This is a genomic window from Burkholderia sp. MSMB1498, from assembly GCF_001526245.1.
GTDB classification, from domain to species: Bacteria; Pseudomonadota; Gammaproteobacteria; order Burkholderiales; family Burkholderiaceae; genus Burkholderia; species Burkholderia savannae.
In genome coordinates, this window is sequence record NZ_LOYJ01000103.1 from 57,672 (window position 1) to 115,342 (window position 57,671).

Below are 57,671 nucleotides of genomic sequence, written 5' to 3' on the forward strand. Positions count from 1 at the left end.
CCCTTCCGGGAACCCCGGAAAGCCGGGCATCCATTGCGACGCATACACCTTGATCTTGTCGTTCGGAAAAAACAGCACCCACAGGAATCCGTCGGAGAAGTAATCGTATTTCTCAACCGGTATCACCCGGCTCGCCATCGCATTTGTGGCTTTTTTGTACAGATTGTCATCTTGCCATTGCACCGTTACCGTCAGCCTAGGACGCCATTTAGTTGGTAAAGATACACAGCATATAACTCGTCCCCCACCGCTCCCTATGCGCGATGCGACTGTGCTGCCCCACGTACCATCTACGTAAAACGTACCTATTGGGATATCGGTATAGTTAAGCGCATTCAATTTCAAACTCATCGCATCGCCCCCTGACTGTGAGAGCGCCTCCTCCCCCTCGTCGACTGACGTTCGATCTGTCGCCCGCGAGCAACCCGCGCCGGCCAGAAACACAATCAGGAATATGGTCAATCTAATAAAAACCTTCATCGGGCCAAAGTGCAAATTCATGACTTGATTCTCTTATCCGGATGAGGGCAGCGCGGATCATCGTTCCTCAGCGTGAAGTGGCCCGGACACGCCTCGTTCGGCGCTTGCAGCCCTTCCGGGAACCCCGGAAAGCCGGGCATCCATTGCGACGCGTACACCTTGATCCGGTCCTCCGGTAAAAACAGCACCCACAAGAATCCGTCGGAAAAGTACTCGTACTTCTCGACCGGCACCACGCGACCCGCTATCGATTTCGGATCTTTCGCGAACATCTCGTCGTTGCGCCATTCGACAGTCACGGTCAGCCCGGGACGCCATTTGTTGGGCAACGATACGCAACAGATAATTCGCCCTCCACCGCTTCCAATACGCGACGGAACATTACCTCCCCAGGTGCCATCGACATAAAACCGACCAATGGGGATTTCCGTGTAGTTCAACGCGTTCAGCTTCAGGCTCATCATGTCGTCATCCGCCTGCGACACGGCCTCGCCTTTCCCTCCCGCCTCCAGCGACGCATCGCTCCCCGCACGCGAGCAAGCCGCGACACTCCCCAACAGCGCCAGCAAGAGCAACAACAGGGCAACCGCATCCATCGACCGACGCCCAAGCGCCACCGATGTCACACGTCGAATCTGGGCTCGCATGAACGACCGCACCGCTCCTCGCCCTCCCGACCTCTCGCTCCGCCTCACGATTCACCCACCCCGACTACGCCGACGCTTCGACCGGCGGCACGAGCCATCCCGCCGCCTCGAGCGCATCGAGCGCCGCCCGCGCGCCGGCCGACGGCGGCACGCCTTCCTTCGCCCACGCTTCGCTCACGCACGCATGAGCCTGCGAAGGCGTCGCCGTGAGCCGTCCGAAGCTTTCCGGCCGCTGCCGCACGTGAAAAATCAGCGTGTCGATCTTCGACGCCTGCCTGAGCGCCGCGATCTGATCGGCGTCGAGGCGATACGGCTCGACGTCGCCGCCGTCGGACGCGATCTCGCCGCCAACCGGCGCGACATCGAGCTCGACGAGCGACGCCGCGCGATCGAACAGCCACCACGCATCGATGCCCGCAAAAAAGCGATTGCGCTGCGCCTGCGTCAGCACGCCCGCCCACGCGGGCACGCAGCGCGTATCCGCGAGCCGCACGAGAAACGCTTCGTCGTCTTCGGCGCGCGCCTCCATCTGCCCGCGCAAATGCGCGGCGAGCGCATCGATGCCGTGCGCGGCGCGCAGCAAGCTCAACATCGGCCGGCCGTCGGTCTCGCGCAGCAAGCCTGCGCACACTTCTTCGCGCGGCTGCGCGTCGTCCGGCAGCGGCATCAGGCAAGGCGAGATTTCCACCAGACCTTCGCCGTCGTAGACGCCTTCGTAAAGCGCGACGACCGTGCCGTTCGGATTCAGCGCCGCGAGCGCATCGCGCAGCGACGGCGAGAAACCCATGTCGACGAGCGCATACCAGCGCCCCTCGGCCGACGGCGCGTCGAGCACTTGCCGCAGGCGCGGCAACGCGCCCGCCGGGTACGGATCGATCCAGTCGAATATCTCGGCCGTCATGCTCAAACCGCCTTGCCGGCCAGTGCGCTGCCCGACTGCATCGCGTGCTTCAGGCACTCGACGCACACCTTCTCGGGAAACTGCGGCAGCGCGGCATCCAGTTGATCCGGGCCGACGAACGTATGCTGCGCCGCGTGCACGACGAGCGAGCCCGGGCAGCCGAACGTGACGTTGCCGCCTTCGATCGTCAGATGCGCGCCGCCGCTGACCGCGAGGTGCACGGTCTGCCTCGCCGCGATCTCGACGTCCGCGCCGACGGAAGCCACTTTCAGGTCGTCGCGCGCGCGCAGCGCGATCGCGTCATGCTGCGCCTGCAGCGTCAGATCGTCCTTGCCGGAGATCACGCTCATGCCGACGCCGCTCGCCGCGCTCGCGCCGGCAAGCCAGCCGATCCCCTGCCCGCTGTGGAGGCGCAGCGTCCGACCGACCGCGAGGTTCGTGTCGTTGCCGCTGCCGACCGTCAGCGTCTCGCCCGCCGCCCATTGCAGCGACTGGCCGGCGAGCAATCCGTGGCCGCCCTTCGCTTCGATCCCGAGCACCGCGTCGCCCGTATGGGGCAGCGCGTCGCCCGCCGAGCGGCTCGACGCGTCGGCCGCCGCTTGCGCGTAGCCGTCCGCGCCGACCGTCGTCGCGAGGCTCTTCTTGAGCGCGTCGAGCGGCGCGGCGGCGTCGTTCATCGACGATTGCCCGGCCTGCTGCGCGCCGCGCTGCGCGGCGAACGGCAGGGTCTTGTGCGTATCGGCCGCCTGGTCGAGAAGCTTCGCGAGCGTCGCCTGCTGGCCGAGCAGCGACCGCAGCGCCGACACGTCGCCCGCCGGTTGCGACGGCCCCGTCGGCGCATAGCTGGAGATCAGCATGCCGCGCGCGCCGCGCAGCGCGCCGTATGCGTCCGAACGCAGCTCGACGCCCTGCCCGCGAAAGCTGCCGAGATAGTTGTCGGCCTGATGGCGCAGGTGGCCGATGTTGAGCTGCGTCGCCGCGTGCGTCGTCGCCATCTGCATGCGGCCCATGCGGTCGGTATCGTCCGCGACGAGCTGGTTGTGGCCCTGGCCGTCGAAGCCCTGGCTCTTGAAGCCGGACAGCGCGCCGGCGTGACGGTGGCGCTTCGCGCCGCCGCCCGCGCCGTGCCACGCGGGGCTGTGGCCGCCCGCGAGATTGCCTTGCGCGCTCGTCGCGTGATCGCCCGCCTGCGCATACACCGATTCGTCGAGCGGCTGCCCCGCTTCGCCGCCCGGCGTCGGCGCCTCGCCGCCTTCGCCGCGCCCGTTGAACAGCCCGCCGAGCACGATCGGCCGATGCACAAGCCCGTTGACGAACTGCACGAGCACCTCGTGGCCGATCCGCTGCGTCTGCTGCAACCCGTGCCCCTGGCTCGCGAGGCGCTGCATCGCGCGCGTCGGGTACGTGCCCGAATCGCCGTCCGCCTGCCAGTGATAGCGCAGCCGCAGCCGGCCCTGCGCATCGGTGTGGACCGGCCCCGTCGCCCCCGGCCGCGGCTCGCCCTGCGGCCCGACGACGATCGCCGTCTGCGCGCCGAGCGCCGTCGGCGCCGGATTCAGCCGCTGGCCGGTGCCGTCGTCGAGTGTCGGGCGCCACGCCTGCTCGCGCGGCACGGCGTCGAACCGGTTCGCGTAGCCGCCCGCCTTCGCCTGGCCGAGCACGCGCGCGTCGAGATCCGCGAGCGGCAGCGGGCCGAGGCCGCGCTCGACGCGCTCCATCACGGTCGCGGGCAGATTGTTGACGCCGACCTCGTCGATGCGGGTGAGCACGAACGCATCCGGCGCTTGCGCGCCGCCGCGCGGCATGCGCCACGTCGCGCCCGCGATGCGCAGCGCGCGGCCGACGCGCGCGGTGCGCAACGTGCTGTAGCCCGTCCAGAAGCGCGCCGCGGAAACGATCGCCTCCGCGTGCCGGCGCGCGGTGTCTTCGGCTTCGCGCAGGCTGTCGAACGCTTCGGGCCCAACGTCGTCGTACAGCTCGCGCGATCCGGCCGGATTGCCGAGGCTCGCCGTCGCGCTCGTCGACTGGTTGCTGCGGTAGTCGCTGCTGATCAGCGTGACGCGATCCGCGCTCAGCGACAGCGACTGCCCGATGCCGACGATCACGTCGTCCGGTTCCGTCGCCGTCCCGCTCAGGCGCTGCGGCACGCCGCCCGCGCGCGCGGACGTCTCGTCCTCGGGCAGTTGCGTGCTGTCGTCGAAAATCAGCATCGCGTGGCCGGCCGGCGCATCCGCGTCTTCGACGAAGCAAAAGCCGAGCCCCGCTTCGGCCAGCACGTGCCGAACGAAATCGAAATGCGTATGGGTGCGGTATTGCACGCGGTAGTCGCGCGCGCCGAGTTCGGCGACGCGCTGGTTCGCGTCCGCCGTGAAGCGCCAGCGGGCGATCGCGCCGTACGGCGCGAACACCGCGCCGAGCACGTCCGCGACGCCCTGCCGGACGAACGTACGCTCGTCGCGCCCGTGCGCGAGCGCGGCGAGCCACGGCACGAGCTGCAGGTAATAGCGCGCGAGGCCGGCGTCATAGCCGATGCATTCGGCTTGCGCGACGAGCCCGCTGCGCACGGCACTCGCGCCGTGCGGCAGCGCGGTGCGGATCGTCACGCGCTGCCCGAGCATCGCCTCGAGGTCGAGGCCGGGATCGGTCGCGAGCGCGTAGACGTCCCATTGGAAATTCTCGGAGAGCGTCTCGCGGCCCGCCCAGCGCTCGATCTGCAGCGACGCGAGCTCGCCCGGGCCTTCGAGGGAATAGAGACAATTGGCAGCGCTGAAAAGCGACGTGAATTGCGTGATCACGCTCATGAGAATCCCGCTCTCTCGGAGTTCGACTATTTTTTGAATACGGCTCGTTGCAACGAAAACGGGACAACGGATAAAACCACTGCGCAGCGCGATCACCACCCTCGAACGATCGCGATAATGCAGCGTAGCCAAACCCCGATTGCGCGCGATGCGATCCGGCTTGCCGAATCACCGGGACGCGCCCCGCCGCCAAGGCCGCCGGACGGTAGGTCCCCCATTTATCGCGCACTATTTTAAATTACGCGGCGGCGCTAGGCTATAGGACACCGATACGAAACCCGAGCAAAAACGCGCAACCGGGCGCTATCTCAAAATGAAAATGTTTCGTACTGCCGCGAACGGGACGATTTCCAATGTCGCTCAGTAAATATTGCCGTCGAGGTAATTAATTCCGCCAGCCAAATTCCGATATCGTCGCCAATGGCGATTAGCCGGTAAAATCGGCCCCGCCCGCGCCGAGCGCGGGCGGAAACCGACCCGCTCGACGCACGCCCGCCGAGCGTCCCGAAGGAGACCACACCATGGCACGCCCGTTCATCGTGCTCGGCGACAAGCACAGCCACGGCGGCACCGTCACGACGGCGGCCGCGACGTCCGCGATCCACGGCAAGGGCATCGCGCGACGCAACGACAAGGTCTCGTGTCCGATCCACGGATCGAACCACATCGTCGAAGGCGACGACACGATGATCATCGACAACGAAGGCGTCGCGCGCGACGGCTACCGGACAGCCTGCGGCGCGGCGCTCATCGCGAGCCAGTCGAACACGGGCGGCGACGCGGCGTGACGAATGCATCGACGGGGAATCGCATGAAGCAGCGCGCGTGGTTGAGCAAGACGGCCCTCGTGGCCGCGGTATTCGTTCTGGTTTGGATCGCGACGATCGTTTACTGGAAAGCGACGTATCACCCGCCGAGCGGGACGGAGCTGCTGGTGTACGGCATCGCGCTGCCGTCGCTGCTCGCCGCGTGCGTCGCGTGGGCGCGCAAGGCCGTCGGCCGGCTGCGTGAAGCACCCGCCGCCGCATCGCAGGCCGTCGCCATGGCGGCGTCCGCCCATGGCGCGCACGCCGCCCATGCCGCCCATGCCGCACCGGCCGCGGACGAAGCGGCGCAGCGCAGGTGGACGCTCGCGCTGCTCGATAGCAGCGTGAGATTTCCGACGGGCGCGACGACGGCTGAAGCCGACGACGCCGCCCGCAACGAAACCGCCGTCGGCCTGCACCCCGAGCTGCGCCGCCCGGACGGCGCGGGCGTGTTCGCGAGCGGCGTGGCGTCGGTCTCGCTCGACCACTTCGACGAAAGCCTGCTGCCGCCCGGCACGGGCGCCGCGCTGAACGACGAGCACTGGCGCGCGCTGATGCTCGCCGCCGACGCGCTCGACGAGTTGCTCGAGCGCCACGCGGTGCTGTCGACGGGCGGCGCATCCCGCGTTGCCGAGCCGCTCAAGCTGCATCTGCTGCTGCCCGAGCGCTGGCAGCCGGTGGCGGCCACGCTCGCCGCGTGGCTCGACGCGCACGTCGCGCGCGAACGCTGGATGCCGGGCGTCGAGCGCGTGCAGACCCGCATGATCGCGGACCCGGTGCAGGCATGGACGATCGTCGACGAACTGATCGTGTCGCTCCATCACCAGCCGTCGGATGCGCGCCATGTCGTGCTCGCGTGCGATTCGTCACTGAGCGACGCGACCGTGCGCGCGCTCGACGACAACGGCAGCCTGTACGGACACAACCGGCCGAACGGCCGCGTTCCGGGCGAAGGCGCCTGCGCGCTGCTGCTCGCGCATCCCGCGTCGGCGGATGCGACGGACGCGCCGCGCATTCACCGGCTCGTCGCGGCTCGCTCCCGCGCCGCAGGCGACGCGGCGGCCGAGCCGCAATCCGATACGCTCGCGCAATTGCTCGACGCGGCGCGCACGCAGACCGCATCGGCCGAGCTCGATCTGTCCGGCTGCGGGCTCGTGAGCGACGCCAACCAGCGCGGCGGCAGCCGCACCGAAATCGCGGGCGTCGTCGAGCGAACCTGGCCCGACGACGGCCGCGAACGTTGCCGGCATCTCGGCGTCGCGAACGGAGAAAGCGGCGCGGCACTCGCGCTCGGCGCGCTCGCTGTGGCCGGCTGGCGCGCGAACGAAGAACGGCAGCCGACGTTCGCGGCGTCGATCGGCGATCCGGCTGCGCGCGGCGTCATGCTCGTCACGCCCGAGCCGATCGGGCCGGATCTCGCAGCCGCCGCCTGAGCACGCCGAAGCCGGCCGCGCGTGCGCCGCGGCTGCGTCGCGCGTCTAGATCAGAAATCCGCCGCCCGAGCGGCGCGCACGCCGGCACAGCGCGTCGCCCGTCCGGCTCGACACGAGCACGAGCTGCGTGAAGCCGTTCGGCGCGACGTACTGGCTCAGCAGGCAATCCATCAGTTGCGCGAACGTGTGGACGCCCGTACCGGCGAAGCAGTCTTCGTCGACCGTGATGCGAATCTCGAGCCCTCGCACGACGCTCGCGAACGGCTTCTCGGATACCCACGCCGTCACGGGTTTTTGCGACACGTCGACGATGCCCGCGATCTGCCGGACGGTAGCCGGCGACTCCTGCAGGTCGTGAAGCTTCAGCATGTCGCGCACGGCGCCGGCGCCGCCCGCGAGCAGCAGCGAATTCAGCGACAGTTGCGAGATCAGGCGCCACAGCGCGCCGCGGTCGTCGCGCAAACGAAGCGGCCGCGTGGGCCGCTGCAGCAGGCTGATCCGGCTCGCGAGCGTGCCGCCCTCCATCATCAGATCGCCGCCCGGCGCGCCGTGCGGCAGTTGCTCCGGCAAGTCGCGATTGCTGCACGTGAGCTTGAAGTCGACGCCGGGCGGCGGCGCGACCGGGTCGAGCGCGCCGTCGACGAAGCCGAGCGACAGTTCGTGCCCCGGCTCGCTTCTCGCGATCAGCGCGTCGCGCCGCATGCGCCAGTACGACGACGCCCGCGCCGCGTGCCCGCCGTGGTACAGCGCATGGAGCGACCGGAACGCCGTGATCCGCTCGCCCTGCGGCGTGTCCTCGACCTGCGTCACCGCGTCGACGGAATAGACCTCGTACGCGTAGGCATTCTGCTTGTCGACGACGAGCGGATACATGTGCGTGCCCGACGCCGCGCCCGGCTGCGCGCCGAGCTTGCCGGACGTCTCGAACAGGTTGATCACCGGCGTGCATCCGAGCCGCACGTGCTCGGCGCTCAGCGATTCGAGCACGCTCGCCTTCGCGGAATCGGCCGGGATGTCCTTCAGCAGCAAATGGAGCGTGAATTGCCGTCCGCCGAGCCGCCCGGCCTCACGCAGATCGCAATCGAAGAAGCCGAACTTCTCGGGAAAAGCGAAATACTCCGTGAGCAGCGGATACGCGGGATGCACGGTGTCCGGACAGGGAATCAGGCTGTCGTCGCGCGACACGCCGGCGGCCGAGAACGGCACGCGGCCGAGCGCCGCCCAGCGCCCGCTCTGCGCCGATTCGACATACGCGTGCACCGCGTGCAACGACAGCGCGTCGCGCAGCGCGGCGCTCAGCAGCGGCTCGCCGCGCACGTACAGGCGAACCGTGTCGAGCTTCAGGTCGGCGACGCACGCGTGCGGCGAACGGATCGCGAACGTGAGCGAGATTTGCGCGCCCGCGTTCGGCGGCAGCCGGAACGACATCGGCGCCTGCGGCATCGCGTGAAAGCGCGCCGCGCTCACTTGCAGCGGCGACAGCGTCACGTCGTAGGCAGTGCGGAAGAACATCTTCGCGCCCTTGACGGGCCGGCTGTACAGCTGCGTGCCGCGCGGCACGACGACTGCCGCCGACATCTGCGCCGCGCGGCTCGCATCGACGTCGAAGGCGGCGATCGAGCACGACGGAAACGCGCGCAGATAATGCGGGTACAGCACCTCGACGAACGCCTTCGTGAATTCGGAGTAATCGTCCTCGATGTGCTGCGACGCGCGCGCGCCTGTCAGCGCGAACGACTCGAACAACCGCTCGACCTGGGGGTCCTCGCTGCTGCCGTCGGCGCCGCTCGCGAGCTGCATGCGGCTCGCGATCTTCGGATAGCGCTCGGCGAAATCGCGCACATGGCGGCGCAGGAACGCCAGTTCCCGTTCGTAGTAAGAGAGGAGTTCATCCATCAGCGGTTCTCGAAAGTGCCGTCGCACGCCGGTCGGCCGATGCCGACGGCACGGCTCACCATGCGTTCGGCGAAAGCGCGAACGGCCGGACCGCCGTGCGGGCCCGAATGGACGAACGTTGCGCGGGCAATCAGCCTGGGCCGACGCGACGGCCAACTTTACCGGAACATTCGGGTGCAGTCCACGCCGCGGCCCGCGCGTCGGCCGATCGGGCTATCCGCGGCGAACGCGCGCCAGGGCGGCGACGCGCGACGACGGACGCGACGGACGCGACGGGTGACGACGCGATTGGCGCGGTCGGTGCGGTCGGTGAGGTCGGTGAGGTCGGTGAGGTCGGTGAGGTCGGTGCGGTCGGTGCGGTCGGTGCGGTCGGTGCGGTCGGTGCGGTCGGTGCGGTCGATGCGGCCGGTGAGGTCGGTGCGGCCGGTGAGGTTGGTGCGAGCGGACGCGCGCGCTCGGTGCTGTCACCGTCGGCCAGACGCTCGCCCGCTCACCGCGCGCTTCGACTCGATCAGCGCCCGGACGCGCATCGCGGCTTCAGGCGTCGCGCGATTGCAGACGTCTCGGCGTTCGCGGCGAACGCCGAGCAGGACCAGCGTGCGATCAAGGCGTTCGGCGCCGAGCAAGCGACGCGGACGACGCGCGATTGCGCGCAATCGCAGCAGACCGACGCGGCGCCCCCGATAGGAAGACAATGAGTGCGCAACGGGAAAGATGACGAACGAACCGCGCAGCCTCCTTCATTCCGCACTTCGCCTCTCCGCGACGCCCATCGGGCAGCGCGGCGAACGGCATTCGCGCGATCGCGCCGACAACCCGCGTCGCGCCGATACCGACGTCGCCTCAACGTTGCCTTGACGTCGGCTCGATACCGCCTCGATACCGCCTCGACGTCGCCTCGATGCCGCTCCGGCAATCCTCCGAGCCATCGCCGTCGAGCGGCCCGAACCGCACGTCGTCCGCCACGCTCGCCGAGCGGCGCCTCCCCGGCTCTGGGTTAGAATTTTTGCGGCGTGCCGCGCGCGGCACGCAATGCATCGACGCGCAGGAGTGCCGACGAAGATCAGCAAGTGCCGCAACCGCCGCCGAGCCCTCGGCGCAGCGACGCGCCCCGCCGGGCGCGCAGGAAGAGCCGCACGGTCAGGTGCCGCAGGATGCCGGCGGGCCGCGCGTATCGCCGTCACGTCAAACGCTCGGGCATGAACTCGATGAAACAACGAAAATCGCTTCCGCTACCGGGCGTCGCCGCGACGCTCGCGCTATGCGCGCCGCTCGAGGGCTGCGGCTCGCGCGGCGCGCCTTCGTACGTGCTGTTCGGCGCGTATTTCCCGCGCTGGCTGCTGAGCGCCGTGATCGGCGCGGCGGCCGCGCTCGTCGCGCACCGGCTGTTCGTCGCGGCCGGCTGGGCAAGCGTCGTGCCGCATCAGCTTTCCGTCTGCACCGCGATCGGGCTCGTCGTCGCGGTGCTCGTCTGGCTGCTCGGCACGGGACAATTCTGATGAAGATCGCCGGCGTGAATCCGAAACCCGCGTGGAAAGGCCGCCTGATCGCGCTCGCGATCGGCGCGCTCGGCGCGGCCGCGCTGGGTACGCGTATCACCGCTCGTCGCGCTACCCGTCGACCGACGACGCGGCGATCGACGCCGACGTCGCGAAGCGCGGCTTCTTCGAGCCGGACGCGCGCACGAATCCCGATCACATCCGCTACGCGTTAAAGACGACCGCCGCCGCGATGTTCTGCTATCTGCTGTATCAGCAGCTCGACTGGCAAGGCATCCACACCTGCTTCATCACGTGCTACATGGTGTCGCTCGGCACGACCGCCGAGACGGACGAGAAGCTGACGCTGCGCATCGCGGGCTGCATCGTCGGCGCGCTGCTCGGCACCGCCGCGATCGTGTTCGTCATGCCCGCGCTCACGTCGGCCGGCGAGCTGACGGCGCTCGTGTTCGCGGGCGCGTGGGCGGCCGCGTGGGTCGCGATGGGCTCGCCGCGCATCTCGTATGCGGGCATGCAGGTCGCGTTCGCGTTCTTCCTGTGCGCGATCCAGGGCGCCGCGCCCGGCTTCGATCTGACGCTCGCGCGCGACCGCGCGATCGGAATCCTGCTCGGCAATGTCGTCGTGTATCTGGTGTTCACGCGCGTGTGGCCCGTCAGCATCGCGAGCCGGATCGACGCCGCGCTCGATGCGCTCGTCGCGCAATGGGCGCGCATCGCGCGCGCGAAGGACGCCGACTCGCGCCGCACGCAAACCGCCGCGGCGCTCGCGCAGCACGCGAGCCTGCGGCAGGACCTCGGGTTGATCCACTATGCGCCGTCGTGGGTGCGGCCGCCGCCGGACCGGGTCGCGAGCCGGCGGCGGACGCTCGCGGAACTGGACGCGCTCGAAGGCCCGCTGTTCCTGCTCGCCGAACGCGCAGCGGGCGAGGATGGCCTCGCGGACGTCGATGCGCGCTTGCGCCGCGTCGCGCGCAATGCAAGCGATGCGGGCGACGGCACGAGTGCGAATGCAAGCGATGCGGGCAATGACACGAGCGCGAATGCGGGCGATGCAGGCGATGACGCGAGCGCGAATGCGGGCGATGCGGGCAATGACGCGAGTGCGAATGCAAGCGATGCAGGCGATGACACGCATGCAAAAGCGCGCGATGCCGCAACCGATGCGCCGCACGCCGCCGACACGCACGCTGCCCCGCCGGCCACCGCATCCACCGCACCCGCCGTGACGCCGCACGCGCTCGGCGCAAGCGACGCCGCAACCCGCCATGCCGATGCCGAAGCCGAATCCGAATCCGAATCCGAAGCCGAAGCCCGAGCCAATGCCGAAACCGAAACCGCAGACGCAGACGCGCCGCGACGCACGCTGCTGAACCTGATCGACGCGCGCCTCGCCCGCCTCGCCGAGACCGCGCGACAACGAGACGTATCGAAGGAGCCGACGAATCATGCGCGCGCTTAATCCGATGTCACTGTCGATCGCGCTTGCCGTGGCCGGCCTCGCGGGCTGCGCGACGTCATCGCTCGACATGGCGCCCGACGCACCCGATCGCCCGTGGCGGCCGCAGACGGACGTCGCCGGCGCGATCGTGCCCGGATCATCGACGCCCGCGGCGAGCGTCGCGCGCGGCGATTACACGCTGCCCGCGAACGGCGCGCTCGCCGAGGTGCCGCCCGCCGCGGCGCTCGATCCGGCACATGCGTACACGCTGCCCGAGCTGATCGACCTCGCCGAATCGACGAATCCGCTGACGCGCATCGCCTGGAACGACGCGCGCAACGCGGCGCTCGCAGCCGGCATCGCGAAGGCCGCGTATCTGCCGCAACTGTCGGCGGCCGCGATGGGCGGCTATCTCGCCGGGCAGAACGCGCTGCGCACGAGCCTCGCATCGCACGAGGCGGCGGCGGCGGCGCTCGTCGACGCCGCACAGACGACCTACGACGCCGCGCTCGACGCGTATCGGCACGGCGTCGGATCGATCACCGACGCAATGCTCGCGCAGAACGGCCTGCTTGCGGCGCGGACCGCTTACGCGGACAGCTACAGCGCCGCGCTGTCGGCCGCGGCGTCGCTCGCGCTCGCGACGGGGACGGTCGCGCAAGCGCAGGAAACGGTGCAACGATAAGGATCGCGAACCGGAACCGCGTTCCGTCGCGGCGCAACTCGGGAAGGCTCCATGCCCGAGCCGGCCGCGATGCGCGATGCTGCGCCGCGCATGCCCGCCGTGCGCGTCGGCCGCCTAATTGCGCCGCCTAATTGCGCCGCCTATTTCCGCCGCCTACGTCCGCCACCTATGTCCGCCACCTATGTCCGCCGCGTAAATCCGCCGCGCCTACCGGCGCTCTTCGTCTGCCCGCTCGTCGCCGCCGTGCCCGGAACCGGCAATGGCCGCGTCGAGCAGACGCATCAGCGTGCCGTTCGGCTGCACCAGATCGTCCAGCACGGAAAAATGCGTGCAGCCCGGCACGTGGGCGCCCCATACCGGCTCGCCCGCCGCCGCGCACGCAGCCGTATAGTCGTCCGCCTGACGCACGAGTTCAGGCAGTTCGTCGGCGCCGACCGCGACGACCGTCGGCGCGCCCTTTCCGACGTGCCACAACGGGCTGTAGGCCGCGATTTCGCGCTCGCTCAACTGCAGTTTCTCGTTGAGCCACGACAGGCTGATCGGTTCGAGATCGACGAGCGGGCTGATCGCGAGCGCGCTCGTCACGAACGCATGGCCGCGATGCAACGCGCTCAGATGTCCGCCCGCCGAATGCCCGCTCAGGCAAAGCGGCCGTCCCGCAGTGCCGAGGCCGTCCCGATCGGCGCGCAGATGATCGATCAAGCGGCCGATTTCGTCGACGATCTGCGTCATCGACGCGTCGGGCGCAAGCGTGTACTCGGCCAGCACGACGTTGAATCCGCGTGCGAGCGGCCCGTGCGCCACGAACGCGAAATCCTCTTTCGCGCAGTTCTGCCAATATCCGCCGTGAATGAACACGAAGGTCGGCGCGTTCGCGCGGCCGCCGGGAAGCCAGTCGAAACGCTCGCGCGGCCGATCGCCGTAGCGCAAGTCGCGCCGGCCGCGAACGCGCTCGTACAGCGCGGCGCTGCGCGTGCGGAAATCGGCCAATACCGCCGGGAAATTCGCAATCGCCCGAGTGTTGTTGTACGCCCTGTCGAGCGCCGCGCGGCCCATGCCGCGATACAGTCGTTCCATCATCGATCCGCCGATATTCGGAATGTGGGAAAACGCATGGCATCCGATTGTGGCGGCGCCCACCGGGGCCGTCTATCCGGAAAGTGCGCCGATTCGATGCGGCGCTGTCCGCTTTTTACGTCCCGTCATCGCCGGCCATTGCATGTCCGCCGCATGTCCGCCGCATGTCCGTTGCACAGCCACTGCACGGCTACTGCACGCCGCCCGCATCGCCGCGCAGTCCGCCCGCCGCCGCGAGCCGCCCGGAAGCGGTCGCGGCGAAACCCGCTGCGCCGTCAGGCGCATCCGTGCGCGGCCGCATCACTTCGAATGCCTGCGCATCCGGTGCGAACACCTCGCGGCCATAGACGAAGCGCTCATGAAATTCGTGGCTCGCGCCGCCCGTGAGCGACGCTTCAAAACGCATCGTGTCGGCCGTTCAAGTCGACTGCCGCCTGCTCGCGCTGTTTCAACCCGAACGCGATCCGCTCTTCGATATGCCCGCTCGCATTTCACCGCATGCGCGCCCCCGGCTTCGATCGTTGTCGCGACGCCCGGGCATGCCGGTTTCAAACGGGAAGATGCCGGCCCGCTCGCATGCACTCGGGCTCGGCGCAAGCGCGGCGATGCGCTCGCAGTGTGGCAATGGCGCGTCCCGATCGCCAGCGCGGCTTTCGTGCCGGTTCGAAGTCCGAGTTCGAAGCCCGAGTTCGAAGCCCGGCGACATCGACCGGAAATCGCCTCGCGCGGCGTCTCCGAGCCGTGTTCCAAGCGGCGCGCGAATCCTTCAACCGCTCAGATTCAACACGATGGTCTGACTGGGCGAACTACCCGCACCGATGGTATTGCCGCTGTTCTGCTGCGTCGGGTCGGTCATGCGCGTGGCCGGCATGCCGGCGATCAGGGTCTTGCTCGCGCCCCGGGCGTTGCGCGAGACACTCGACACGGTGCCGGACGCGGCCCCGCCCATCGCCCCCGCGCTGTCGCCGCTCGACATCGGAATGATCGTCGCGACGTTGTGGGCGGGACCGCCGCCCACGAAGATGTTCGTGACATTCGGTATCGCGCTCGCGCGCGAAGCCTTGTTCGGATAAGGAGCGGGCGCACCCGCCGGCGGCGTGAGGTTGACGCTCGTCGCCATGTTTTCGCCGCCCGCGCTCGAATTCACCATCACCATCTCAGCACCCTCCTAACCCAGATGTATTTGCCCGGCATCGATCTTCGACAGCCGCTCGGCCGTGAGCAGCGCGTTCTTCGCATGCAGGCGCAGGTTGCCGCTCGCCGCGTGATCGATCTGCGCCGCCCGCAAGTGCTCGACCGTCTCCACCGAGCGGAAACTGCTTCGGCACGATTGCGCAACGTGGTCGATCACCGTCTCCAGCATCCGGCCGATCAGACGAATCGTCCCGAGCCGGCCGTGAACTTCCGCGCTGGCGAGCGTCGTCTTGTCGGCGGACAGCGACGCGTCGAGGGCCGACAAGGCCAGCCGCTCCGCGCTGACCGATACGCGCTCCCGCCCCGTCAGGCACAGGGCGCCGTCGCTCTTCAGATAGACGTTTTGCGTCGCCTCCAGCACGAGGTCGCCCCGAACGCACACGTGCACGGCGTCCGCGTTCGGGCGCTCCAGGATCGCCGTCACGTAGACGCATCGCGCATCGGCCGTGCAAATCGCGACGCGGTCGCCCGCTCGCGGCTCGACGAGACAGCTGAACGCGCGCCGGCAGCGAACGCTCGCGCCTTCGCATTCGACGACGAACGAGCCGTCGGACAGCGCATCCGCGACCGTCGCCGCTTTCTCTTGCATCGCAGGCGCGGCGCGGCTGCGCGCTGCTTCCATCACGGTCGGATTCATGTTTCCTCCTCGGTTCGAAACGGATCGATCGCGCCCGCGCCGTTCTCACTCGCGCTCGCGACGCAGCGCTTCGTCTCGTCGCCGCGACCACGCTTGCGCCTCCGACAACGCCGAATCGCGCGCCAGCGCGCCGGGATGCGCGTGCCATGCGATGTCGGGCGCGACCGCGTCGTGAAACAGGGTTCGCGCGAAACCCGCGCCGTCGAATTCGGCGCCGGTCAGATCCGCGCCGGAAAAATCCGCGCCCGCGAGGCGCGCCCGCGAAAAGCGCGACGCGCCGCATCGCGCGTGCTGGAGCACGGCCCGCTCCAGCGTCGAGCCGGTGAAGTCGGCTTGCCGAATGTCGGCCCGCACCCAGAGGCTGCCCTCCAGCGCGGCATGACGGCACACGGCGCCCTGCGCGTCGGCCTCGACGAACACCGCGTACGGTGCGTCGATTTCGTCCAGCCGCGCGCCGCTCAGCCTGGCGCGCTGGAAATTGCAGTAAGCGAGGTTGGCGGCGGTGAAATCGACGTTCGTCAGATTCGCGCCGGCGAACTGGCAGCGATGCATCCGCTGGCCGCGCAAGCACTGGCCGGCAAGATCGGCTTCGACGAAGACGGCGTCGCTGAAGGTCGCGTCGCGCAAGATCGCCTGCGTCAGATCGAGCTGGAAGAAGACCGCCTTGCGGACGACGGCCGCCGTGAAATCGGCGCGCCCCAGCCGCGTCTCGCTGAACACCGACGATTCGATGCGCCCGCGTTGAAAGCTGCAATCGCCGATATCGCTTTGCAGGCAGTTGAAGCCGTGCGCGTGCGCGAGGCGAAAATCCACGCCGGCGGCAACCGTCGAGCTCATCGTGAACCCGTGGAGGCGGCTTTCCGAGAGGTTCACATCGTCGAGCCGGCACGCGTGGAACGTGCACTTCGACAAATCCGCGCATTGCATGTCGACGCCTCGGAATTCGCATTCGTTGAAGACGGCTTCGCCGAGCCGCGCGCCCCGCATCGCGACGCCGGCGAACCGCACCTGCTCGAACACGCCTGCCGACCAATCCTGCCCGTCGAGGTTCGCCGAATCGATCACGACGCCCTTGATCACATGGCCTTGGGCGACGGCGTCGCGCAATTGCTCGAGGCTCGCTCTCATTGGCGCGCTCGCGCTGCCGGGAACCGCATCGCGTGGTCGAGATACGCGCCCGCCCATTGCGTATCGCCGTCGGACAGGACTTCCGAGAGATTCGCGCGAAACAGATTGGCCCCGCGCAGATCGGCGCCGTCCAGCGTCGCGCCGCGCAGGTACGCGGCGATCAGATCGGTGTCCCGCAGATCGGCCCCGGTGAAGTCGGTTCGCACGAAGTGGCTGCCTTCGCTTTTCGCGCCGCGCAGATTGGCGGCCCGCAGGCGCGCGTCGGTGAAGTCGCAGTTGCCGATGCGCGCCCCGTGAAAATCCGCCGCGTCGAGATCCGCTTCGCGAAAATTGACCTCACTGAGCGTCGCGAACGAGAAATCGGCGCGCGCGACGTCGCAGCGCTGGACGAAGCACGCCTTCACGAGATTCGCCGCGTCGAAGCGAAGCGGCGCTTGCGTGCGCGCGTCGACGATTCCGAATCCGTCGATGTCGGCCGCCGAAAACCGAACGTCGGCGAGCGAGCAGTTCATCAGCAGCATCTTGCGGATCGTCGCGTTCGAGAAGTTCACGTTCTCGAACGATTGATCGACGACGATCAGATTGCGCAGCGTGGCGCGGCTGAAATCGACTTCATGGAAGCGGCAATCGCCGAACCGGGTGTCCGACAAGATGCCGCCTTCGAATCGACACTTTCGCAACCGCACGCGCTCGACGATGCAATCGCTCAGGTTCGCGCCCGAGAAGTCCGTCTCGTCGCACGCGGCGAGCGAGAGATTGGCGCCCGTCAAATCGGCGTTGACGAACCGCGTCCGGTTCAGACCGGCGCGCACCAGCACGGCGTGATCGACGATCGCGCCCGACAGATCGGCGTCGCTCAGATCGGCGCTCTCGAACATCGCGCCGGCAAGCCGCGCGCCGCGCAGATCCATGCCGGAAAGATCCGCGCCCGTCAGGTCGACGCCCTCGAGCGAGCGCCCCGCCGCGACGGCGGCGGCGACGAACGCGCGCCGCGATTCCGACGCCGCCTCGCTCAACCGGTCCGGCGCGTCCTGATGCTGGGCCGATTGCAGGTAGAGCTTGCGAAGGCTCTCGTGCGCATCGCGTTGCATTTTCTGCATGCCCGACCAGTCGGTGGCGGCCGCCTGCCCGGCCTCGTCTCCGTCGCCATGAAAAACGGCCGGCGCCGGCGGGCCGCGCCGCTTCGCGGCCGGCGCTTCGCGCCCGGACGGCAGATCGCGCCGCATCGCCTCGAGCCGCGCGCGCGCTTCGTCGGCCGCCGCTTCCTGACGCTCGACGAACTCGACCAGTTGATCGAGGCGGGGCTCCTCGACCGGACGCGCGTCCGCAAACGCGCTCAGCCGGTCCCGCATGAGCCGCTGCCTCGCACCCTGCGTCGCGGCCGCGGGCTCAGCCGGCGAATCCGCCGGCAGATAGCGCTCGGGCAGCAGATCCCGATCGCGCAGCGCGTACAGCACGGCCTTGTCGTGTCGCGTGCGCCACTCGATCACCTGCCGATACCATTCGGGCGGCCTCGGCTGCCCGCTCGCGTCGGCGCCGAGCAGCAATGCCTGCACGTCGCTCGCGTCGAACTGCGCGACGGCCGTCGCGCCGTGATAGATCATCACGACGCGCTCGCGGTGCGGAATGAACCATAGGGTCGTCAAGCGCATCGGAATTTCCTCCGGCGTCTCGCGGCCGGCGCGCACGACGAACGACCGCGCGTGCAGCGCCGGCACGCGCCCCGTCAGCACCGCGTGATCGGGATGCAGATGCGTCAGTTCGTAGGCGACGCCGTCCGGAAATTCGGCGAGCCCCGTCAATTGCTGATCCGCGGGCGCGATGTTGAAGCAGCGCGGATCGAGCGTGCGCGGAAAGCCGGGAAAATCCGTTTCGAGCCATTGCCGGTCGTATTCGCCGGACAGGCTCGCGCGCTGCGGCCACGTCGCGTCGATCGGACAGAAGCCGGCGGGCGCGGGAAGCTCGTCGGGAAAACGCATCGGGCTGTGCGCGTATTCGATGTTGGGCAGAGGGCGGACGCCGTCTTGCGACGGCTCCGCGCCGCGGCCTCGCGGATTGTCAGCGAAGCCCGCGCCGCCGTACGCGAATTCCCAGTCGAGCGGCAACTGCTCGAACGGCCGCGCGGGCGTGACGCGCCCGCCGGCCCATTGCCGGTCGCCGGATATCCGCAGCCGCTTTTCCACGCCGGCGACGCCGATCCCGACCTCGCATGCGCCGCCGCTGCGCTCGCCCGCATGTTTCCCGTACGCATATCCGCAGACGAGGAATTCCGGGCACGGCTTCGGCAGCGCCATGTCGAGCGTGTAGCCGCGCAGCGCTTCGCCGGCCAGATTCCAGAGTGCCGAGTCCGTCAGCAGTTGCGGATGCTCGCCCAAGGTCGCGGCCATCAGCGCGGCGACGCCGAGATGCTCTTGTCCGTGCATCCGGTAGAGACGGGTCAGCGGGCTGATCCTGAAGGGTTTGATGATTTTCATTTGACGGCCTGAGGCTTGTGGGCGGCTTCGGTCAGAAGGAGATCTTGATTCCTTCGATCAAGGTGTAATCGTTCGCTTTAGTTGCGATCGCCACCCTCGTCGAACCGATGGTCGCGCCATTCGTCGTGACCGTTGTTCCGTTCGTCGAGACGCCGAATCCCAGCGTGGTGACGCTCGCTCCGGTCACGCCCGTGGAATAGCCGGTGACGCTCGTGCTCGTGCCGTTCAGCGAGACGCTGTTCGCGTTCTTCGCGGAAGCCGTTCCATTGACTTCCGCGTGCGTGTCTCCGCTCGTGACCGTCACTTTGTTGCCGACGTTCACGCCCTGCGTGTCGCCGAACACGACCGACGTCGACGCGCCTTGCACGGTGCGCGCCGATGCGGTCATCGACGGGTCCGAGAGCACGGCCACGATGCCCTGCAGCGCGCCCGCGACATTCGCGGCGAGCGCCTGAAACGCGCCCGCGCGTTGGAACTGCCGCTGCCGTTTCAATTGCTGATACGGCTGTGGTTGCCGCTGTTGCTGATGTTGCTGATGTTGCTGCTGTTGGTGTTGCTGCTGCGGCGCAGGCTGCTGCGCCGGCGCGGCGGGACGCGGCGCGCCCCCGAGCCGCAGCACCTCGATCAGCCGATCCAGCGGCGAGCGCGTGGACGACACGGGCGGCAGCTCCAGCCCCACCAGCGTCAAGTGCTTGCGCCCGACGGCGATCGTCGAATCCCGCTCGACGGATACGTCGTAGTTGCGCTCCGCGTGCAGCTTGACCTGCTCCTCGCCCGCCTTGTCCTCGAAGCGCAGCATGTTCGCGTTCTCGCCGCTGCCGGCCGGCGTGCGGCTCAGCATCCCGCTTTGCGTCGCGTGGTCCGGCAGCGGCCACGGCGGCATGTGCAGCGCGTTGTAGACCTGCCCCGTCACGATGGGCCGGTCCGGATCGCCGTTCTCGAAATCGACGATCACTTCCGAGCCGATCCGCGGAATGTGGACGCCCCCGTAGTTGTTCCCCGTCCACGCATACGACACGCGCACCCAGCACGACGAATTCTGGTCGCGCGCAGCCGAGCGATCCCAGTGGAATTTCAATTTGACCCGGCCGTATTGATCGGTCCAGATGTCCTGCCCTGGCGGCCCGGTCACGACCGCGGTCTGCGGCCCGCGCGTGCGCGGCTTGCGCACGGTGCGCGGCGGCCGGAACACGGTGGTCGCCGGCTGCACGACGAACGACGCGCTGATCCGATGGTCGCCCGTTCCCGTCGCCCCGCCCGTTTCCTCGGCCTCGAACGACGCGCCGAGCACCAGATACTCGCGATTCGCGCTCGCGCACGGATAGCCCTCGAGCGAGAACGTGGTGCCGCACACGACGTCGCGCACGTTGCCGCCGCCCGACGCGCGCTCGCCCTGCGCGCGCAGTTCCTCCATGCGCACCCGCGCGACATGCTCGCCGTGCTCGGGGTTCGCATAATCGCCCGGCCATTCGTACCGTTCGAGCCCGTTGTGCGCCGTCTCCTGCGGCAGCGCGTTCTCGACGCGAAGACGCGCGTTCGGCTTCTCGAAATCGAAATCGCTCGTGGTCCAGCGGCCGGGCTGAAGGCACTCCGCCGTATCGAACGCGTCGATGTATTCGCGATCGATCTTGTGCCCGGGCGGGTAATACTTCAGCGTGCGGTACGCGGCGCTCGCCACTGGCTCGTGCGCGCCGAGGTGATCGACGAGCACCATCCGATGCACCTTGTTCGAGTGCTCGAAGAACCAGTAGATGCCGTGCTCCTGCATCAGCCGCTGAATGAACGCGAAATCCGTCTCGCCGTACTGCACCTGAAAGGCGAGCTTCGGATACCGGCCGCTCAACCGCTTGTCGTACGAATATGAGTACGCGTTCAGCACTTCGTCGATGATCTCGTCCACGCTCCGGTTCTGGAAGATCCGGTAGTCCGAGCGCTGGTCGGCCAGATAGATCCACGGCTGCATCGTCAGCCGGTATCGGCACTGCCGGTTCAACGGGCCCGCGAAGCTCGCCCGGGTCACGATGCCGCTGATCTCGCGCTTGCCCTGCCCGATGTGGGCGGTGCCGGACATGCCCGGCATGCCCGCCACGAACGAGCCCATGCCTTCGAGCTGGACCGTCACCGTCAGCGCCTTGCCGATCATCGCCTTCAAGTCGAGGTTCGCGGCCTGCTCGTCGGCGAGCGTCGAATCCGGCGGCGTCAGACACTCCAGCGCGTACGCGTAGATCTCCGACAGCTTTTCGCTGCCGCGGATCGCGCTCAGCCGAAGGGCGGGCTCGCCCGACGGCAACGTCGGCAACGCGGGGCCGCTGATCTCGACGGTGCGAGCGGCGGGTAAATTCGGCATGACTGCCCTCCTTCAGGAACGTCGTCTATCGGCGAGCGACGCCAATCGGCGCGCTTCGCGCCCATGCGCGATCAGGATTCGCCGTCGCCCCACTGCGCGAGCAGCTCGACCGGAATCGCCCGCGCCACTTCCGCATAGCGCTTGCCGACGAAATACTCGGCGCGCCTGAGCAGCACCGGAATCGGACTGCTCGGCTCGTGCTGCTCGAACCACTCGCGCGCCTCCCGGATCAACGCGCGCGCGGCGTAGCGATCGAGCGGCGTCGCGACCGCGCCGCGTTCGTTCGACTCGACCGTCGGCGCCGCCTCGCGTTCGACGGACGTCTGAACCTGAGCGTGAGCCTGCGCCTGAGCCCGCGCGGGGCGGTCCGCTCGCACGCAGTCCGCCTCCTGCGCCGGCGGCGCATCGGCGGGGGCCGGCGCCGGGGCCGCGTGGTCCGTGCGCGCGCCTCGCCCCGCGACATGTCGAAGCAGCCCTTCGAGCGCCGACAGATCGGGCACATACGCGCCGAGATGCGCGCGGCTCCATGCGCGAATCGCGGCCGCGCTCGCGAGTGCTTCGTCGAAGCCCGCGAGCGCGGCCGGCTGCTGCGCGCGCAGATCCGCGAGCTGGCGCGCGACGGATTCGAGCGCGAGCGCGTCGCCCGGGCGCGGTTGCGCAAACGCGCGCTCCACGTCGCGCACCTGCAGGCGCGTCGCGGTCGCGCCGATCAGCACGATCTCGCGCACGTCCGCGAGCAGGCCGTCGGAATCGGTCAGCGCCTGCAGCGCATTCATCCGGATCTCGAGCGCCGCGTCGCGATCCGCGTCGACGTCGGCCCGCGGATGAATTGCATCGGGGAACGCGGCGAGCCACGCGGCGAGCAGGCCGACGCCTTCGGCCAGCCCGGCCGCGCCGGCGAGCCGGGTGCGGCACCGGGCGAACAGAACCGCGACGCGCATGTCCTTGCTGCGCGTCATCAGCCGACGGCAGTCGCGGTCGACGTCGCTCCAGTTCACGGGTTCGGGCATCCCGACGAAGTCGCCGTACTGCGCGTCCGAGCGGGGCGCGACCTTCGCCGACAGCACGACGAATTCGGGATCGTATTCAAGGTCCGCTCCGCAAGGCGCGTCCGCATCGACGCTCGCCATCCAGTCCGGAGCCTTCGGCGTTCGCGCGGGCGCGGATTGACCGGCCGGTTTTCTGCTGCTCATCGCTCACCTCTCAAATCGGGCGATCGGCGGGCGTCGGGCCGCCATCGCGCCGGAACCGGTCCGCATACCGCTCGGGTTCGAAACGCATGCCGGTGACGGGCGCCTCGGTTGGCGAGCGCCCGAGCCACCCCGACCAGCCGAGCTGCTGCGGGCCGTTCATCACCGCGGGGGGCGCGCCGTTCGGCTTGATGCGCAGCTCGAGCTCCCATTCGAACTCGTAGCCGACGAACGCCCGCACCCATTCGACGAGCCGCGGCAAATCCTCGCCCTGCGGCGTGAAGCGCAGGTAGGCGTCGATGTCGAGCGGTCCGACGACGATGCGGAATTTGTGCTGACGGTCCGGCACCAGCTCGCCGAGCATCGCGCCTTCGGCCATGACCGACGCGCTGCCCGGCCGGCCGAGACGGCTGTGCTCGGCCGGGTCCACCCGAATCCAGTGGAACACGTTCTCCTCGATCGTCACCGGCACGCCGAAGTAACGCTGGAGCGTCATGCGCAGGCCATCCGGATTGCGCGCCTCGCGCACCAGGTGCGGCGACGCCGACAGGCGCGCGTGCGCGGGCAGCGGGCGCGCGGCGATGTCGGCCGCGTCCTGCCCGGTGAGGCTCGCGACATAAAAGGAAAAACGCTCGTCGCCCGGCCTGTCGAGCCCCGCCGCCGCCTGCGCCGACGCCCACGCGCGATACAGCAGCGTCAGATAGCGGTGGTGAAAGAGGTCGAGGAAATCGCCGAGCGTCGTGTCGCGCCGGCTCTCTTCGCGATCGCGCGCGATCTCCGTCACGTGGATCGGCAGCGGCCCGTTCGGCCCCAGCATGCCGAGGCCGAACAGCCGCACCCGGAGCCGGCCGTTCGCGCCGCCGACGCTCGCGATCTCGCGCGGCGCGAACGCGAGGCTCGGCTGCTGGCCGAGCCTGAACGGCTCGGCGCGCGGACGCTTCGCGGTGCCGATCGGATCGAGGCGAGGATTCGCGCCGACGCGCCGCAGCAGCGTCAGAAAGCCGTAGCGCCAAGGCTCGGCCTTCAGGCGTTCGTGCATCCGCGGCGGGAGCGCGGCGTCGTGCGATGCGTGTTCCATCAAGCGCCTCCCCGCGCGCCCATGCGCACCGGCCAGCGCGCGATGCGGCCGCGCTGGACCGAATGCAGCTCGGTCTGCGTGAAAACGTTGATCGACACGTGCCGCGCCAGATAGTGTTCGAGCACCAGCCCGAACAGGTACGGGCTCACGCCGGAAAAACCCGGCTCGTCGACGGTGAGCGAGCATTCGATGCCGCGCCCGAAGACGAGCGGGCCCGCGCCCGGCAGCTTTCTCGTCACGGGCCGCGTCTTCACGCCGATCAGGCTCTCGATCTGCCGGCGATTGTCGGCCTCGTCGCCCGTCACGAACAGACGCAGCAGATCGCGCATTCCCTGGCCGCCCGCGCGGTGATCGAGCTCGTCGAGCGGCAGATAGTTGAAATTGAGCTGGCGTATCAGCCGCCACGCGGTCTCGCGCTCCGCATACGGCGCCTTCGGCGCGGTCGGCGCGCGGATCAGGCCGACGCTTTCGAGCGGCGCGGATTCGACGATCGTGAGGTCGCGCACGCCGTCGCGCGGCACGAGGGTCGGCAGGTCGCGGTTCGTCAGCAGCGCGTCGACCGACAGGTAGCGGATTTCCTCGCTATAAGGCGCCTCGTTCTGATCGACGAGGGATACGAACATCTCCGTGCCGACATAAGGCGTGCGCGTGCCGTAGCGGCGCGCCGAGTCCGATGCGAGCCGACGCTCGCGCCGTGTCGAGAAATAGCGTCCATGATTGTGCTCGTCGTCGTTGAGCGTCTGGTAAAGCGGCCGGAACTCGAGCTCGGCGGACGTGGCCGCGACCTGCCCGTGCATCGCCTCGACGGAAAACACCTCGTAGTCGAGCGGCGCGAGGCGCGCCGGCACCAGGTGAAATTCGCTCTGCCCCGTCGACAGCTCGATCCGGTCCGTGTGGCGCGCGAACAGGTTGACGACGGGCGTGCAGAACAGCGCGAAGCGCGATGCGTCGACGACGCTCTCGAGCCGCTCGGGCGACTGGTCGAGCAGCACGACGATCTCGACCTCGCGGCCGCTCACGCGGCGCAATCCGTCGGCGAGGCCCGTCAACGCGAAGAAGTAGAACCGCTGCGGACACGCGAAGTATTCGTGCAGCAGGTTGTGCCCGTGAAACTTCGACCACGTGAGCGGCAGCAGGCCTTCGTCGGCGCCGAGCCCTTCGTGGGCGAGCGCATCGGCCGTCACGGCGTAAAGCGGCCGGCCCGGCGCCGCGAATTCGCCCGGCGCCGCGATGATCGTCGCGACGCCCGCCACGTGCAGCAGTTCGAACAGGTGCGAGGCCACCTGCTCGTCGCCCGCCAGATACACCGGCAGCCGGTCCAGCCCCTTCAGGTCCGCGATGCGGACGTTGCCCGTCGTGCGCAGCCGCAGGCGCAACGCGCCGCGCACCTGCGTGCCGGACGCAACGTAGCGGTCGAGCGCCGGGATGTCGGGCGGGATACCCGTCAGCGTCGCTTCCGCGATCTCCAGCGGATAGAGCGTCACGTCCTGCCCGCTGCGGAACTGGCAGGCGGTCTTCTCGCCGGCCGGCACGCGCGCGGTGAACGCGGTGCCGCGCGCGATGCGAAACCCTTCGGCGAGATTGCCTTCGGTGCGGCTCGGATACAGGCGCGCGACCGCCATCGACGGCGTGGGCGCGACGTAGTTCGGATACAGCACTTCCAGCAGCCGGCCCGTGAAGCGCGGAAACTCCGCGTCGAGCTTGATCTGCATGCGCGCGGCCATGAAGCAGAACGCCTCGATCAGCCGCTCGACGTACGGATCGGCCACCTCGCCCGCCTGCATGCCGAGGCGCCGCGCGATCTTCGGGTGCGCGTGCGCGAACTCGGCCCCGAGCTCGCGCATGTAGATCAGTTCCTGGTTGTAGTAGTCGAGCAGTCGCGGGTCCACCGGATGTCCCCCTTGTCGTCGGCGCGCGCGTCAGACCGCGCGCATGCCGGTAATGCTCACCTGGCTCGTTTCCAGATCGAGCGCGCTCTGGACCATGAATTCGATCGGATAAGGGTCCATGCGGATCATGCCCCGCACCTCGAACGACAGCACGTTCGATCGCTCGCCCGCCTCGACGTCCTTCGACGGCGCGACGACGAGCGTTTCCGCGATCAGCCTCGGCTCGAAATCGGCGATCGCCCGGCGGATGATCCGCTCGATGTCGGCCCATTTGCACGCCGCCATGAACGCGCCCGCGAGCGGCGGCACGCCGAAGTTGACGGTCGACGCGGCCGCGGCGGGATACCGCTCGCGGTCGATGCGATCGTCGATGTTCATCGTGTTGAGCAGGAACGCGAGATCGCGCTGGACGATGCCGCGCATCTGCATGCGCGTCACCGCGTATTCGCCTGGCGCCTCGGTCTGGCGCTGCGGCGCGTCGTCGCGCAGCCGGTCGATCAGCGTGGGCAGCAGATGCGTGTTCGCGCGGCGCGGCGCCGCGACGCCTGCGCCGCCCGGGCGCGCGCCGCCTTTGCCCGGCCCCGGCGCGCGTTTCTCATGCTCGTCCATCGCCGTCCCCTTCGCGCGGCGCGCCGTGCGCCGCATCGTGCGTCGCGCCATCCGCCGCCCCGGCCGCGCGCGCCGCCGCGCCGAACGCGCAGCGCTCGAGCTCGAACAGGCCGTAGTCGCCCGCGCTCGTCGACCAGGTCTTCCGGCCTCGCGCGATCACGCCGGTACGGCCGGCCTCGCGCCATGTCGTCCTGTGGCCGACGCGCAACGCGTCGATCTCGCGCGCCGCGTCGGCCGCGCCTCGATCGGCGTGCGCATTCGTTTCGTGCGCATCGTTCGTCTCGTTCGCTTGGTTCGCTTGGTTCGCTTGGTTCGCGTCATCCGCCGCCGGATAGCGCGCCGGCATGAAGCCCCGCACCGCGCCGCCGTCGACGAGCGTCACCGCGCACGGCGCCCATACGAGATCGATCAGCCGGGCCGGACGCGGAACGTGCCACGCGGCAATGTCCGAAAACGGCAGCCACCGATAATGGCCGGCAGTCACGATCTCGCACACGGGGCCGAACCGCGAATCGCTGTCGGCGATCCAGTCGAACGCCGAATGCGGCGCGCGCCCCGCGACGAGCGGCGCCTGATCGAGCGCCCGCTCGCGCACGCGGTCGGCCTCGTCGCGCCGGCCGATCGACGCGGCGCGCAGCGCCTCCAGCAGATCGTCGGCCCACCGCGGCGCATCGAACACGAATCCGGGCCGCGCGCGGCCGGCGACCACCTCGGCGCGCAAGCGCTCGGCGCGAATCAGATCGCGGTATGCCTGCGCGGCCTGCGCATCCTGCGGCGCGAGCTGCGCATGCACCTGCAACTGCACGAGCGCGCGCGCCCACTGCTCCGTCACGCACAGCAGCTGAAACAGCGGCCAGCGGTGCTCCGCGCTCGCGGGCTGCTCCCGGACGCGCCGTTCCATCTCCGCGAGCCGCGCGGCGATCGGCAGATCGTGCAGATCGGCTTTCGCCGCGGCGCGCGCATCCGATGCGTTCGGCGTCGTCATCGCGCGTCCTGATTCGAGGCCGCGCCCGGCGCGGGCAGCGGGCTGTCGATGGCGAGCGCATGGTGCTCTCGCCGGGCCAGGGCGGGCGGCAGGCCGCCCGGCCGCCGCGCCGCCGCCGCGCGGTATTCGGCCGGAGCGAAAAGCCGCAGGACCTCCGGCGTCGAATCCGCGCCCGCCGGATCGGGCGCGCCGTCCGAGCCGAGCGAGCCGAACGCGTCGTCGAGGACGCGCGCGCCGGACAGAAGCGCGTCGATCGCGCCTGTGCCGTCGGCTTCCTCGATCCGCGCGACGGCCGGCTCCGGCGGCGGCGCGTGCACGACCGCCAGCCGGGCCGCCCAATCGCTCGTCAGCGGCGCCTGCGGGTCCTCGAGCGCCCTGCAGTACTGCTCGTACAGCGAATGCACGAGATCCCCGGCAGGCGCGGGCGCGCCGGCCGCCGTCGCAACATCCGTTGCAGCGCGCTCCGGACGGGAAGCGAACGCCTCCGCCGCGATCGTCGTCCCGATCAGGCCGAACACCGCGCCGCCGTCATGCGTCGAATCATCCTGGCCCGTATCCGACGGCCCGATCAGCAGCGTCTCGACGATCGATTCGCTGCGGCGGCCGGCGGCCCGAGACGCAGCGCCGGCGTCCCGCGATGCCGATTCGGCATATTGCGCGCCCTGCCCGTTGCGGCGAAACAGTTTAAAAGTTCGCATGGCAAATCCGACTGACTTAAAAATTGATGAAAATCGTTCTTAAATCGAACCGCTCTCGTTATCTCAATAAAAAGAATTTCATTCGACACCGATTTTCGCACCCGGAAACAGATTCCACACGAAATCCGGCGGTAATTCAATCGGCCTCGGCGACATCAACTATTCGATGCGACGCTATTTTCCGGCGCGCCGCATTTCACGCGGCATGTGCTTTAAATCAGTGTGCGCCATGGAATTCGCCGTTGTCCATAACGGAATATAACAGCTTTGCAATTTTTGACAATTTGCCGATTCGATTGACAAAAAAGTTCGATCCTCCATTTTTCGACCGACTTACCATTTATGGTAGTTGACCACGCCTTAATTCAAAAAGAATATTCGAGCCAACGAAAGCAGAACGCATTAATGCGAATAAGAAAAATCCTAAAACAAGTCGCGCGCCTTGACGACTGAACGATGTGCGGAGCGATTAGCTCGGCTCCGCAATAAAACAAGACAAGCAAAAGGAAGGACCTGTCCATGACGATTTCGCGTCAGGCGCTGTTCGGCAAGCTCGGGGGCACGCTCTTCAGAGGGATCGAGTCGGCGACGGTCTTCTGCAAGCTGCGCGGCAACCCGTACGTCGAGCTGGTTCATTGGCTGCACCAGTTGTTGCAGCAGACCGACTCGGATCTGCACCGCATCCTCCGGCACGCGGGCATCGAGCGCGACGCGCTGGATCGCGACATGGCGCGCGCGCTCGCCGCGCTGCCCGCGGGCGCCAGCTCGATCAGCGATTTCTCGCATCACGTCGAAACGGCCATCGAGCGCGCATGGGTGCTCGCGACGCTGCGCTTCGACGATCGGCGCATCCGCGGCGCGTGGCTCGTGGCGGCGCTCGTGGGCACGCCGGAGTTGCGGCGCGTGCTGCTCTCCATTTCTCCGGCGTTCGGCAAGCTCGGCGCGGACGGCATCGACGACGCGCTGCCCGCGTGGATCGACGGCTCCCCGGAAGCCGCCGACGCGCCCTACGACAGCCGCGATTTCGCGCCCGTCCCGGCGGGCGCCGCATCCGATGCGATCCCGTCGGCGCCGACCGGCGCGCCGATCGAGCAGTACTGCGCGGATCTCACCGCGCGCGCGAAAGACGGTGGAATCGATCCCGTCGTGGGTCGGGAGCTGGAAATCCGCACGATGATCGACGTGCTGCTGCGCCGCCGGCAAAACAATCCCCTCCTCACGGGCGAGGCGGGCGTGGGCAAGACGGCCGTCGTCGAAGGCCTGGCGCTCGCGATCGCGGCGGGCGACGTGCCGCCGAAGCTCGCCGGCGTACGTCTGATGAGCCTCGACGTCGGCGCGCTGCTCGCCGGCGCGAGCATGAAGGGCGAATTCGAATCGCGCCTGAAAAGCGTGCTCGAGGCCGCCGCGAAATCGCCCGCTCCGGTCATCCTGTTCGTCGACGAAGCGCACACGCTGATCGGCGCGGGCGGCCAGGCAGGCACGGGAGACGCGGCGAACCTGCTCAAGCCGGCGCTCGCGCGCGGCACGATCCGCATGATCGGCGCGACCACGTGGTCCGAATACAAGCGGCACATCGAGAAAGATCCCGCGTTGACCCGCCGGTTCCAGGTGCTGCAAGTGCAGGAGCCGGACGAGCAGGCCGCGGTCGACATGGTGCGCGGCCTCGCGCGGACGTTCTCGCGGCATCACGGTGTCCTCGTGCGCGACGAGGCGATCCGCGCCGCGGTGACGCTGTCGCATCGCTACATCCCGTCGCGCCAGTTGCCGGACAAGGCGATCAGCCTGCTCGACACCGCGTGCGCGCGCGTCGCGCTTTCGCAGCACGCGGCGCCGCGCGAACTGCAGGACGCGCGCCGGCGCCTGCGGGCAGCGCGCACCGAGCTCGATCTGCTCGGGCAAGAGGCGCGCATCGGCCTCGCGGCCGAGCAGTCCGTCGCGGCTTGCGTCGGCCGGATCGCGGCGCTGTCGGCCGAAGAGGCGGCGCTCGACGCCCGCTGGCAGGCGCAGATCGAAGCGGCGCGGGCGCTGCTCGCCGCGCGCGAGGCGGCGCTCGCCGAAGACGCGGCCCCCGAAGGCACGGCACCCGAAGGCGGCGCGATGCCGAGCGCGCCCGCCGCGGCGCTCGGCGCGCTCGAGCGCGGCTTCGCGGCGGCGCAAGGCGACGCGCCGCTCGTGTTCCCCGAAGTCGACGAGGCGATCGTCGCGCAGATCGTCGCCGACTGGACCGGCATTCCGGTCGGCCGGATGGTGACCGACGAAGTCGCCGCCGTGCGCACGCTGCCCGCCACGCTGGAGGCGCGCGTGATCGGCCAGGCCGATGCGCTGCGCCAGATCGGCGAACGCGTGCAGACCGCGCGCGCGGGCCTGAGCGATCCGCACAAGCCGCTCGGCGTGTTCCTGCTCGCGGGCCCGTCCGGCGTCGGCAAGACCGAGACCGCGCTCGCGCTGGCCGAGGCGCTGTACGGCGGCGAGCAGAACCTGATCACGATCAACATGAGCGAGTACCAGGAAGCCCATACCGTGTCGGGCCTGAAGGGCGCCCCGCCCGGCTACGTCGGCTACGGCGAGGGCGGCGTGCTGACGGAGGCCGTGCGCCGCCGCCCCTACTCGGTCGTGTTGCTCGACGAGATCGAGAAAGCGCATCGCGACGTGCACGAAGTGTTCTTCCAGGTGTTCGACAAGGGCTACATGGAAGACGGCGACGGCCGCTACATCGATTTCCGCAACACGACGATCCTGCTCACGAGCAACGTCGGCGCCGAGCTGAGCGCGAGCCTGTGCGCCGACGCGGCGCTCGCGCCCGACGCCGCGCGCCTGCGCGACGCGCTCGCGCCCGAGCTCCTGAAGGCGTTCCCGGCCGCGTTCCTCGGCCGCGTCGCCGTCGTGCCGTACCGGCCGCTCGAGCACGGCGCGCTCGCGCGCATCGTGCGCCTGCACCTGGATCGCGTGGCCGCGCGCATGGCCGGCCACCATCGGATCGCCGTCGCCTATCGCGACGCGCTCGTCGACTACATCGTCGGGCGATGTCTCGTGCAGGAAACCGGCGCCCGGCTGCTGATCGGCTTCATCGAGCAGCACGTGCTGCCGCGCCTCTCCGCTCTGTGGCTCGACGCGTTCGCCTCGAAGGCAGTCCTCGCGCGCATCGACATCGACGTCGCAGATCCGGCCGCGCCGCCCCCGGAAGCGCTCGTGTTTCGTCCGGTCGGCGCGGACCCTGCGACGTCCTCCGCGACGCCGCGTCCCGCCGCGCAGGCTCACTGACCCTGCCCTCTTCTCTCTTTCATGGAGCCAGGCATGTCCGCAATCAGCAGTTCCCAGAAATTCATCGCGCGCAATCGCGCGCCACGCGTGCAGATCGAGTACGACGTCGAGGTCTACGGGTCGGAAAAGAAGGTCGAGCTGCCGTTCGTCATGGGCGTGCTCGCCGACTTGTCCGGCAAGCCCGTCGCGCCGCTGCCGTCCGTCACCGACCGGCGCTTCCTCGACATCGACATCGACAATTTCGACGAGCGCATGAAGGCCGTCAAGCCGCGCGTCGCGTTCGCCGTGCCGAACACGTTGACGGGCGACGGCCAGCTGATGGTCGACATGACGTTCGAGAGCATCGAGGACTTCTCGCCCGCCGCGATCGCGCGGATGGTCGATCCGCTGCGGCAACTGCTCGAGGCGCGCACGCAGCTCGCGAACCTGCAGACCTACATGGACGGCAAGTCGGGCGCGGAATCGCTCGTCAACCAGTTGCTGCAGGACGACGCGCTGCTGCGCTCGCTCGCGGCCGCGCCGAAGCCGCGGCTCGCGGGCGAGGCGAACGGCGCCGACGCCGCGGCGCGCGAGCGCGACGCCGACTGACCGGCCGAACAGGGCAACCCGAGGAAACCATCATGAAAAAACAGCAACCGCAGGCGGCCGGCGCCGAGACGCAACAGCAAACCCAACCGCAGGCCCAATCGCAGGCCCAACCGCACGACGCCCAATCGCACGACGCCCAATCGCAGGCCCAACCGCAATCGGATTTCGCGCAGTTGCTCGCGCACGAGTTCCGGCCGAAGACCGAGCAGGCCCGCGAGGCCGTCGAGTACGCGGTCCGCACGCTCGCCGAGCAGGCGCTCGCGCAAGCCGCGACGATCAGCGACGACGCGTACAAGAGCATCGCCGCGATCATCGCGCAGATCGATCACAAGCTTTCCGAGCAGATCAACCTGATCCTGCATCACGAGGATTTCCAGAAGCTCGAGTCGGCGTGGCGCGGGCTGCATCACATGGTGTCGAACACCGAAACCGACGAGCGCCTGAAGATCCGCTTCATGGACATCTCGAAGGAAGAGCTGCGCCGCACGCTGCGGCGCTACAAGGGCCAGTCATGGGATCAGAGCCCGCTCTTCAAGCAGATCTACGAAGAGGAATACGGCCAGCTCGGCGGCGAGCCGTACGGCTGCCTCGTCGCCGATTACTACTTCGACCACACGCCGCCCGACGTCGACCTGCTCGGCTCGATCTCGAAAGTGGCCGCGGCGGCGCACACGCCGTTCATCTCCGGCGCGTCGCCGTCGGTGCTGCAGATGGAATCGTGGCAGGAGCTGGCCAACCCGCGCGACCTGACGAAGATCTTCACGCAGAACCTCGAATACGCGTCGTGGAACGCGCTGCGCAGCGCGGACGACGCGCGCTACATCGGCCTCGCGATGCCGCGCTTCCTCGCGCGCCTGCCGTACGGCGTGCATACCAACCCGGTCGACGAGTTCGATTTCGAGGAAAACACGAACGGCGCCGATCACCGCCATTACGCGTGGGCGAACGCGGCGTACGCGATGGGCGTGAACATCAACCGCTCGTTCCGGCTCTACGGCTGGTGCTCGCTGATCCGCGGCGTCGAATCGGGCGGCACGGTCGAGAGCCTGCCGTGCCACACGTTCCCGACCGACGACGGCGGCATCGACATGAAGTGCCCGACCGAGATCGCGATCTCCGACAGGCGCGAGGCGGAGCTCTCGAAGAACGGCTTCATCCCGCTCGTTCACCGCAAGAACACCGATCACGCGACCTTCATCGGCGCGCAGTCGCTGCACAAGCCGGCCGAATACGACGACGTCGACGCGACCGCCAACGCAAACCTGTCGGCGCGCCTGCCGTACCTGTTCGCGTGCTCGCGCTTCGCGCACTACCTGAAGTGCATCGTGCGCGACAAGGTGGGCGGGTTCAAGGAGCGCGAGGACATGCAGCGCTGGCTGAACGAATGGATCATGAACTACGTCGACGCGGACCCCGCCAACTCCTCGCAGGACACCAAGGCCCGCCGGCCGCTCGCCGCCGCCGAAGTGCTCGTCGAGGAAGTGGAAGGCAACCCGGGCTATTACCAGGCGAAGTTCTTCCTGCGGCCGCATTTCCAGCTCGAAGGCCTGACCGTGTCGCTGCGGCTCGTCGCGAAGCTGCCGTCGATCAAGGAAGCCGCCTGACCCATTGCGGGCCGGCGTCCTCGGCTGGCCGGCATCGCGCCTTCACCGCGACACCGGCCGTTTTTTGTCATCAACGCAAGAGAGCAAGTTCATGGCTCAAGATATTTTTTTGAAGATCGACGGGATCAACGGCGAGTCGCTCGACGACAGTCACAAGGACGAAATCGAAGTGCTGAACTGGGACTGGGAGATCGAGCAGGCGTCGACGATGCACACCGGCAGCGGCGGCGGCGCGGGCAAGGCGACCGTCCGGGATCTCACGTTCGAGCATGCGATCGACCGCGCGAGCCCGAATCTGATGAAGTACGCGCTGACCGGCAAGCACGTCGATCAGGCCGTGCTCGTGATGCGCAAGGCGGGCGGCAATCCGCTCGAGTACCTGAAGCTCACGATGAGCGACGTGATCGTCACGCGGGTGAAGCCGTCGGGCAGCCGCACCGATACGGAGCGCAGCCGCGAGACCGTGTCGCTGTCGTTCGCGAAGGTCAAGCAGGAGTACGTCGTGCAGAACGCGCAAGGCGGCAGCGGCGGCGCCGTCACGACCAGCTTCGACATCAAGGGCAACAAGGAAGCCTGAGCGGCGTGAGCGTGCGTGCGGCGGGCGCGGCCCGCGTCCGCCGCACGCACCCGCCTTCGATCGCCTCACCCTCAGCACGGTGAATCCGCATGCGCCCGACCACGCTCGCCGCCTTCTTCGCGCTCCCGCTCGCGCTCGCCGCATGCGCGGGCGGCCCGCCGACGCCGAAGGAACCGACGCGTCTCGAGTTGACCGTGCGCGCCGCGCCCACGGTCAATCCAGACGACCTGAAACGCGCGGCGCCGATCGCGGTGAGCGTCTATGAGCTGAAGACCGACGGCGCGTTCAACGCCGCCGATTTCTTCACGCTCGACGACCAGGACAAGACCGTGCTCGCCGACGATCTCGTGTCGCGCGAACGCTTGCTGCTGCGCCCGGGCGAGCGCATGACGCTGCGCCGCAAGATCGATCCGGCCGCGACCGCGCTCGGCGTCGTCGCGGCCTACCGCGATTTGCCGAACTCGGTCTGGCGCGCCGCGTATCCGCTGCCGCCCGCGCGCGAGGCGGCCTGGTATCGCTTCTCGTCGCCGAAGCTGAGACTCACGATCGATCTCGACACGCACGCGGTGAGGATCACCGAAACCGGAAAATGACACGAACGTCGGAATGACACCATGAGCTGGCATAACAAGGTCGTCTGGAGCGAGGGACTGTTCATGCGCCCGCAGCTGTTCCAGCAGCAGGAGCGCTACCTCGAGCACTACGCGCACCGGCGCACGGCGCCGCTCTCCCCGTTCTTCTTCGGTTTCAGCCACTACAGCCTCGACACCGAGGCGCCCGCGCTCGGCAAGATCGTCGTCAAGTCGGCGAGCGGCGTATTCGCCGACGGCACGCCGTTCGACGCGCCCGGCAGCACGCCGCCGCCCGCGCCGCTCACGATCCGGCCCGAGCACCTGGACCAGGTGATCTATCTGGCCGTGCCGATCCGCGTGCCGAACGGCGAGGAAACCGCGTTCGACCATGCGGCCGAATCGCTCGCCCGCTACGTCGTGTTCGAGACCGACCTGCGCGACACCAATTCGATCGGGCAAGGGCCGAAGACAGTCCAGTTGTCGAACCTGCGGCTGCGGCTGATTCCCGAGAAGGAACTGACGGACGCGTGGATCGGCCTTGCGCTCACGCGCGTGAAGACGATTCGCGCCGACGCCAGCATCGAGCTCGACGACACGCTGATTCCCCCCGTCACCGGTTACGGCGCGAGCGACACGCTCGCGAGCTGGCTCGCGAAGATCCACGACCTCACGCGCCTGCGCGCGAACGCGCTCGCCGAGCGCCTGACGGGCGCTGACGGCAAGACCGGCTCGACGGCCGAAGTATCCGATTACCTGCTGCTGCAGACGCTCAACCGCTACGAGCCGCTGCTCCAGCATCTGCAGCGGGTGCCGACCACATCGCCCGCCGAGCTGTACGCGCTTCTCGTCGGCATGGCGGGCGAGTTGTCGACCTACGTGCGCACCGACACGCGCCGCCCGCTCGATTCGCATCCGCCGTATCAGCACGTCGCGCCGCACCTGTGCCTGAAGCCCGTCGTCGACGATGCGCACCGGTTGCTCAACGCGGTGCTCGTGCGCAGCGCGCAGAGCATCGCGCTGTCGGATCAGGGGCACGGCATCCTCAACGCCGTGGTGGACCCGGCCGACGTGCAGGGCTTCACGGCGGTCGTGCTCGCGGTGCACGCGCAGATGCCGCCCGATCTGCTGCAACAGCAATTCGCCGCGCAGGCGAAGGTGGGGCCTTCCGAACGGCTGCCCGATCTGGTGCGCAGCCACCTGTCCGGCATCGCGCTGCAGGCGCTGCCGGTGCCGCCCCGGCAGATTCCGTTCAACGCGGGCTACGTCTACTACGAACTGTCGCGAACGGGGCCGCTGTGGGACGAAGTCTCGCGGCACGGCGGGCTCGCGCTGCACATCGCGGGCGAATTCCCGTCGTTGCGGCTCGAACTGTGGGGAATCCGGGGATAGCGGCGCGTGCAGGAAGCGACCGGGCCGCCGCGCATGCAGGTCGCGTTGATCAATCGAACGAACCGGGAGAACGCCCGTGAGCTCAGAAGCCGTCCAACGTCCGGACCCGCCCGGTCCGCCACCGACCGATCCCGCCGTGACGGCGTTCGCCGAGCACGCGCGCGCGCCGTCCCCCGCGATGCCTCCGGCCGCGGAATCGCCCGCCGCCCGCCTCGCGGCGGTCAAGGCCGCCGCGAATCCGCTGCTCGAAGCGGCGCGCCCGCTGCTGCGGGCGTTGTCGGACATGCCGGACAGGCTCGAGCGCGAAGGCGCCCAGCAGCTGCGCCTGCTGCTCGAGCAGGAAGTGCGCCAGTTCCAGCGGCTTTGCGAGCAGGCGAACATCCGGCGCGACCACATGCTCGGCGCGCGCTATTGCCTGTGCACGGCGCTCGACGAAGCCGCGATGCAGACGACGTGGGCCCGCTCCGGCGACGGCAACTTCGGCACCTGGATCAGCGAAGGGCTCGCCACGTCGTTTCACGAAGACCGGCAAGGCGGCGACAAGGTGTATCTGCTGATCGGCCGGCTGATGAGCTCGCCGCAGGAGCACCTCGATCTGCTCGAAGTCGTGTACCGGGTCCTGAGCCTCGGCTTCGAAGGCCGCTACCGCTACGAAGCCGACGGCCAGCGCAAGCACGAGACCGTGCGCCAGCGGCTCCACAACGAGATCGCCTCGCAACGCGGCCCCGTGTCCGTCGCCCTTTCGCCGCACTGGCAAGCCGATGCGAACGGCAAGCGCCTGTCGTTCTACGATTTCCCGGTGCGGATCACGGCCGCCGTGCTGTCGCTGATCCTGCTCGGCCTGTTCGGCTATTTCAAATACGCGCTGTCGAGCCGCGGCGCCGACGTGCAGATGCAGATCGCCGCCATCGGCCGCATGACGCCGCCGGCCGCGCGCGCCGAGCTGCGCCTCAAGGTGCTGCTCGCGAGCGAGATCGCCGCGGGAACGGTCCGCGTCGACGAAGACGCCCGCCGCAGCTCCGTGACGTTCCGAAGCGACGCGATGTTCGCGCCGGGCGGCGCGGCCGTGAATGCGGCGATGGGCGCGCTGATCGCGAAGATCGCGACCGAGATCGCGAAGGTGCCGGGCAAGGTGACGGTGATCGGCTACGCCGACGACGCGCCGATCAAGAGCCGACAGTTCGCATCGAACGAAGCGCTGTCCGAGGCGCGCGCGACGCAGGTCATGCAGCTGCTCCAGGCGGGCGGCGTGCCGGCGAGCCGCCTGGAATCGGCCGGCCGAGGCGACGCGAACCCGATCGGCGACAACCAGACCGTGCAAGGCCGCGCGCTGAACCGCCGCGTCGAAATCACGGTCGCGCACTAACTCCCCGGCCATTCGGATGCCGACATGAACAAGTTCCTGTCCTTTCTGGTGTCGCGCCAGTTCCTGGCCTTCGTCGCGTTGCTGCTCGTCGCGCTGCTGATCTGGTTCGTCGGCCCGTTCGTCGCGTTCGGCGGCCTCGAGCCGCTCGCGGGCGCGGGCATGCGGATCGCCGCGATCGCGCTGCTGCTTGCGGGCGCGCTGCTATGGCTCGCGGGCCGCTCGACGAGCGCCGCGTTCGTGGCGCTGCTCTGCCTGCTGATCTGGCATGCGTCGCCGCTGCTCGCGTTCGGACACGCGACGCCCTTCGCGCCGCCCTCGGTCCGCGCGATCGCGATCGCGGCCGTGCTCGCGGTGTTTCTGATCCATCTCGCGTTCCGGCTGCTGCAGAGGATGCGAGCGGACCCGGATTTTCTCCAAAGCCTGCTCGATGTCGGCGGCAAGCGGCACGAATCGCCCGCGGCCGGCCAACTGGCCAGGGTCGGCGCGGCCGTCGCCGGCGCGCTCGCGCGCCTGAAGGCGATGCGCACCGGCGCCCGCGGGCTCGGGCGCCTGTTCCAGGGCAAGCGCTACCTGTACGAACTGCCGTGGTACATCACGCTCGGCTCGGGCGCGTCGGGCAAGACGAGCGCGCTCCTGAACGCCGGCCTCACGTTCCCGGTGGCCGCGCAGATGCAGCGGGCCGCGGGCATGGTCTCGGGCCGCGACGGGTCCGTCGACTGGTGGCTGACCAACGACGCGGTGCTGATCGACACGGCCGGCCATTACACGCGCCACGGCACGTCGCTGCATGCGTTGCCCCGGCCGTTCGTCGCCGCGCGGTCCGGGCGCCCGGACGCAGGCGAATCCGCGGCGCGGGCCGACGCGCGCCGCGCGGACGGCCCGGCCGCCGGCCAGGCCCGCGCGGCCGCCGCGGCCCCGGCGAGCGCGACGAGCGCGACGAGCGCGACGAGCGCGACAAGCGCCGCCCCGGACGACGGACCGCAAAGCGCATGGCGGCAGACCGTCGACGCGGCCGAGTGGCTCGGCTTCCTGCGCATGCTGCGCAAGCACCGCCCCCGCGCGCCGATCAACGGCGCGCTGCTCGCCGTCGACGTGGCCGCCCTGACGAGCGCCGACGAGACCGCGCGCCACGCCGAAGCCGCCGCGCTGCGCGCACGGCTCGCCGATCTGCGCACCGAGCTCGGCATCCGCTTTCCCGTCTATCTGCTCGTCACGAAGATGGACCGGCTGCCGGGCTTCAGCGAATACTTCAGCTCGCTGACCACCGAGGGCCGTGCGCAGGCATGGGGCTTCACGCTCGCGTACGACAAGGAGACCGTCGCGCAAGACGGCATCCGCGCGCGCTGCGCCGAGGAGCTCGACGCGCTGGCCGCGCGGCTCGCGGCGGGCACGAACGCGCGCCTGCAGGAGGAGCACGACGCGCTCAGGCGTCGCAAGCTGTCCGCCCTTGCCGAGGAATTCCTCGTGATGACGCGCTCGCTCGGCGAGCTGATCGACCGCGTGTTCGTCGATTCCCGCTACGACGACACGCAATACCATTCGACGCTGCGCGGCGTGTATTTCACGAGCGCCGCCCAGACGGGCAGCGAGGCGCCGGCGCAAGCGCGCACCGTGATGCAGCGTCTCGCGGCCGCGATCGGGCGCGCGCCGGCGCCGATCGCGTGCGCGCCCCGGCACGAGGGCAACCGGAGCTTCTTCCTCCATGATCTGCTGACGAAGGTCGTGTTCCCGGATGCGCATCTGGTGCAGCCGAATCTGCGGTGGGAATACCGCTCGCGAACGCTGTGCATCGTCGGCCACGCGCTCGCGCTGCTGCTGTTCGCGTGGGCGGCAATCGGCCTGCGCGTCAGCGCGGGCAACAACGGCGATTACCTCGACGCGATCGGGCGCAAGACGGCCGCGCTCGCGTCGCGGGTCGGCCAGTCGTACAGGGAGCCCAAGCCCGAGGCCGTGCCCGACACGCTGAGCGAAGCGCGCGATTTGCCCACGTACCCGGGCCTCGACCTGTCGGAGCCGGACAGCGCCTGGCGCTTCGGCCTGTACGCGCCGCCCGGCATCGTCGCCGAAAGCCGTCGCACCTACGACGCGCTCGCGGACAACCTGCTGCTGCCGCAGATCGTGAAGCGGATCGAAACGGTGCTTTCCGACGCGATCGCCCGCCGGGACGCGAGAGCCGCCTACGACGCGCTGCGCGTCTACCTGATGCTGTACGACAAGACGAAGTTCGACGCCGCGCGGATCGAGGCGTGGGTGCTCGACGACTGGGCGAAGACCGACAGCGCGGCGATCTTCGGCGGCCGCGCGTCGATGATCGCGCACGTCGAGCAGCTTTTTTCCGGCGAGCGCGTCGTGCAATCGCCGCTGATCCGCAACGACGCGCTGATCCGCCAGGCGCGAGAGTTTCTCGACGGCAGCAATGCGACCGCGCGGCTCTACGAGCGCGCGAAGGCCGCCATGGAGAAAGACGCGCCGGACGAATTCACGCTGATCCGGGCCGTCGGCCCGCAAGCGGGCACCGTCTTCACGCGCGCGAGCGGCGCGCCGCTTTCGCGCGGCGTGCCGGGCCTCTTCACGTTCGACGGATACCGGCGCCTGTTCGACAAGCGGCTGCCCGAATTCGTGCAGGCCGCGCGCGAAGACGACGCGTGGGTGATGGGCCGCGCCTATCTGGGCGGCGCTCAAAAAAAAACGGCTGCGATCGTGAACGCCGCGACGGGAGCCGACGATCCGCTGACGGAGGCGATTCGCCGGCAATACCTGATCGAGTACGCGCAGCAATGGGATGACTTTCTCGGCGACATCCGCACGGTGACGGGCACGAGCCTCGGCTTCAACCGGCTCGTGCTGCGCAGCCTCGCGGCGCCGGATTCGCCGCTCGCCCGCCTCGCGCGCGCGGCGGTGAACGAGACGACCCTCGCCGGCCCCGTCGCCGCGGCGGACCGTTCGTTCCTGCAAAAGGCCTCCGACGAGCTGAGCCGGAAAGCGGACCAGGCGCTCGGCATACGCGCCGAGGAGCGCGTCGAGCGCGAACTCGTCGACAACCATTTCGCGGCGCTGCGCGAAGTGGTGACGGGCGGCGCGGACACGCGCACGGCCCCGCCCCCGTCCGCCGCGCAAGCGGGCAAGACCGGGCTCGACGCCGTGACGAGCCTGCTGAACGACTACTACACCGCGCTCACCGTCGCGGACGACGCGCTCACCAGCAACGGCATGCCGCCCGCGAGCGACGCGGCGGCGAAGCTGAAGATGACCGCGGACACGATGCCCGCGCCGTTTCGCGCGGTGCTGATCGATCTGTCGGTGCAGGGCTCGCGTGAAGTGAATCGCGGCATCGGCCAGTTGCTGTCGCGACAGCTGGAGGCGAAGCTCGGCGACGCGTGCCGGCTCGCGATCGCGGGCAACTACCCGTTCGCCTCGGACAGCCGGCGCGACGTCGGCATCGACGATTTCACGCGGGTCTTCGCGCAGGGCGGCGTGATCGACGACTTCTTCACGAACGCGCTCGCGCCGTTCGTCGACACGTCGACGAAGCCGTGGCGCTACAAGACGCTGCCCGGCGCGACCGAACCGGTGCAGGGCCCCGACCTCGAGCCGTTCCAGCATGCGAAGGCGATCCGCGACATCTTCTTCGGCGGCTCGGGCCACAAGCAGATGGCGTGGAAGGCCGACATCCGGATTCCCGAGCTGGACCCGACGATCACGAGCCTCGCGATCGACGTCGACGGACAGACGTCGCTCTACCAGCACGGGCCCGTTTCCCCGATCACGGTGAGCTGGCCGGGGCCGCGCGGTGGCGTCCACGCGGAAATCACGGCGAGCCCGCGCATCCGGCCCGATACGTCGACGGTGTCGACGGACGGGCCATGGGCGCTGCTGCGCCTGCTGCAGAAGGGGCACGTGAGCGAAACGGCGACGCCCGGGCGCACGCGCGTCGCGCTCGACTTCGACGGCCGCCGCGCCGTGCTCGACATCGCGAGCGCGGGCAGCGTCGCCAACCCGCTGACGAGCGACGTGCTGAAGACGTTCCGGTGTCCCGGCGCGATGCCGATGTTCAGCCTCGCGGATACGGGCGCGCCGCCGGGATTGCCGCCGGCGGGGCTGCCTGCGATGCCGGGAGAGAAGGCCGGGCGGGTTGCGCGGCGCGGGGGAGCGGCCGGTTAGTTCGAATCGGTTCGAATCGGACCGATTCGGTTGGCCCGGTTCTGTTGACTCGGTTCGTTCGGTTCGTTCGGTTGGCTCGGTTGGCTCGGTTGGTTCGGTTGGCCCGGTCGGCCCGGTCGGCTCGGTCGGCTCGGTCGGCTCGATTCTGATCAGTTCGGACTAGTTCGGCGCAGGTCGAATGCTCTGGTCTTTGCTCGCCGGATGGCGAGCGCGCCGGATACGGCGAAGTTGCGTCCCGTCCGTGCACGCATGCGCAACGGCCGCTCCGTCACGCCCCTGCCGCGCCGCATTTGGATGCCTCGCACGCGGGCGCGCGGCGGATACCGGCGCCCCGTCGCTCGAACCGCGGCCGCACGCGCACCGGCAAGCCGACGATGCGCGATCGCGCCGCGCGTGCATGAACGCCTCGGGCCTGCCGTGAAGCCTCGGCTTCCCACGCGGCGCCGGGGGCGTTCATCGGCAGCGCGCCGATCAACCGGCGCCCGCCTCCCCGCTTCGCACCGGCTCGCCCCGATCCGAGCCGCCGCGCGCCAGCACGGGTTCGAGCGCGCGCCCCGTATGACTCGCGCTCACCTGCACGAGCCCTTCCGGATGCGCCGCCGCCACGATCGCGCCGCCGCCCACGCCGCCCTCCGGGCCGAGGTCGATGATCCAGTCCGCCTCCGCGATCACATCGAGGTCGTGCTCGATCACGACGACGCTGTGCCCCGCGTCCACGAGCCGGTGCAGCACGCGGATCAGCTTCGCGACGTCCGCCATGTGCAGGCCCACGGTCGGCTCATCGAGCACATAGAGCGTATGCGGCGCCTTCTGGCCGCGCCGCGTGATGTCGTCGCGCACCTTGCTCAGTTCGGTGACGAGCTTGATGCGCTGCGCCTCGCCGCCGGACAAGGTCGGCGACGGCTGGCCGAGCGTCAGGTAGCCGAGGCCGACGTCCTTCATCAGTTGCAGCGGATGCGCGATGTTCGATATCGGCGCGAAGAACTCCACCGCCTCGTCGATCTCCATCGTCAGCACATCGCCGATGTTCCTGCCGCGCCACGTGACCGCGAGCGTCTCCGGATTGAAGCGCTGCCCGTGGCACACATCGCACGGCACCTTCACGTCGGGCAGGAAGCTCATGCCGATCGTGCGCACGCCTTGCCCTTCGCATGCCGGGCAACGCCCTTCGCCGGTATTGAACGAGAAACGCGACGCCGTGTAGCCGCGGGCGCGCGCCTCGAGCGTATCCGCGAACAGCTTGCGGATCGTGTCCCACACGCCGATGTAGGTCGCCGGGCACGAGCGCGGCGTCTTGCCGATCGGCGTCTGGTCCACTTCGAGCACGCGGTCGATATGTTCCCAGCCGCTGATCGCCTCGCAGCCCTGCCACGCGTGCATGACGTCGAACGACGGCCGCGGCGCGCTGCGCGCGAGCACGCTCGCGCGGCGCTTCGCCGCCTGCGCCGCCAGCGAACCGCCCTTTTCCGCACCCTTTTCCGCGCCCTGCTGCGCGGCCTTGCGCGCGCGGCGCGTGGCCGGCGACGACAGCACCGAGCGGCCCACCGCATCGAGCAGGTTCGTCATCAGCACATCGCGCGCGAGCGTCGACTTGCCCGAGCCGCTCACGCCCGTCACCGCGACGAGCCGCGCGAGCGGAATGCCGACCGTGACGTCGCGCAGGTTATGCAGCTTGCCGCGATGCACCGTCAGCCAGTTCTCGGGCACCGCCGCGCCGTTCTTCGCGCCCGGCGGGCTCACGCCGCGGCGCGGCTGCAGCGGATGCACGATCGGATGCGCGAGGAAGCGCCCCGTCAACGAATCGGCCTGCGCGGACAGGTCCGCGACCCCGCCCTGCGCGACCAGCGTGCCGCCGCGCTTGCCGGCGCCCGGGCCGACATCGATGATGTGATCGGCGCGGCGGATCGTGTCTTCGTCATGCTCGACGACGACGAGCGTATTGCCCTTGTCGCCGAGCTTGCGCAGCGCGTTCAGCAGGATCTGGTTGTCGCGCGGATGCAGGCCGATCGTCGGCTCGTCGAGCACGTAGCAGACGCCTTGCAGGTTGCTGCCCAGCTGCGCCGCGAGCCGGATGCGTTGCGCCTCGCCGCCCGACAGGCTCGGCGCGGCGCGATCGAGGCTCAGGTAGCCGAGCCCGACTTCCTCGAGAAACGCGAGACGGCTGCCGATCTCGCTGACGACGTCGCGCGCGATCTGCGCGTCGCGCCCGCCGAGTTGCAGGCCGTCGATCCAGCGGCGCGTATCCGACACCGTCCATTGCGCGACATCGACGATCGGATGGCCGTCGAACATCACCGCGCGCGCGGACGGATTCAGTCGCGTGCCGCCGCAATCCGCGCACGGCTCGTCGCCGACGCCTTCCGGTTCCTGCTCGTCGGACGGCAGCGTCTGCTCGCGGCCGCGGCCGTCTTCGGCGAACACCGTGTCGTCGTAGGCCGCGCGCTGCTCGCGCGTGAGCGCGACGCCGGTGCCCACGCAGGTCGTGCACCAGCCGTGCTTGCTGTTGTACGAGAACATCCGCGGGTCCAGCTCCGGGTAGCTCGTGCCGCACACCGGGCACGCGCGCTTGACCGACAGCACCTTGATCTCGCCGATCCGCGCGGTCGAATGATCGTTGGCCATCGCATGATGCAGGCCGTCGAGCGGCGCGAGCAGATGCATCACGCCCTTGCCGAGCTCGAGCGTCTCGGCGAGGCGCTGCCGCAACTCGGCCTCGCGGTCCGGCGACACGACGAGATCGGCCACCGGCAGCTCGATCGTATGCTCGCGGAAGCGATCGAGCTTCGGCCACGGGTCCACCTTCACGAACTCGCCGTCCACGCGCAGATGCGTGTTGCCGCGCGCCTTCGCCCACTTCGCGAGATCCGTGTACACGCCCTTGCGGTTGACGACGAGCGGCGCGAGCAGCCCGACATGCTCGCCGCGGTGATCGCGCAGCAACTGCGCGGCGATCGATTCGACGGTTTGCGAGCTGACCGGCGTGCCGTCGTGAATGCAATGCTGAAGGCCGAGCTTCACGTACAGCAGCCGCAGGAAGTGCCACACTTCGGACGTCGTCGCGACCGTGCTCTTGCGGCCGCCGCGCGACAGCCGCTGCTCGATCGCAACCGTCGGCGGAATGCCGTACACCGCATCGACTTCGGGGCGCCCCGCCGGCTGCACGATCGAGCGCGCGTACGCGTTCAGCGATTCGAGGTAGCGGCGCTGGCCCTCGTGAAAGAGGATGTCGAACGCGAGCGTCGACTTGCCCGAACCGGACACGCCGGTGATCACGTTGAACTTGCCGTGCGGAATGTCGACGTCGAGCGCCTTCAGGTTGTGCTCGCGCGCGTTGACGATCCGCACGACGTCCTCTCCCTCGACCGCGCGCCGCGCACGCGCCGCATTCAACGCAGCCTGCAGCGGCACGCCCTCGTCGGCGAGCCGCGCTTCGGCATCCATTGCGCGCTCGTAGTGCGTGAGCGCCGCGCCGGTATGCGATCCGGCGCAGGCCTTCACGTCGTCCGGCGCGCCCGCGCACAGCACGAAGCCGCCGCCGTCGCCGCCTTCCGGGCCGAGGTCGATCAGCCAGTCGGCCGCGCGGATCACGTCGAGATTGTGCTCGATCACGATCAGCGAATGGCCGCTTGCGAGCAGCTTGCCGAACGCCTGCATCAGCTTCGCGATGTCGTCGAAGTGCAGCCCCGTGGTCGGCTCGTCGAACATGAACAGCCGCGCTTGCGCGACGCGCGCCTCGCGCGTGACGACACGGCGCCCGCCGGCGGCCTTCGCCGATTCGGCGAGAAAGCCCGCGAGCTTCAAGCGCTGCGCCTCGCCGCCCGACAGCGTCGGTACCGGCTGGCCGAGCTTCACGTATTCGAGCCCGACGTCGACGATCGGCTGCAGCACGCGCAGCACCTCGGCGTCGGCGGCGAAGAACGCCGCGGCTTCGCTGACGGTCAGGTCCAGCACGTCGGCAATGCTGAGCGCGCGGCCGTCGCGCTCGATCCGCACTTCGAGGATCTCGGCGCGGTAGCGCTGCCCGTCGCAGTCCGGGCAGCGCAGATAGACGTCGCTCAGGAACTGCATCTCGATGTGCTCGAAGCCGGAGCCGCCGCACGTCGGGCAGCGGCCGTCGCCCGAGTTGAAGCTGAATGTGCCCGCGCCGTAGCCGCGCTGCAGCGCAAGCGGCGCCTTCGCGAACAGCTTGCGGATCTCGTCGAACGCGCCGACGTAGCTCGCCGGGTTCGAGCGTGTGGTCTTGCCGATCGGGGATTGATCGACGAACACGACGTCGCCCACCTGCTCCGCGCCCGTGAGGCGGCGGTACGCGCCCGGCGACTCGGTCGCGCGGCCCAGATGCCGCGCCATCGCCGGGTAGAGCACGTCCTGCAGCAGCGTCGATTTGCCGGAACCCGACACGCCCGTCACGCAGACGAGCCGCTGCAACGGAATCTCGACCGTGACGTCGCGCAGATTGTGCTCGCTCGCGCCCTCGAGCACGATGCGCGGCGTGTGCGCGTCCACCGGCCGGCGCGACCAGTGCGACGCATGCGCGACATGCTTGCGGCCGCCGAGATACTCGCCCGTCAGCGTGCGGGCCGAGCGGATGTCGCCGGGCGTGCCGTCGTAGACGATCGTGCCGCCGCGCTCGCCCGGGCCGGGCCCCATGTCGATCAGCCGGTCGGCCGCGAGCATCACCGACGGATCGTGCTCGACGACGACCAGCGTATTGCCCGCGTCGCGCAGGCGCTGCATCGCCTCGACGATCCGGTTCAGGTCGCGCGGATGCAGGCCGATGCTCGGCTCGTCGAGCACGAACAGCGTCTTCGTGAGCGAGGTGCCGAGCGCCGTCGTCAGGTTGATCCGCTGCACCTCGCCGCCCGACAGCGTGCGGCTCTGCCGGTCGAGCGTCAGGTAGCCCAGCCCGACGTCGCACAGATATTTCAGCCGCGTGCGCACCTCGGCGAGCAGCAGCTTCAGCGCGTCGTCGAGCAGCGCGCTCGGCAGGCCGATGTCGTCGAAGAAGCGGCGGATGCGCTCGATCGGCAACAGCATCAGGTCGTGCACCGTCAGGCCCGGCAGCGCTTCGAGCTGCGCGCGGCTCCAGTCGACGCCGCGCGGCATGAAGCGGCCGGCCGGCGCGAGCGCCTCATCGGCGTTCGCTTTCGTGCCGAGCCGCCACAACAGCGACTCCGTCTTCAGGCGCGCGCCGCCGCACACCTCGCACGGCGTGTAGCTGCGGTATTTCGACAGCAGCACGCGGATATGCATCTTGTACGCTTTCGATTCGAGATAGCCGAAGAAGCGCTTCACGCCGTACCACTGGCTCTGCCACTTGCCGTTCCAGTCCGGCGAGCCGTTGATGACCCAGTCGCGCTCGGCGTCCGACAGTTCGGCCCACGGCACGTCGCGCCGGATGTCGGCCTTCGCCGCATAGCGCATCAGGTCGTCCTGGCATTCCTTCCATGCAGGCGTCTGCATCGGCTTGATCGCGCCGCCGCGCAGCGTCTTGCGCGCGTCGGGAATCACGAGGCCGAGATCGACGCCGATCACGCGGCCGAAGCCGCGGCAGGTTTCGCACGCGCCGTACGCCGAGTTGAACGAGAACAGCGCGGGCTGCGGGTCCGCATAGCGCAGATCGCTGTCCGGGTGATGCAGCCCGGTGGAGAAACGCCACACCTGGGGCTCTTCTGTTGCGTCGCCCGGGTTTTCCGGCGCCTGCGCGAGCACGTAGACATTCACCCGCCCGCCGCCGCGCTTCAACGACGCCTCGATCGCCTCGACCGCGCGCACCTTGTCGACCTGATGCAGACGGAAGCGGTCGGCCACCACGTCGAGCACCTTGCGCGGCCCGGTGGGCGACGCCACTTCGCGTCGCGCCTGCACCCGCGTATAGCCGCTCGCCGACAGCCACTGCTCGACTTCCTCATCGGTCGCGGTTTCCGGCAGCTCGACCGGAAACGTGACCGCGAGCCGCGGATCGTGATCCGCCGTGCGCGCGAAGAGCTCCGCGTAGATCGTCTCCGGCGAGTCGTGCCGCACCGGCTGCGCGGTCATGCGGTCGAACAGTTCCGCCGCGCGTGCGTACAAGAGCTTCAGGTGGTCGTTGAGCTCGGTCATCGTGCCGACGGTCGAGCGCGAACTGCGCACCGGATTGGTCTGGTCGATCGCGATCGCGGGCGGCACGCCGTCGACGCGGTCCACCTGCGGCCGGTCCATCCGGTCGAGAAACTGCCGCGCGTACGCGCTGAACGTCTCGACGTAGCGCCGCTGGCCTTCCGCGTAAAGGGTATCGAACACGAGACTCGATTTGCCCGAGCCCGACGGGCCGGTGACGACCGTCATTTCGCCGGTGCGCAGATCGAGATCGAGATTCTTGAGATTGTGCTGACGTGCTCCGCGAATGCGGATCAGATTGCTGGATGACAATTTGTCTGCCCGTCTGAATGTGTTAGCCAGGGATTCGCTGCGCCGGAAGGCTGCGGGACGCTCGCAGGCGCGGCGCCCGCGCCACGATGCGGACGCCGGCGCGGCTCAATCGCGATGAGTACTATACTGTATGTTTATACAGCTTTCCATGACTATCTTGGATTTGCGGCGGACGGGGCGGCGCTTTGGTGGTTTGGGGCGGACGGAGGCATCAGCATATCGCGCTGGCCTTCATGTTTCCGCTTGACTTCTCGCCCCCGTTGGCACGCGCGGTGCCGATCCCGGCCTGCACGTTCTGCGAGCCTTCGAGAGGCGGAAAAGCTCTTGAACAATGCTCTTCTTATCTGCGAAAACCAAGGTACGGCAATCGACGAAGTCCTGTGGAACATCAAATTGGAAGGCCAATAGGCCGTATGTCTAGTCGCATCGAATGCACGTTCCTGCATTCATCCGGCATTCCCCGCAGACAAGCGGCGAGCTCGAACGGCACCTGTGCATGCTGGAAGATGCGCGCCGCGACACGAATGAACCTCAGCGAAATGTGGCTCGACCGGCGGGAGGCGGTAATACACCCCGTTACCGAACTTGAATTGATCGCGGTGTGCCCGCAGTTGGTCGCTGTCCGACTCAAAGAGAGTAAACCTGAACGACCGGCTTAAATCAGCTTTGGGGACGTTCGTCCCAATGCGGAGAGTGACTTCGTACTCACCCGCCATCCAGAAGAAGTCCGCATCGAACAGTGCAAGCAGCGGTTGTACCAGCGGCAGGTCCGCCTCTATGTCTGGATGGTCTTTCGGGAGGCCGACGCGCTTAGTCAAGATGTTGTCTTTCATCGCCTTAGCGGCCCTACTGAACGCCTGCTTTGCTTCTCGCGTCGCGATTCGGACGAAATTCACGCCATGCCCCCATTCCTCGCGTGGCTGGAGGCGAAACGGCGTGAACAGCGTGGGCTTCTGGTCGGACAATTTCTCGAAATACCCGCGTGCCACAAGTTCTCTTCGCTCTTGCCCGCGTGCCACTGCAAGAGTGATCTTCTGAATTCGGATCTCTCTTCCCCCAGTGTTAGTGATCGAAAGACGCCACTGCGCATACGGCGAGCCAACTTCCTCGTCCAGAACAATTCTGTCGAAGCACTCGACATCGAGCTTAGCGCGCTTAAACCAAAGTCGAACTGGAGGCAGTTGTGTAAGCAATAAGGCGATGAACGCCACCGCGAATTGCCAAAATCTGATGTCGCTGTAGAAGTGTTGATCGCTCACGGCTATCTTTTCTTCGAGAACTGACCGATGCTGCCGTGAATGATACCGCGCGGGCAGTCAACGCACAGGACGCGCCGAATCTTCATCAAATTTTGGCCCGGCAGTCTAAGCGAAGCGCGAGCCGGAAGGTAGGATCTCGCCACAATGAGAATGCATCAGACATGTATCCAATCTTAACCACGTGGTTAAGGCGAGATTGTAAGCAGTTGAATAACCGAAGAATTCTGGCCCGCCCTACACGATTCGAACGTGTGACCTACGGCTTAGAAGGCCGTTGCTCTATCCGACTGAGCTAAGGGCGGTCGCGGAGGAGGAAGATGGCGGCAAGCGCCGCGCATTTGACGCTGCGGGAGGCTGCCGGACGCCGCCGGCAACTGCAAAAAAAATCCCGCAACGATCCCGGCAAAAACCGAGCCGGCAATTATACCCGATCGCTTCGTGGAAGCGATCGAAAACGCCAATCGCGCATCAAACCGGCTGCGTGTGGAACATGAACCAGCCGAGGCAGAGCAGGCCCGCGAGCACGCAGTACAAGCCGAACGACGCGAGCCGCCCGCGCCCTTCGAAGTAGCGCATCAGGAAACGCACGCTCAGATACGCGGCAATCGCGGTCAGCACGCCGCCCAGCAGCGCGTCGGTGAGTTGATCGGGCGCATGAAAGAGCTTCGGCAGTTCGAGCAGCCCCGCCGCGAAGATGATCGGCGTGCCGAGCAGGAACGAGAATTCCGCCGCCTTCTCCGCCGTGAGCCCCGCCGCGTTGCCGGCGATCATCGTCAGGCCGCTGCGCGAGAAGCCCGGGATCAGCGCGCCGACCTGCGCGAGACCGACGAAAAACGCCTGCTTGAACGTCAGCTTTTCGGGCGGTTGATGCGCGCGCGCGCGCTGGATGCGATCGCCGAGCCACAGCAGGATGCCGTTGACGATCAGCGCGATCGCGACGATGCGCAAGTCGTGGAACACCCGCTCGATGCGTTTTTCGAGCAGCAGCCCGACGAGCCCCGCCGGAATGGTGCCGATGATGAGCGCCCACATCAAATGGCCCTCGTCGTTCTTGCGCCCGTTCAGCGACGCGAAGAAGCCGGCGATCAGCGCGATCCAGCGCTCGCGGAAGTACCACAGCAGCGCGAACGCGGTGCCGAGGTGCAGCGCGACGAGGAACGGCAGCAATTGCGGCGCATGCTTGTCGATGTGCATGCCGAAAAGCGCGGGGACGAGGAGCGTATGCCCCAGACTGCTGACGGGAAAGAGTTCGGTGACGCCCTGCAGGACGCTCAGAAATACCAGAAACCAGAGGCTCACGCGTCGGTCCTTTTGTCGGAGAGGGTTAAGCGAGGAGAACAGACGGAAACGGCGTCATGCGGATCGCCGCGCCGCCCGAAAAACCGCGCCCCGATTATGCCGAGCGAGCGTGACCGCGCCAAGGCGTTTGGCGCGAATCGGGCATCTGGCTAACAGCCAGATACATCTTTAATTCAATTGAAAGCTTGAGCGAAAGCGAGTTGCCGCGCGTCGCGACAATGCTTCCCGGACGACAGGCGGCGAATCAGCGGCCGACCTTGTAGAAGAACAGCACGGTGCTGCCGGTGAACATGCCGAACAGCGTAAGGGCCATCGCAGTTGCCAGATCCATGTTCGCTCCTTGTTAGATACAGATCCGGCGCTAAAAAAATGACCGGTCCGCGTCATTGTCCTTACAGCTTGCCATTTTTGACATTCTCGGTTTCCCGCATGCGCGCTTTCCCGTAGCCGCCGTCATCTGCCGCACCGACGCGCCGCCCCGGCCCGCGGCGATTCCGCTATCCTTGGCGGCCCTACCCCAGAGAACGCCGACGGCTGCCATCATGCCTTCTTTTCAGAACCAGGACATCCTCGAACTCACCGCCGGCGCGTCGCTCGCGCGCGTCGCGCCCCAAGCGGGCGGTCGGCTGCTGTCATGGAGTATCGGCGGCGCGAGCATCGTCTTCTGGCCGCAAGCCGCAGACTGGTCCAATCCGGCGAAGATCCGCGGCGGCAATCCGCTGTTGTTCCCGTTTCTCGGCCGTCACCGGGTCGACGGACGAATCGGCTTCTGGCGCGACGGCGCGGGCGTCGTCCGTGAACTGCCGATGCACGGCTTCGCGCGCGATCTGCCGTTCGACGCGCAAACGGACGCCGACGGCCAAGGCGTCACGCTGACGCTCGAAAGCAGCGATCGCACGCGCGCCGGCTTCCCGTTCGAATTCCGCTTCGCCGCACGCTACCGGCTCGTCGACGAGCGCACGCTCGACGTCGAGCTGACCACGACCAATCTCGGCGACGCGCCGCTGCCGCACTATGCCGGCCATCATTTCTATTTCGCGCTGCCGCACGCCGAGCGCGCGTCGACCGTGCTCGAGCTGCCGCCGACGCAACGCCGCCGCCAACTGGACGACGGCTCGATCGGCGCGCCCGAGGCGGGCCTGCCCCGCTACACGCTCGACGACGCGAGCATTCTCGATCGCTTCCACTGCCTGGGCGGCGTCCCCGCCGAGCCGGTGCGCGTGCTGATGGCCGGCCGCGGGCATGCGGTCGAGATCGACCTGAACCGCCCGGGCTCGGCGCCGTGGTATGCGGTGACGACGTGGACCGAGGCGCCCGGATCGGATTTCTACTGCGTCGAGCCGTGGCTCGGGCTGCCGGACGCGATTCACAACGGCCTCGGCCTGCGCCACGTCGCGCCGGGCGCGACCGAAACCGCTGCGCTGCGCATTCGCGTGACGCCGCTCGCGTAACGGTTTCGGTCGCGCACACCCCGCCATACCCCGCCCGACATCGCGCGGCAGCCCGCTCCAAGCGGCTGCCGCGCCGGCCCGCTCGGGCCCCCGCTCGGGCCCCCGCTCGGCCCCCGCTCGCGCCTTCCGAGCGCCTTCCGAGCACCCGCTTTCGCCGCCCTGCCGCCCCGAAACGGCGGGCTCGCCGCCGAACCCGTTAAAATCAGACGTTTTTGTACCCACCGCCGCGCCGTCGCGGCGGTGCCCTGCGAGGTTCAATGTTGCTGAAAACAACGAGACGGCTCGTCGTCGCATCGCTTGCCGCACTGCTCGCCGCCTGCGGCTCGGCGCCCGTCGGCCCCGGCTTCTACCGGGTCGAGCGCGGCGACACGCTCTCCAAGATCGCGCGCGCGAACCGCCAGCCGGTCGCGAACATCGTTCGCTGGAACCAGATCACCAATCCCGACGCCATCGAAGTCGGCCAGGTGCTGCGCGTCGCGCCGCCGCCCGGCGCCGCATCGTCGTCGGGCGCGACGAGCGCGTCGCGCAGCCCGAGCCGCCCGGCGCCGTCGTCGCCCGCCACGTCGTCGGCTCCGTCCGTGAAGCCCGCGTCGAACATCTCGCTCGTGTGGCCCGCCGCCGGCAACGTGATTCGCTCGTTCGACGGCTCGAAGTCCAAGGGCGTCGACATCGCGAACACGGCGGGCACGCCCATCGTCGCGGCGGCGGCCGGCACGGTCGTCTATGCAGGCAACGGCCTGCGCGGCTACGGCAACCTGCTGATCGTCAAGCACAACGCCGATTTCCTGACGACGTACGCGCACAACCGCGCGCTGCTCGTGAAGGAAGGCCAAACGGTTGCGCAAGGGCAGAAAATCGCGGAGATGGGCGATACCGACAACGACCGCGTCTCGCTGCACTTCGAGCTGCGCTACGGCGGCCGCTCGATCGATCCGTCACGCTACCTGCCGTCGCGCTGACACGGCGCGACGCTTCGCGCACGGCGCAGCGCGTCGTGCGCATTCCGGCGTGAGCCGGGCGATCGGATCAAGAGAACGATCAGCGTTTGCGCAGCCGGCCGTGCAGACGGCCGGACACCGGATCGACGTGGCGCGCGAACGCCACCAGCGCGCCGATCCCTATCACGCTGAGCCCCGTAGCTATCAGAAACAGGTCCATGGTCGTATCTATCGTTGGTGAAACGATCATACGCAGCATTTGTAGTTTGCGCATGACCGTGCTTTCTAGGATCGACCCTAACGAGCGAGCGTAGGCCCGGCGATTCGGTGTACTGTGCGTCGAAACGGCACACGAAAAAACGACCGGAGACGCCCGATGCTGCCCCATGCCGCCAGTTACGCCGAGCTCGTCGACCGCTTCGCATGGCGCATTCCAGCGCGCTACAACATCGGCGTCGACGCTTGCGACAAGTGGGCCGACGGCAGCGGCCGCGTCGCGCTGATTCACGAGCATGCGGACGGCGGCGTCGCGCGCTACACGTTCGACGACCTGAGGAGCGGCTCTAATCGGCTCGCGAACAGCTTTGCGCGCGCGGGCGTGAAGCGCGGCGACCGGATCGGCATCCTGCTCGCGCAAGGCCCGGAAACCGCGATCGCCCACCTGGCCGCGTACAAGCTCGGCGCGATCGCGGTGCCGCTCTTCACGCTGTTCGGCGCGGACGCGCTCGAATACCGCCTCGGCGACAGCGGCGCGGCCGCGCTCGTCACCGATCGCGCGGGCTACGAGAAGATCGCACCGCTGCACGCGTCGCTGCCGTCGCTCGCGACGATCTACTGCATCGACGGCGCGCCCGATCTCGCCGAGCCCGGCGTGCTCGCATTCGATGCGGCGCTCGCGGCCGAGTCGGACAAGTTCGCGCCCGCGGACACGTCGGCCGACGATCCGGCGCTCATCATCTACACGTCCGGCACGACGGGCAAACCGAAAGGCGCGCTGCACGCGCACCGGGCGCTGCTCGGCCATCTGCCGGGCGTCGAGATGTCGCAGAACCTGTTTCCCGCGCATGCGCGCCTGTTCTGGACGCCCGCCGACTGGGCGTGGATCGGCGGGCTCCTCGACGTGCTGCTGCCGTCCCTGCATCACGGCGTGCCGGTGCTCGCGCGCCGCTTCGAGAAGTTCGACGGCGCGGCCGCGTTCGAGCTGCTCGCGCGGCACGGCGTCACGCACGCATTCCTGCCGCCGACCGCATTGAAGCTGATGCGCGCCGCCGTCGCGCAGCCTAGCGAACGCTACGCGCTCGCCCTCGAATCGGTCGCGAGCGGCGGCGAATCGCTCGGCGCGGAACTCGTCGCTTGGGGCCGCGACGCGTTCGGCGTGACGATCAACGAGTTCTACGGACAGACCGAATGCAACGTCGTGCTGTCGTCGTGCAGCACGCTCTTCGAGCCGCGCACGGGCACGATCGGCAAGGCCGTGCCCGGGCATCGCGTCGCGATCGTCGACGATGCCGGCAACGCGCTGCCGCCCGGCGTCGAAGGCAACATCGGCGTTCGCGCGCCCGATCCGGTGATGTTCATCGGCTACTGGCGCAAGCCCGACGCGACGCGCGAAAAATTCGTCGGCGACTATCTGCTGACGGGCGACGTCGGGCTCGCCGATGCCGACGGCTTCGTCCGCTTCGTCGGCCGCAACGACGACGTGATCACGAGCGCCGGCTACCGGATCGGCCCGGCTCCCATCGAGGATTGCCTGCTCAAGCACCCGGCGGTGCGGATGGCGGCCGTCGTCGGCGTGCCGGACGCGACCCGCACCGAGATCGTCAAGGCGTTCGTCGTGCTGAACACGGGCCACCAAGCGAACGACGCGCTCGCGCGCGAGTTGCAAGAGCATGTGAAAACGCGACTCGCCGCCCATGAATATCCGCGTGCAGTTGCGTTCGTCGACAGCTTGCCGATGACCGCGACGGGCAAGATCATCCGCCGCGCGCTGCGCGATACGTGACGTGTGCGACGTGCGTGACGTGTGCGACGCGCGTCGCGCTCGCCGCATGGGCGCCGTATGTCGAGCGGCGCGCCGCGCGCGAGCGACGAGCACCGCGCGCCGAAACCGCCGCAAAATCCGCACCGAAAGAACCGCGAGACAGCGCCGGCGCACGCAGCTCGAGCGCCTTGACCTGCATGCGTACGGCGCCATCCTCCCACGCCGCCGTCCGTCGCGAAACTCGTCCGAACGGCCGAGTCTCGCGGGCCGCGCGAATGGTTTATAGTGGCGCTCACCGTAGTTCAGTCACCCCATTCCATGTCTTCGAACACCCCTTCCTCCGACTCGCAGCACAGCCCGCTCTATCTGAAGCTTCTCGGCGAAACCGCCAAGATCGATTGGTGCGATCTCGAGCGCTTTTTCGCGCAAGGCAAGCTGCTGTCGGTCGCGCGCGATCTCGACCTCGTGAGCGTGGCCGAGGCGATCGCCGGCGACGACAAGGAGCAGGTCACGCGCTGGCTGTCCGCGGGCCATGTCGAGCGGATGCAGGCCGGCACCGCGCAGGATTACGCGACGCGCGATCCCGAGCTGTGGGCGGTGGTCGTGTCGCCGTGGGTGTGCGTGCAGGAACGCACGTAACGCCGCGATGTCCGCCTCCTCCGCTTCCGCGCACTCGGACGAAGACCCCGAGCCGCGCTCCACCGCGAACTGGCACCGCCGCGTGCTCGGTCTCGCGCTGCCGATCATCGCCGCGAACCTCACGCAGCCGATTCTCGGCGCGGTCGACACCGCCGTCGCCGGCCATCTGAGCGGCCCGCAATATCTCGGCGGCGTCGCGCTCGGCGGTCTCTTCTTCAACTTCGTGTACTGGGGCTTCGGCTTCCTGAGGATGGGAACGACGGGGCTCGTCGCACAGGCGTTCGGCGCGAACGATCTTGCCGGCATCCGCATCAACGTGATGCGCGCATTGCTGCTTGCATTCGCGCTCGGCGCAGCGGTGCTCGCGCTGCGGACGCCGCTCGTCGGCCTCGCGTTCGCCGCGCTGGGCGGCAGCGATGCGGTGCGCGCGACCGCGCTCGATTACACGCATGCGCGCATCTGGGCCGCCCCGTTCGCGCTCGCGAACTACGTCGTGCTGGGTTATCTGCTCGGCGTGCAGCGCGTGCGTCTCGCGCTCGCGATCCAGGTGTTCGTCAACGTCGTCAACATCGGCGCGGTGCTGCTGTACGTGTATCACTTCGACTGGGGCGTCGCGGGCATCGGTGCCGCCACCGCGACGGCGGACATCGCGGGCTTCGCGCTCAGCGCGCTGCTGCTTCGCTGGCTGAGCCCGCGCGGCCTGCCGAAGATCGGGCGCGCCGAGCTCTTCGATCGCGCGGCGCTTGCACGCCTCGTCGCGCTCAATCGCGACATCTTCATCCGTACGCTGTGCCTGCTGTCGGCGTTCGGCTGGTTCGCGCATCTCGGCGCGCGGCAAGGCGACGCGACGCTCGCCGCGAACGCGCTCCTCCTCAATTTCCAGACCTTCATGGCATATGCGCTCGACGGCTTCGCGCATGCGGCCGAAGCGCTCGTCGGCGCGGCGGCGGGCGCGCGCAACCGCGATACATTCCGGCAGGCGCTGCGCGCGACGTTCTTCTGGGCGGGAATCGGCGCGCTCGCGTTCGCGCTCGTCTACTGGGGCGCGGGCGGTTGGATCGTCGCGCAGCTCACCGATCAATCGTCGATTCGCAGCGTCGCCGAGCGCTATCTCCCATGGGCTGCGCTCTCGCCCGTGATCTCGGTCTGGGGTTTCATGCTCGACGGCGTGTTCATCGGCGCGACGCATACGCGGGCGCTGATGCGTGCGATGGCGGCATCGTTCGCGCTGTTCGTCGCCGCGACGTTCGCGCTCGTCGGCCCGTTCGGCAATCACGGGCTCTGGGCCGCGCTGCTCGTGTTCATGGCGGCGCGCGGCGCGACGCTCGCGCGCCACCTGCCCGGGCTCGAACGAGCAGTCGCGGCAGACGCGCCATCGGCGGCGGTGCGCGCCGCAAGCTAACGCGCGCCTCGCGCCGGCTGCGGCGACGGGCCGCGCCGTACCGCGCCGGATGTCGATGAATGTCGTGTTGCCGGCGGCGCGCATGCATCGCCGGGCGAAGCATGCCGTACGGCGGCGGCGCGGATATGAGCGCCATACCATCGCCCGCTTCGCCGCGAGCGAGCGTGCCGAGCACAGTCCGTTCGCGGCTGACCGAGGCGTTCGTCGAAGCTATTTCGCGGGTGCAGCGGGCGCGCCGCTCGCACCGGGTTCGCCTAGCATCGACGGCGGCGTCATGTCGGTCGGCACGCCCTGATAATCGGGCGGATCTTGCGGCGGCGTGCCACGGCGGCCCTGCCGCGGATCGCTCGCGCAACCGGCAAGCATGGCCGCCACGAGCGCGGCAATGACGATACGGGTCATGAATTTCCTCGGAACGAATGGACGATTGCGCCCCGGTTTCCGCCGGATGGCGCCCGGCGAGTCTACTGGAAATCGGCGCCCGACGACGACCCCGCGCTCCTTCGCGTCCGCGCCCGCATGTCCTACTATGTAGACGTGGCGCTATGCCGGTTTAAAAGGAGGGCTGCCATGGATGCCGAATCGATTGCGGGCCTGATTGGCCTAGGTATCGGGTTGCTGGTGCTCGTCAGTTTGTCGGTGTACGAATCGCGCGAATACAAGCGTACGCACAACGGCGAAGGCATGATCCATCACTGGATGGCCGAGCATCACCTGCTCGACTGGCGGCGCAAGCACTGACGCTCCGCCACTTCTCTTCCACCGTCTCATGCACGACGAACGCGACGCCGCGCGCCGACGTGCGCGGCGCGCTTGCGTCTAGCGCGGGCGGCGCCTGTTCGGAGTCACCACGAATGCCCACTCGCGGCGAGCAGGAGGGG

The 57,671-nt window shown here is 68.7% G+C and carries 40 protein-coding genes, 1 tRNA gene and 3 pseudogenes (1 of these 44 only partly in view); 20 read left to right on the forward strand and 24 right to left on the reverse strand.

The window, feature by feature from the left end; translation table 11 throughout:
• The 4 genes from WS91_RS23475 to WS91_RS23490 all read right to left on the reverse strand — a co-directional run.
• Window positions 1–501 carry the 5' portion of a DUF3304 domain-containing protein gene (locus WS91_RS23475; protein WP_059671133.1) on the reverse strand. The gene continues 93 nt to the left of window position 1, outside the view, so only the first 501 of its 594 coding nucleotides appear in the window; it begins with the start codon at window positions 499–501; the stop codon falls past the left edge of the window.
• A complete protein-coding gene (locus WS91_RS23480; RefSeq protein WP_059671134.1) occupies window positions 498–1,076 on the reverse strand; it encodes a DUF3304 domain-containing protein in 579 nt (192 codons plus the stop codon). The genes WS91_RS23475 and WS91_RS23480 overlap by 4 nt, the downstream gene beginning before the upstream one ends.
• Before the next feature lie 115 nt (window positions 1,077–1,191).
• On the reverse strand, window positions 1,192–2,028 hold the full coding sequence (locus WS91_RS23485; protein ID WP_059671135.1) for a DUF4123 domain-containing protein: 837 nt from the start codon (window positions 2,026–2,028) through the stop codon (window positions 1,192–1,194).
• A 2-nt stretch (window positions 2,029–2,030) separates the two neighbouring features.
• Window positions 2,031–4,829, reverse strand: a complete 2,799-nt coding sequence (locus WS91_RS23490; RefSeq protein ID WP_059671136.1) for a type VI secretion system Vgr family protein — start codon at window positions 4,827–4,829, stop codon at window positions 2,031–2,033.
• Window positions 4,830–5,350: 521 nt separating this feature from the next.
• Between WS91_RS23490 and WS91_RS23495 the strand changes: the two genes are divergently transcribed.
• A complete protein-coding gene (locus WS91_RS23495; RefSeq protein ID WP_059582968.1) occupies window positions 5,351–5,617 on the forward strand; it encodes a PAAR domain-containing protein in 267 nt (88 codons plus the stop codon).
• Window positions 5,618–5,640: 23 nt separating this feature from the next.
• Window positions 5,641–7,068 (forward strand): hypothetical protein, encoded by a 1,428-nt coding sequence (locus tag WS91_RS23500; RefSeq protein WP_059671137.1) that lies wholly within the window; start codon window positions 5,641–5,643, stop codon window positions 7,066–7,068.
• A 45-nt stretch (window positions 7,069–7,113) separates the two neighbouring features.
• Here the strand turns inward: WS91_RS23500 and tssF (WS91_RS23505) are convergent, their stop codons facing one another.
• Complete coding sequence (tssF, locus tag WS91_RS23505; protein ID WP_059582965.1) at window positions 7,114–8,964, reverse strand: type VI secretion system baseplate subunit TssF; 1,851 nt, start codon at window positions 8,962–8,964, stop codon at window positions 7,114–7,116.
• A gap of 107 nt (window positions 8,965–9,071) precedes the next feature.
• Between tssF (WS91_RS23505) and WS91_RS36225 the strand changes: the two genes are divergently transcribed.
• The 4 genes and pseudogenes from WS91_RS36225 (at window position 9,072) to WS91_RS38240 (ending at window position 12,586) form a co-directional block, all read left to right on the forward strand.
• Entirely contained in the window at window positions 9,072–9,662 is a 591-nt protein-coding gene (locus WS91_RS36225) for a hypothetical protein (RefSeq protein ID WP_156432450.1), read from the forward strand.
• Window positions 9,663–10,172: 510 nt separating this feature from the next.
• On the forward strand, window positions 10,173–10,463 hold the full coding sequence (locus WS91_RS23510) for a hypothetical protein (RefSeq protein ID WP_059583179.1): 291 nt from the start codon (window positions 10,173–10,175) through the stop codon (window positions 10,461–10,463).
• Window positions 10,464–10,620: 157 nt separating this feature from the next.
• A pseudogene (locus WS91_RS38235) lies at window positions 10,621–11,922 on the forward strand (FUSC family protein); the annotation flags it as partial.
• Complete coding sequence (locus WS91_RS38240; RefSeq protein ID WP_059671138.1) at window positions 11,909–12,586, forward strand: hypothetical protein; 678 nt, start codon at window positions 11,909–11,911, stop codon at window positions 12,584–12,586. The pseudogene WS91_RS38235 and the gene WS91_RS38240, both read left to right, overlap by 14 nt.
• A 207-nt stretch (window positions 12,587–12,793) precedes the next feature.
• Here WS91_RS38240 and WS91_RS23525 read toward each other — a convergent pair whose 3' ends face one another.
• From WS91_RS23525 to WS91_RS23585, 13 genes and pseudogenes are all read right to left on the reverse strand, one after another.
• Complete coding sequence (locus tag WS91_RS23525) at window positions 12,794–13,663, reverse strand: alpha/beta hydrolase (RefSeq protein WP_059671139.1); 870 nt, start codon at window positions 13,661–13,663, stop codon at window positions 12,794–12,796.
• Between the two features lie 190 nt (window positions 13,664–13,853).
• A complete protein-coding gene (locus WS91_RS23530) occupies window positions 13,854–14,069 on the reverse strand; it encodes a hypothetical protein (protein ID WP_059671140.1) in 216 nt (71 codons plus the stop codon).
• A 360-nt stretch (window positions 14,070–14,429) separates the two neighbouring features.
• The gene (locus WS91_RS23535; protein ID WP_059671141.1) at window positions 14,430–14,819 is read right to left on the reverse strand and encodes a PAAR-like domain-containing protein; all 390 of its coding nucleotides are present in this window, start codon (window positions 14,817–14,819) and stop codon (window positions 14,430–14,432) included.
• A gap of 12 nt (window positions 14,820–14,831) precedes the next feature.
• On the reverse strand, window positions 14,832–15,494 hold the full coding sequence (locus tag WS91_RS23540) for a DUF3540 domain-containing protein (RefSeq protein ID WP_059671142.1): 663 nt from the start codon (window positions 15,492–15,494) through the stop codon (window positions 14,832–14,834).
• A 45-nt stretch (window positions 15,495–15,539) separates the two neighbouring features.
• Window positions 15,540–16,622 carry a pentapeptide repeat-containing protein gene (locus WS91_RS23545; protein ID WP_059582951.1) on the reverse strand — a complete coding sequence of 361 codons (1,083 nt, stop codon included), beginning with the start codon at window positions 16,620–16,622 and terminating at the stop codon, window positions 15,540–15,542.
• Window positions 16,619–19,096 carry a DUF2169 family type VI secretion system accessory protein gene (locus tag WS91_RS23550; protein WP_059671143.1) on the reverse strand — a complete coding sequence of 826 codons (2,478 nt, stop codon included), beginning with the start codon at window positions 19,094–19,096 and terminating at the stop codon, window positions 16,619–16,621. The genes WS91_RS23545 and WS91_RS23550 overlap by 4 nt, the downstream gene beginning before the upstream one ends.
• A 31-nt stretch (window positions 19,097–19,127) precedes the next feature.
• Window positions 19,128–21,443, reverse strand: a complete 2,316-nt coding sequence (locus WS91_RS23555; RefSeq protein WP_059671144.1) for a type VI secretion system Vgr family protein — start codon at window positions 21,441–21,443, stop codon at window positions 19,128–19,130.
• A gap of 71 nt (window positions 21,444–21,514) precedes the next feature.
• A complete protein-coding gene (locus tag WS91_RS23560) occupies window positions 21,515–22,573 on the reverse strand; it encodes a type VI secretion system protein TssA (RefSeq protein WP_059671145.1) in 1,059 nt (352 codons plus the stop codon).
• Between the two features lie 59 nt (window positions 22,574–22,632).
• Window positions 22,633–23,711 (reverse strand): annotated as a pseudogene (gene tssG / locus WS91_RS23565) (type VI secretion system baseplate subunit TssG).
• Window positions 23,711–25,600 (reverse strand): type VI secretion system baseplate subunit TssF, encoded by a 1,890-nt coding sequence (tssF, locus tag WS91_RS23570; protein ID WP_038751390.1) that lies wholly within the window; start codon window positions 25,598–25,600, stop codon window positions 23,711–23,713. Before tssF (WS91_RS23570) ends, tssG begins: the two are co-directional and overlap by 1 nt.
• A gap of 30 nt (window positions 25,601–25,630) precedes the next feature.
• Window positions 25,631–26,209 (reverse strand): type VI secretion system baseplate subunit TssE, encoded by a 579-nt coding sequence (gene tssE, locus WS91_RS23575; RefSeq protein ID WP_038751442.1) that lies wholly within the window; start codon window positions 26,207–26,209, stop codon window positions 25,631–25,633.
• Window positions 26,196–27,194: a type VI secretion system accessory protein TagJ gene (locus WS91_RS23580; RefSeq protein ID WP_059671146.1), complete on the reverse strand. Its 999-nt coding sequence runs from the start codon at window positions 27,192–27,194 to the stop codon at window positions 26,196–26,198. The genes tssE and WS91_RS23580 overlap by 14 nt, the downstream gene beginning before the upstream one ends.
• Window positions 27,191–27,892, reverse strand: coding sequence for a TagK domain-containing protein (locus WS91_RS23585; protein WP_059671147.1), 702 nt, complete (start codon window positions 27,890–27,892; stop codon window positions 27,191–27,193). The genes WS91_RS23580 and WS91_RS23585 overlap by 4 nt, the downstream gene beginning before the upstream one ends.
• Window positions 27,893–28,411: 519 nt before the next feature.
• Between WS91_RS23585 and tssH the strand changes: the two genes are divergently transcribed.
• The 8 genes from tssH to tssM all read left to right on the forward strand — a co-directional run bounded on the left by tssH (window position 28,412) and on the right by tssM (window position 41,410).
• Window positions 28,412–31,153: a type VI secretion system ATPase TssH gene (tssH, locus tag WS91_RS23590; RefSeq protein WP_059671148.1), complete on the forward strand. Its 2,742-nt coding sequence runs from the start codon at window positions 28,412–28,414 to the stop codon at window positions 31,151–31,153.
• A 33-nt stretch (window positions 31,154–31,186) separates the two neighbouring features.
• Window positions 31,187–31,741: a type VI secretion system contractile sheath small subunit gene (tssB, locus tag WS91_RS23595; protein ID WP_038751399.1), complete on the forward strand. Its 555-nt coding sequence runs from the start codon at window positions 31,187–31,189 to the stop codon at window positions 31,739–31,741.
• Between the two features lie 32 nt (window positions 31,742–31,773).
• Window positions 31,774–33,345: a type VI secretion system contractile sheath large subunit gene (gene tssC, locus WS91_RS23600; RefSeq protein WP_231752075.1), complete on the forward strand. Its 1,572-nt coding sequence runs from the start codon at window positions 31,774–31,776 to the stop codon at window positions 33,343–33,345.
• 91 nt (window positions 33,346–33,436) lie between these two features.
• Complete coding sequence (locus WS91_RS23605; RefSeq protein ID WP_038751403.1) at window positions 33,437–33,922, forward strand: Hcp family type VI secretion system effector; 486 nt, start codon at window positions 33,437–33,439, stop codon at window positions 33,920–33,922.
• An 89-nt stretch (window positions 33,923–34,011) separates the two neighbouring features.
• On the forward strand, window positions 34,012–34,515 hold the full coding sequence (tssJ, locus tag WS91_RS23610) for a type VI secretion system lipoprotein TssJ (RefSeq protein ID WP_038751405.1): 504 nt from the start codon (window positions 34,012–34,014) through the stop codon (window positions 34,513–34,515).
• A 21-nt stretch (window positions 34,516–34,536) separates the two neighbouring features.
• Window positions 34,537–35,883 (forward strand): type VI secretion system baseplate subunit TssK, encoded by a 1,347-nt coding sequence (gene tssK, locus WS91_RS23615; protein ID WP_038751408.1) that lies wholly within the window; start codon window positions 34,537–34,539, stop codon window positions 35,881–35,883.
• Window positions 35,884–35,959: 76 nt separating this feature from the next.
• Window positions 35,960–37,249, forward strand: coding sequence for a type VI secretion system protein TssL, long form (gene tssL / locus WS91_RS23620; protein WP_082758303.1), 1,290 nt, complete (start codon window positions 35,960–35,962; stop codon window positions 37,247–37,249).
• 24 nt (window positions 37,250–37,273) lie between these two features.
• Window positions 37,274–41,410: a type VI secretion system membrane subunit TssM gene (tssM, locus tag WS91_RS23625; RefSeq protein ID WP_059671151.1), complete on the forward strand. Its 4,137-nt coding sequence runs from the start codon at window positions 37,274–37,276 to the stop codon at window positions 41,408–41,410.
• A gap of 471 nt (window positions 41,411–41,881) precedes the next feature.
• Here tssM and uvrA read toward each other — a convergent pair whose 3' ends face one another.
• The 4 genes from uvrA to WS91_RS23645 all read right to left on the reverse strand — a co-directional run bounded on the left by uvrA (window position 41,882) and on the right by WS91_RS23645 (window position 50,379).
• Window positions 41,882–47,821, reverse strand: a complete 5,940-nt coding sequence (gene uvrA, locus WS91_RS23630) for an excinuclease ABC subunit UvrA (RefSeq protein WP_059671152.1) — start codon at window positions 47,819–47,821, stop codon at window positions 41,882–41,884.
• A 446-nt stretch (window positions 47,822–48,267) separates the two neighbouring features.
• Window positions 48,268–49,080 carry a hypothetical protein gene (locus tag WS91_RS23635; protein ID WP_059671153.1) on the reverse strand — a complete coding sequence of 271 codons (813 nt, stop codon included), beginning with the start codon at window positions 49,078–49,080 and terminating at the stop codon, window positions 48,268–48,270.
• A gap of 225 nt (window positions 49,081–49,305) precedes the next feature.
• Window positions 49,306–49,382: transfer RNA gene (locus WS91_RS23640), tRNA-Arg, on the reverse strand.
• A 166-nt stretch (window positions 49,383–49,548) separates the two neighbouring features.
• Window positions 49,549–50,379, reverse strand: a complete 831-nt coding sequence (locus WS91_RS23645) for an undecaprenyl-diphosphate phosphatase (RefSeq protein WP_059671154.1) — start codon at window positions 50,377–50,379, stop codon at window positions 49,549–49,551.
• Window positions 50,380–50,921: 542 nt separating this feature from the next.
• Here WS91_RS23645 and WS91_RS23650 point away from each other — a divergent pair.
• Both WS91_RS23650 and WS91_RS23655 read left to right on the forward strand, forming a co-directional pair.
• Complete coding sequence (locus tag WS91_RS23650; RefSeq protein ID WP_038749839.1) at window positions 50,922–51,830, forward strand: aldose epimerase family protein; 909 nt, start codon at window positions 50,922–50,924, stop codon at window positions 51,828–51,830.
• A gap of 257 nt (window positions 51,831–52,087) precedes the next feature.
• Complete coding sequence (locus WS91_RS23655) at window positions 52,088–52,789, forward strand: peptidoglycan DD-metalloendopeptidase family protein (protein WP_038749837.1); 702 nt, start codon at window positions 52,088–52,090, stop codon at window positions 52,787–52,789.
• 265 nt (window positions 52,790–53,054) lie between these two features.
• On the opposite strand, the pseudogene WS91_RS37570 reads toward WS91_RS23655, so the two are convergent.
• Window positions 53,055–53,156, reverse strand: a pseudogene (locus WS91_RS37570) (heavy metal-associated domain protein); the annotation flags it as partial.
• Here WS91_RS37570 and WS91_RS23660 point away from each other — a divergent pair.
• The 3 genes from WS91_RS23660 (at window position 53,145) to WS91_RS23675 (ending at window position 56,790) form a co-directional block, all read left to right on the forward strand.
• A complete protein-coding gene (locus tag WS91_RS23660) occupies window positions 53,145–54,770 on the forward strand; it encodes an acyl-CoA synthetase (protein WP_059671155.1) in 1,626 nt (541 codons plus the stop codon). The pseudogene WS91_RS37570 and the gene WS91_RS23660 sit on opposite strands and share 12 nt — an antisense overlap.
• 297 nt (window positions 54,771–55,067) lie before the next feature.
• Window positions 55,068–55,388: a DUF2288 domain-containing protein gene (locus WS91_RS23670; protein WP_038749828.1), complete on the forward strand. Its 321-nt coding sequence runs from the start codon at window positions 55,068–55,070 to the stop codon at window positions 55,386–55,388.
• A 7-nt stretch (window positions 55,389–55,395) separates the two neighbouring features.
• Window positions 55,396–56,790, forward strand: coding sequence for an MATE family efflux transporter (locus WS91_RS23675; RefSeq protein WP_059580446.1), 1,395 nt, complete (start codon window positions 55,396–55,398; stop codon window positions 56,788–56,790).
• Between the two features lie 210 nt (window positions 56,791–57,000).
• Here WS91_RS23675 and WS91_RS23680 read toward each other — a convergent pair whose 3' ends face one another.
• Window positions 57,001–57,192 carry a hypothetical protein gene (locus WS91_RS23680; protein WP_038749822.1) on the reverse strand — a complete coding sequence of 64 codons (192 nt, stop codon included), beginning with the start codon at window positions 57,190–57,192 and terminating at the stop codon, window positions 57,001–57,003.
• Between the two features lie 168 nt (window positions 57,193–57,360).
• Here WS91_RS23680 and WS91_RS34355 point away from each other — a divergent pair, with 168 nt between their 5' ends.
• Entirely contained in the window at window positions 57,361–57,531 is a 171-nt protein-coding gene (locus WS91_RS34355; RefSeq protein ID WP_038749819.1) for a hypothetical protein, read from the forward strand.
• The last annotated feature ends 140 nt before the right edge of the window (window positions 57,532–57,671 follow it).

Bases quoted from the DNA above. Each gene is read 5' to 3' on its own strand.
- WS91_RS23525 (WP_059671139.1), bottom strand. From the start codon at position 13,663: ATGGAACGACTGTATCGCGGCATGGGCCGCGCGGCGCTCGACAGGGCG.
- WS91_RS23545 (WP_059582951.1), bottom strand. From the start codon at position 16,622: ATGAGAGCGAGCCTCGAGCAATTGCGCGACGCCGTCGCCCAAGGCCAT.
- WS91_RS36225 (WP_156432450.1), top strand. From the start codon at position 9,072: ATGGACGAACGTTGCGCGGGCAATCAGCCTGGGCCGACGCGACGGCCA.
- WS91_RS34355 (WP_038749819.1), top strand. From the start codon at position 57,361: ATGGATGCCGAATCGATTGCGGGCCTGATTGGCCTAGGTATCGGGTTG.
- tssM (WP_059671151.1), top strand. From the start codon at position 37,274: ATGAACAAGTTCCTGTCCTTTCTGGTGTCGCGCCAGTTCCTGGCCTTC.
- WS91_RS23490 (WP_059671136.1), bottom strand. From the start codon at position 4,829: ATGAGCGTGATCACGCAATTCACGTCGCTTTTCAGCGCTGCCAATTGT.
- tssF (WP_059582965.1), bottom strand. From the start codon at position 8,964: ATGGATGAACTCCTCTCTTACTACGAACGGGAACTGGCGTTCCTGCGC.
- WS91_RS23480 (WP_059671134.1), bottom strand. From the start codon at position 1,076: ATGGATGCGGTTGCCCTGTTGTTGCTCTTGCTGGCGCTGTTGGGGAGT.
- WS91_RS23535 (WP_059671141.1), bottom strand. From the start codon at position 14,819: ATGGTGATGGTGAATTCGAGCGCGGGCGGCGAAAACATGGCGACGAGC.
- tssE (WP_038751442.1), bottom strand. From the start codon at position 26,209: ATGGACGAGCATGAGAAACGCGCGCCGGGGCCGGGCAAAGGCGGCGCG.
- tssK (WP_038751408.1), top strand. From the start codon at position 34,537: ATGAGCTGGCATAACAAGGTCGTCTGGAGCGAGGGACTGTTCATGCGC.
- tssJ (WP_038751405.1), top strand. From the start codon at position 34,012: ATGCGCCCGACCACGCTCGCCGCCTTCTTCGCGCTCCCGCTCGCGCTC.
- WS91_RS23675 (WP_059580446.1), top strand. From the start codon at position 55,396: ATGTCCGCCTCCTCCGCTTCCGCGCACTCGGACGAAGACCCCGAGCCG.
- WS91_RS23670 (WP_038749828.1), top strand. From the start codon at position 55,068: ATGTCTTCGAACACCCCTTCCTCCGACTCGCAGCACAGCCCGCTCTAT.
- WS91_RS23650 (WP_038749839.1), top strand. From the start codon at position 50,922: ATGCCTTCTTTTCAGAACCAGGACATCCTCGAACTCACCGCCGGCGCG.
- WS91_RS23550 (WP_059671143.1), bottom strand. From the start codon at position 19,096: ATGAAAATCATCAAACCCTTCAGGATCAGCCCGCTGACCCGTCTCTAC.
- WS91_RS23580 (WP_059671146.1), bottom strand. From the start codon at position 27,194: ATGACGACGCCGAACGCATCGGATGCGCGCGCCGCGGCGAAAGCCGAT.
- WS91_RS23680 (WP_038749822.1), bottom strand. From the start codon at position 57,192: ATGACCCGTATCGTCATTGCCGCGCTCGTGGCGGCCATGCTTGCCGGT.
- tssC (WP_231752075.1), top strand. From the start codon at position 31,774: ATGAAAAAACAGCAACCGCAGGCGGCCGGCGCCGAGACGCAACAGCAA.
- WS91_RS23500 (WP_059671137.1), top strand. From the start codon at position 5,641: ATGAAGCAGCGCGCGTGGTTGAGCAAGACGGCCCTCGTGGCCGCGGTA.
- WS91_RS23540 (WP_059671142.1), bottom strand. From the start codon at position 15,494: ATGAATCCGACCGTGATGGAAGCAGCGCGCAGCCGCGCCGCGCCTGCG.
- WS91_RS38240 (WP_059671138.1), top strand. From the start codon at position 11,909: ATGCGCGCGCTTAATCCGATGTCACTGTCGATCGCGCTTGCCGTGGCC.
- WS91_RS23660 (WP_059671155.1), top strand. From the start codon at position 53,145: ATGCTGCCCCATGCCGCCAGTTACGCCGAGCTCGTCGACCGCTTCGCA.
- tssH (WP_059671148.1), top strand. From the start codon at position 28,412: ATGACGATTTCGCGTCAGGCGCTGTTCGGCAAGCTCGGGGGCACGCTC.
- WS91_RS23655 (WP_038749837.1), top strand. From the start codon at position 52,088: ATGTTGCTGAAAACAACGAGACGGCTCGTCGTCGCATCGCTTGCCGCA.
- WS91_RS23530 (WP_059671140.1), bottom strand. From the start codon at position 14,069: ATGCGTTTTGAAGCGTCGCTCACGGGCGGCGCGAGCCACGAATTTCAT.
- WS91_RS23560 (WP_059671145.1), bottom strand. From the start codon at position 22,573: ATGGCGAGCGTCGATGCGGACGCGCCTTGCGGAGCGGACCTTGAATAC.
- WS91_RS23510 (WP_059583179.1), top strand. From the start codon at position 10,173: ATGAAACAACGAAAATCGCTTCCGCTACCGGGCGTCGCCGCGACGCTC.
- WS91_RS23605 (WP_038751403.1), top strand. From the start codon at position 33,437: ATGGCTCAAGATATTTTTTTGAAGATCGACGGGATCAACGGCGAGTCG.
- WS91_RS23585 (WP_059671147.1), bottom strand. From the start codon at position 27,892: ATGCGAACTTTTAAACTGTTTCGCCGCAACGGGCAGGGCGCGCAATAT.
- WS91_RS23555 (WP_059671144.1), bottom strand. From the start codon at position 21,443: ATGCCGAATTTACCCGCCGCTCGCACCGTCGAGATCAGCGGCCCCGCG.
- tssB (WP_038751399.1), top strand. From the start codon at position 31,187: ATGTCCGCAATCAGCAGTTCCCAGAAATTCATCGCGCGCAATCGCGCG.
- WS91_RS23495 (WP_059582968.1), top strand. From the start codon at position 5,351: ATGGCACGCCCGTTCATCGTGCTCGGCGACAAGCACAGCCACGGCGGC.
- WS91_RS23485 (WP_059671135.1), bottom strand. From the start codon at position 2,028: ATGACGGCCGAGATATTCGACTGGATCGATCCGTACCCGGCGGGCGCG.